The organism is Alcanivorax sp. NBRC 102024, assembly GCF_001602235.1.
Classification (GTDB): domain Bacteria; phylum Pseudomonadota; class Gammaproteobacteria; order Pseudomonadales; family Alcanivoracaceae; genus Alcanivorax.
The window spans coordinates 399,713-454,973 of record NZ_BDAS01000001.1; the positions used below are offsets into that span (position 1 = coordinate 399,713).

At 59.7% G+C, this 55,261-nt stretch carries 59 protein-coding genes (2 of these 59 cut by a window edge); 25 read left to right on the top strand and 34 right to left on the bottom strand.

Translation table 11 applies throughout. The features are described from left to right. From A0251_RS01845 to A0251_RS01860, 4 genes are all read right to left on the bottom strand, one after another. A protein-coding gene (locus A0251_RS01845) for a hypothetical protein (protein WP_062815121.1) crosses the window boundary here: on the bottom strand, positions 1 to 8 show its beginning. 187 nt of this gene lie to the left of the window's left edge; 8 of the gene's 195 nt are visible here — the first part of the coding sequence; its start codon is at positions 6 to 8; the stop codon falls past the left edge of the window. Between the two features lie 21 nt (positions 9 to 29). Next, complete coding sequence (gene ggt / locus A0251_RS01850; protein ID WP_062815122.1) at positions 30 to 1,703, bottom strand: gamma-glutamyltransferase; 1,674 nt, start codon at positions 1,701 to 1,703, stop codon at positions 30 to 32. A gap of 193 nt (positions 1,704 to 1,896) precedes the next feature. Further along, on the bottom strand, positions 1,897 to 2,391 hold the full coding sequence (coaD, locus tag A0251_RS01855; protein WP_062815123.1) for a pantetheine-phosphate adenylyltransferase: 495 nt from the start codon (positions 2,389 to 2,391) through the stop codon (positions 1,897 to 1,899). A 94-nt stretch (positions 2,392 to 2,485) separates the two neighbouring features. Then, positions 2,486 to 3,550, bottom strand: coding sequence for an SDR family oxidoreductase (locus A0251_RS01860; RefSeq protein ID WP_062815124.1), 1,065 nt, complete (start codon positions 3,548 to 3,550; stop codon positions 2,486 to 2,488). 81 nt (positions 3,551 to 3,631) lie between these two features. Here A0251_RS01860 and A0251_RS01865 point away from each other — a divergent pair, with 81 nt between their 5' ends. The 3 genes from A0251_RS01865 to A0251_RS01875 all read left to right on the top strand — a co-directional run bounded on the left by A0251_RS01865 (position 3,632) and on the right by A0251_RS01875 (position 5,402). After that, positions 3,632 to 4,015, top strand: coding sequence for a MerR family transcriptional regulator (locus tag A0251_RS01865; protein ID WP_062815125.1), 384 nt, complete (start codon positions 3,632 to 3,634; stop codon positions 4,013 to 4,015). Between the two features lie 230 nt (positions 4,016 to 4,245). Beyond that, positions 4,246 to 4,824 carry a DUF4334 domain-containing protein gene (locus A0251_RS01870; RefSeq protein ID WP_156478216.1) on the top strand — a complete coding sequence of 193 codons (579 nt, stop codon included), beginning with the start codon at positions 4,246 to 4,248 and terminating at the stop codon, positions 4,822 to 4,824. Positions 4,825 to 4,910: 86 nt separating this feature from the next. Continuing rightward, positions 4,911 to 5,402 (top strand): hypothetical protein, encoded by a 492-nt coding sequence (locus A0251_RS01875; RefSeq protein WP_062815126.1) that lies wholly within the window; start codon positions 4,911 to 4,913, stop codon positions 5,400 to 5,402. A gap of 181 nt (positions 5,403 to 5,583) precedes the next feature. On the opposite strand, the gene A0251_RS01880 is transcribed toward A0251_RS01875, so the two are convergent. From A0251_RS01880 to A0251_RS01895, 4 genes are all read right to left on the bottom strand, one after another. After that, positions 5,584 to 6,447: a PA4780 family RIO1-like protein kinase gene (locus A0251_RS01880; protein WP_062815127.1), complete on the bottom strand. Its 864-nt coding sequence runs from the start codon at positions 6,445 to 6,447 to the stop codon at positions 5,584 to 5,586. A 137-nt stretch (positions 6,448 to 6,584) separates the two neighbouring features. Further along, a complete protein-coding gene (locus tag A0251_RS01885; protein ID WP_062815128.1) occupies positions 6,585 to 8,201 on the bottom strand; it encodes a GMC family oxidoreductase in 1,617 nt (538 codons plus the stop codon). 47 nt (positions 8,202 to 8,248) lie between these two features. Beyond that, positions 8,249 to 8,782, bottom strand: a complete 534-nt coding sequence (locus tag A0251_RS01890) for a hypothetical protein (protein ID WP_062815129.1) — start codon at positions 8,780 to 8,782, stop codon at positions 8,249 to 8,251. A gap of 131 nt (positions 8,783 to 8,913) precedes the next feature. After that, entirely contained in the window at positions 8,914 to 10,356 is a 1,443-nt protein-coding gene (locus A0251_RS01895) for a coniferyl aldehyde dehydrogenase (protein WP_062815130.1), read from the bottom strand. Positions 10,357 to 10,505: 149 nt separating this feature from the next. Here A0251_RS01895 and A0251_RS01900 point away from each other — a divergent pair, with 149 nt between their 5' ends. From A0251_RS01900 to A0251_RS01920, 5 genes are all read left to right on the top strand, one after another. After that, a complete protein-coding gene (locus tag A0251_RS01900) occupies positions 10,506 to 11,207 on the top strand; it encodes a TetR/AcrR family transcriptional regulator (protein WP_062815131.1) in 702 nt (233 codons plus the stop codon). A gap of 565 nt (positions 11,208 to 11,772) precedes the next feature. Then, positions 11,773 to 12,180, top strand: coding sequence for a hypothetical protein (locus A0251_RS01905; protein ID WP_062815132.1), 408 nt, complete (start codon positions 11,773 to 11,775; stop codon positions 12,178 to 12,180). 129 nt (positions 12,181 to 12,309) lie between these two features. Beyond that, positions 12,310 to 12,918 (top strand): hypothetical protein, encoded by a 609-nt coding sequence (locus A0251_RS01910; RefSeq protein ID WP_062815133.1) that lies wholly within the window; start codon positions 12,310 to 12,312, stop codon positions 12,916 to 12,918. 90 nt (positions 12,919 to 13,008) lie between these two features. Continuing rightward, the gene (locus A0251_RS01915; protein WP_062815134.1) at positions 13,009 to 14,064 is read left to right on the top strand and encodes a hypothetical protein; all 1,056 of its coding nucleotides are present in this window, start codon (positions 13,009 to 13,011) and stop codon (positions 14,062 to 14,064) included. A gap of 84 nt (positions 14,065 to 14,148) precedes the next feature. Beyond that, positions 14,149 to 14,511 carry a hypothetical protein gene (locus A0251_RS01920; RefSeq protein ID WP_062815135.1) on the top strand — a complete coding sequence of 121 codons (363 nt, stop codon included), beginning with the start codon at positions 14,149 to 14,151 and terminating at the stop codon, positions 14,509 to 14,511. Between the two features lie 207 nt (positions 14,512 to 14,718). Here the strand turns inward: A0251_RS01920 and A0251_RS01925 are convergent, their stop codons facing one another. Beyond that, positions 14,719 to 15,705 (bottom strand): YheT family hydrolase, encoded by a 987-nt coding sequence (locus tag A0251_RS01925; RefSeq protein ID WP_062815136.1) that lies wholly within the window; start codon positions 15,703 to 15,705, stop codon positions 14,719 to 14,721. A gap of 89 nt (positions 15,706 to 15,794) precedes the next feature. Between A0251_RS01925 and A0251_RS01930 the strand changes: the two genes are divergently transcribed. Then, entirely contained in the window at positions 15,795 to 16,523 is a 729-nt protein-coding gene (locus tag A0251_RS01930; protein ID WP_062815137.1) for a 16S rRNA (uracil(1498)-N(3))-methyltransferase, read from the top strand. Positions 16,524 to 16,590: 67 nt separating this feature from the next. Here the strand turns inward: A0251_RS01930 and A0251_RS01935 are convergent, their stop codons facing one another. Next, a complete protein-coding gene (locus tag A0251_RS01935; protein WP_062815138.1) occupies positions 16,591 to 17,424 on the bottom strand; it encodes a DUF5995 family protein in 834 nt (277 codons plus the stop codon). 404 nt (positions 17,425 to 17,828) lie between these two features. Between A0251_RS01935 and A0251_RS01940 the strand changes: the two genes are divergently transcribed. The 5 genes from A0251_RS01940 (at position 17,829) to A0251_RS01960 (ending at position 20,210) form a co-directional block, all read left to right on the top strand. Next, entirely contained in the window at positions 17,829 to 18,491 is a 663-nt protein-coding gene (locus A0251_RS01940) for a DUF1294 domain-containing protein (RefSeq protein WP_062815139.1), read from the top strand. A 93-nt stretch (positions 18,492 to 18,584) separates the two neighbouring features. After that, entirely contained in the window at positions 18,585 to 18,824 is a 240-nt protein-coding gene (locus tag A0251_RS01945; RefSeq protein WP_062815140.1) for a hypothetical protein, read from the top strand. A 34-nt stretch (positions 18,825 to 18,858) separates the two neighbouring features. Next, complete coding sequence (locus tag A0251_RS01950; RefSeq protein WP_082810726.1) at positions 18,859 to 19,284, top strand: MAPEG family protein; 426 nt, start codon at positions 18,859 to 18,861, stop codon at positions 19,282 to 19,284. Then, positions 19,284 to 19,619 carry a TfoX/Sxy family protein gene (locus A0251_RS01955; protein ID WP_062815141.1) on the top strand — a complete coding sequence of 112 codons (336 nt, stop codon included), beginning with the start codon at positions 19,284 to 19,286 and terminating at the stop codon, positions 19,617 to 19,619. Before A0251_RS01950 ends, A0251_RS01955 begins: the two co-directional genes overlap by 1 nt. Before the next feature lie 15 nt (positions 19,620 to 19,634). Beyond that, entirely contained in the window at positions 19,635 to 20,210 is a 576-nt protein-coding gene (locus A0251_RS01960) for a DJ-1/PfpI family protein (protein WP_197461832.1), read from the top strand. A gap of 38 nt (positions 20,211 to 20,248) precedes the next feature. On the opposite strand, the gene A0251_RS01965 is transcribed toward A0251_RS01960, so the two are convergent. The 17 genes from A0251_RS01965 to pilG all read right to left on the bottom strand — a co-directional run bounded on the left by A0251_RS01965 (position 20,249) and on the right by pilG (position 40,536). Beyond that, complete coding sequence (locus A0251_RS01965) at positions 20,249 to 20,908, bottom strand: YoaK family protein (RefSeq protein WP_062815142.1); 660 nt, start codon at positions 20,906 to 20,908, stop codon at positions 20,249 to 20,251. Between the two features lie 164 nt (positions 20,909 to 21,072). Beyond that, positions 21,073 to 21,540, bottom strand: coding sequence for a helix-turn-helix domain-containing protein (locus tag A0251_RS01970; RefSeq protein WP_062815143.1), 468 nt, complete (start codon positions 21,538 to 21,540; stop codon positions 21,073 to 21,075). Between the two features lie 107 nt (positions 21,541 to 21,647). Continuing rightward, entirely contained in the window at positions 21,648 to 22,196 is a 549-nt protein-coding gene (gene gloA, locus A0251_RS01975; RefSeq protein WP_062815144.1) for a lactoylglutathione lyase, read from the bottom strand. Between the two features lie 300 nt (positions 22,197 to 22,496). After that, complete coding sequence (locus A0251_RS01980; RefSeq protein ID WP_062815145.1) at positions 22,497 to 23,456, bottom strand: SPFH domain-containing protein; 960 nt, start codon at positions 23,454 to 23,456, stop codon at positions 22,497 to 22,499. A gap of 58 nt (positions 23,457 to 23,514) precedes the next feature. Beyond that, the gene (locus tag A0251_RS01985; RefSeq protein WP_062815146.1) at positions 23,515 to 23,982 is read right to left on the bottom strand and encodes an NfeD family protein; all 468 of its coding nucleotides are present in this window, start codon (positions 23,980 to 23,982) and stop codon (positions 23,515 to 23,517) included. Between the two features lie 252 nt (positions 23,983 to 24,234). Then, on the bottom strand, positions 24,235 to 24,723 hold the full coding sequence (locus tag A0251_RS01990) for a peptidylprolyl isomerase (RefSeq protein ID WP_062815147.1): 489 nt from the start codon (positions 24,721 to 24,723) through the stop codon (positions 24,235 to 24,237). A gap of 72 nt (positions 24,724 to 24,795) precedes the next feature. After that, complete coding sequence (locus tag A0251_RS01995) at positions 24,796 to 25,344, bottom strand: cytochrome b (RefSeq protein WP_062815148.1); 549 nt, start codon at positions 25,342 to 25,344, stop codon at positions 24,796 to 24,798. 65 nt (positions 25,345 to 25,409) lie between these two features. Next, entirely contained in the window at positions 25,410 to 26,408 is a 999-nt protein-coding gene (locus tag A0251_RS02000; protein ID WP_062815149.1) for a lysophospholipid acyltransferase family protein, read from the bottom strand. Next, positions 26,405 to 27,400: an MBL fold metallo-hydrolase gene (locus tag A0251_RS02005; RefSeq protein ID WP_062815150.1), complete on the bottom strand. Its 996-nt coding sequence runs from the start codon at positions 27,398 to 27,400 to the stop codon at positions 26,405 to 26,407. The genes A0251_RS02000 and A0251_RS02005 overlap by 4 nt, the downstream gene beginning before the upstream one ends. Next, the gene (locus A0251_RS02010) at positions 27,397 to 27,852 is read right to left on the bottom strand and encodes a chemotaxis protein CheW (RefSeq protein ID WP_062815151.1); all 456 of its coding nucleotides are present in this window, start codon (positions 27,850 to 27,852) and stop codon (positions 27,397 to 27,399) included. Before A0251_RS02010 ends, A0251_RS02005 begins: the two co-directional genes overlap by 4 nt. Before the next feature lie 193 nt (positions 27,853 to 28,045). Next, positions 28,046 to 29,053 (bottom strand): chemotaxis protein CheB, encoded by a 1,008-nt coding sequence (locus tag A0251_RS02015; protein ID WP_062815152.1) that lies wholly within the window; start codon positions 29,051 to 29,053, stop codon positions 28,046 to 28,048. Continuing rightward, positions 29,050 to 36,132, bottom strand: coding sequence for an Hpt domain-containing protein (locus A0251_RS02020; RefSeq protein WP_062815153.1), 7,083 nt, complete (start codon positions 36,130 to 36,132; stop codon positions 29,050 to 29,052). Before A0251_RS02020 ends, A0251_RS02015 begins: the two co-directional genes overlap by 4 nt. Before the next feature lie 63 nt (positions 36,133 to 36,195). After that, positions 36,196 to 37,074, bottom strand: a complete 879-nt coding sequence (locus tag A0251_RS02025) for a protein-glutamate O-methyltransferase CheR (protein ID WP_062815154.1) — start codon at positions 37,072 to 37,074, stop codon at positions 36,196 to 36,198. Between the two features lie 31 nt (positions 37,075 to 37,105). Further along, positions 37,106 to 39,130, bottom strand: coding sequence for a methyl-accepting chemotaxis protein (locus tag A0251_RS02030; protein WP_062815155.1), 2,025 nt, complete (start codon positions 39,128 to 39,130; stop codon positions 37,106 to 37,108). Between the two features lie 59 nt (positions 39,131 to 39,189). Beyond that, on the bottom strand, positions 39,190 to 39,738 hold the full coding sequence (locus A0251_RS02035; RefSeq protein WP_062815156.1) for a chemotaxis protein CheW: 549 nt from the start codon (positions 39,736 to 39,738) through the stop codon (positions 39,190 to 39,192). 13 nt (positions 39,739 to 39,751) lie between these two features. Beyond that, positions 39,752 to 40,120, bottom strand: coding sequence for a twitching motility response regulator PilH (pilH, locus tag A0251_RS02040; protein ID WP_062815157.1), 369 nt, complete (start codon positions 40,118 to 40,120; stop codon positions 39,752 to 39,754). A 32-nt stretch (positions 40,121 to 40,152) separates the two neighbouring features. After that, on the bottom strand, positions 40,153 to 40,536 hold the full coding sequence (pilG, locus tag A0251_RS02045; RefSeq protein WP_007148837.1) for a twitching motility response regulator PilG: 384 nt from the start codon (positions 40,534 to 40,536) through the stop codon (positions 40,153 to 40,155). Between the two features lie 243 nt (positions 40,537 to 40,779). Between pilG and gshB the strand changes: the two genes are divergently transcribed. The 4 genes from gshB to ruvX all read left to right on the top strand — a co-directional run bounded on the left by gshB (position 40,780) and on the right by ruvX (position 43,949). Further along, the gene (gene gshB / locus A0251_RS02050) at positions 40,780 to 41,733 is read left to right on the top strand and encodes a glutathione synthase (RefSeq protein WP_062815158.1); all 954 of its coding nucleotides are present in this window, start codon (positions 40,780 to 40,782) and stop codon (positions 41,731 to 41,733) included. 64 nt (positions 41,734 to 41,797) lie between these two features. Further along, positions 41,798 to 42,673: an energy transducer TonB gene (locus tag A0251_RS02055; protein WP_062815159.1), complete on the top strand. Its 876-nt coding sequence runs from the start codon at positions 41,798 to 41,800 to the stop codon at positions 42,671 to 42,673. Between the two features lie 186 nt (positions 42,674 to 42,859). Further along, on the top strand, positions 42,860 to 43,420 hold the full coding sequence (locus tag A0251_RS02060) for a YqgE/AlgH family protein (protein ID WP_062815160.1): 561 nt from the start codon (positions 42,860 to 42,862) through the stop codon (positions 43,418 to 43,420). A 124-nt stretch (positions 43,421 to 43,544) separates the two neighbouring features. Then, on the top strand, positions 43,545 to 43,949 hold the full coding sequence (gene ruvX / locus A0251_RS02065) for a Holliday junction resolvase RuvX (RefSeq protein ID WP_062815161.1): 405 nt from the start codon (positions 43,545 to 43,547) through the stop codon (positions 43,947 to 43,949). Between the two features lie 42 nt (positions 43,950 to 43,991). Here the strand turns inward: ruvX and A0251_RS02070 are convergent, their stop codons facing one another. Together A0251_RS02070 and A0251_RS02075 are read right to left on the bottom strand one after the other, a co-directional pair. Continuing rightward, positions 43,992 to 44,582 carry a YceI family protein gene (locus A0251_RS02070; RefSeq protein WP_062815486.1) on the bottom strand — a complete coding sequence of 197 codons (591 nt, stop codon included), beginning with the start codon at positions 44,580 to 44,582 and terminating at the stop codon, positions 43,992 to 43,994. 21 nt (positions 44,583 to 44,603) lie between these two features. Beyond that, entirely contained in the window at positions 44,604 to 45,173 is a 570-nt protein-coding gene (locus A0251_RS02075) for a cytochrome b (RefSeq protein ID WP_062815162.1), read from the bottom strand. 315 nt (positions 45,174 to 45,488) lie between these two features. On the opposite strand from A0251_RS02075, the gene pyrR reads away from it, so the two are divergent. The 3 genes from pyrR to A0251_RS02090 are packed head-to-tail and all read left to right on the top strand — an operon-like array spanning position 45,489 to position 48,278. After that, the gene (gene pyrR, locus A0251_RS02080; protein WP_231874138.1) at positions 45,489 to 45,998 is read left to right on the top strand and encodes a bifunctional pyr operon transcriptional regulator/uracil phosphoribosyltransferase PyrR; all 510 of its coding nucleotides are present in this window, start codon (positions 45,489 to 45,491) and stop codon (positions 45,996 to 45,998) included. Beyond that, positions 45,995 to 47,002: an aspartate carbamoyltransferase catalytic subunit gene (locus A0251_RS02085; protein WP_062815164.1), complete on the top strand. Its 1,008-nt coding sequence runs from the start codon at positions 45,995 to 45,997 to the stop codon at positions 47,000 to 47,002. Before pyrR ends, A0251_RS02085 begins: the two co-directional genes overlap by 4 nt. After that, positions 46,992 to 48,278 (top strand): dihydroorotase, encoded by a 1,287-nt coding sequence (locus tag A0251_RS02090; protein WP_103917242.1) that lies wholly within the window; start codon positions 46,992 to 46,994, stop codon positions 48,276 to 48,278. The genes A0251_RS02085 and A0251_RS02090 overlap by 11 nt, the downstream gene beginning before the upstream one ends. Before the next feature lie 153 nt (positions 48,279 to 48,431). On the opposite strand, the gene dsbG is transcribed toward A0251_RS02090, so the two are convergent. The 5 genes from dsbG to A0251_RS02115 all read right to left on the bottom strand — a co-directional run bounded on the left by dsbG (position 48,432) and on the right by A0251_RS02115 (position 52,155). Then, positions 48,432 to 48,980, bottom strand: a complete 549-nt coding sequence (gene dsbG, locus A0251_RS02095; protein WP_062815165.1) for a thiol:disulfide interchange protein DsbG — start codon at positions 48,978 to 48,980, stop codon at positions 48,432 to 48,434. Continuing rightward, positions 48,977 to 49,786 carry a TlpA disulfide reductase family protein gene (locus A0251_RS02100; RefSeq protein WP_062815166.1) on the bottom strand — a complete coding sequence of 270 codons (810 nt, stop codon included), beginning with the start codon at positions 49,784 to 49,786 and terminating at the stop codon, positions 48,977 to 48,979. Before A0251_RS02100 ends, dsbG begins: the two co-directional genes overlap by 4 nt. A 33-nt stretch (positions 49,787 to 49,819) precedes the next feature. Further along, positions 49,820 to 50,332, bottom strand: a complete 513-nt coding sequence (locus A0251_RS02105; RefSeq protein WP_062815167.1) for a DUF4136 domain-containing protein — start codon at positions 50,330 to 50,332, stop codon at positions 49,820 to 49,822. 149 nt (positions 50,333 to 50,481) lie between these two features. Further along, complete coding sequence (locus A0251_RS02110; RefSeq protein WP_062815168.1) at positions 50,482 to 51,930, bottom strand: hypothetical protein; 1,449 nt, start codon at positions 51,928 to 51,930, stop codon at positions 50,482 to 50,484. Between the two features lie 21 nt (positions 51,931 to 51,951). Beyond that, positions 51,952 to 52,155, bottom strand: coding sequence for a hypothetical protein (locus tag A0251_RS02115; protein WP_062815169.1), 204 nt, complete (start codon positions 52,153 to 52,155; stop codon positions 51,952 to 51,954). A gap of 329 nt (positions 52,156 to 52,484) precedes the next feature. Between A0251_RS02115 and A0251_RS02120 the strand changes: the two genes are divergently transcribed. The 4 genes from A0251_RS02120 to A0251_RS02135 form a co-directional block, all read left to right on the top strand. Then, positions 52,485 to 53,141, top strand: a complete 657-nt coding sequence (locus A0251_RS02120) for an Abi-alpha family protein (protein ID WP_062815170.1) — start codon at positions 52,485 to 52,487, stop codon at positions 53,139 to 53,141. 68 nt (positions 53,142 to 53,209) lie between these two features. Continuing rightward, a complete protein-coding gene (locus A0251_RS02125) occupies positions 53,210 to 54,433 on the top strand; it encodes a DUF445 family protein (protein WP_062815171.1) in 1,224 nt (407 codons plus the stop codon). Positions 54,434 to 54,452: 19 nt separating this feature from the next. Further along, positions 54,453 to 54,659, top strand: a complete 207-nt coding sequence (locus tag A0251_RS02130) for a hypothetical protein (RefSeq protein ID WP_062815172.1) — start codon at positions 54,453 to 54,455, stop codon at positions 54,657 to 54,659. A gap of 3 nt (positions 54,660 to 54,662) precedes the next feature. Next, positions 54,663 to 55,261, top strand: the 5' portion of a protein-coding gene (locus A0251_RS02135; protein ID WP_062815173.1) for a hypothetical protein. The gene runs 163 nt beyond the window's last position; 599 of the gene's 762 nt are visible here — the first part of the coding sequence; it begins with the start codon at positions 54,663 to 54,665; the stop codon falls past the right edge of the window.

Consider the following 55,261-nt stretch of genomic DNA (forward strand, 5'->3'; position numbering starts at 1 on the left):
CCTTTCATGGTGTCAGGTTCCTTTGTGACTTATTCCGTGCCGGTTTTCTTCAGCGGTGCCTGCCCGCTGACGGCGGCGCTGCCTATGCCGCGGGGATCGCTGGCGGCGGTGACCTCATTGCTGCCCTTGCGCCACAGGATCGCCTGCATGTTGCCGTAATCGCGGCCGGTGGAGACCACATGGTGGCCGCGCAGCATCAGTTCCTTGGCGGCCTCGCTGCCGACAAACGCCGGCTCCGCCTGCACTTCATCGGGCAGGTACTGGTGATGGAAACGGACCCGGTTGACCCAGGCATCCACAGGCTGGTCGTTGGCCGCTTCCAGCACGCCCAGCATGACCATGGTGATGATACGGCTGCCACCGGGGGTGCCGAGGATGGCCACGCGGTCGTCGAATTCCACGAAGGTGGGGGTCATGGATGACAGGGGCCGTTTGCCGGGAGCGATGGCATTGGCCTCGCTACCCACCAGGCCATAGGCGTTGGGGCTGCCCGGCTTGGCGGAGAAGTCGTCCATTTCGTTGTTGAGCAGGACGCCGGTGCCCGGTGGCACGAAGCCGCTGCCAAAGGGCAGATTGATGCTCAGGGTGGCGGCGACCCGGTTGCCGGCCTTGTCCAGCACCGACAGGTGGGTGGTATGGAAGCCCTCCTCCACGGTCAGCGGCTCGCCCAGGGTATGGCTGGGGGTGGCTTCGTCCGGGTTGATGCTGCGGGCCCGTTGCCGGGCGTATTCGCTGCTCAACAGCTTATCCACAGGGATATCCACAAAGTCCGGGTCGCCCAGATAGCGGGCCCGATCCTGGTAGGCCCGGCGCATGGCTTCCACGATCAGGTGGGTGTCCGGTTCGCCCTCGAACTGGCTGAGAATATTGAGGGCCTGGCCCATCACGATGCCGCCGGCGGAGGGCGGCGGGGCAGAAACGATACGGGCATTTTTAAAGGTGCTCACGGTAGGTGAGCGCTCAATCACGTCGTAGTTGGCCAGGTCTTCCAGGGTCCAGATCCCCCCGGCCTGCTCCACCCCTTCCACCAGTTTGCGGGCGACCTCGCCCTGGTAGAAACCGGCCTTGCCCTTCTCGGCCAGCAGGGTCAGTACCCGGGCCAGATCCGGTTGTTTGATCACATGGCCAGCGGGGGGCACTTTGCCGTTGTGCAGGAAGAGGGCGGCGGCCTCGGGAAAGCGGTTGAGCACCTCTTCCCGGTAACCGGCCAGTTTGCGGTAGTGGTCTTCCACCTCGAAGCCCTCCCTGGCCAGCCGGATGGCCGGTGCCAGTGAGGTCTTCAGGGGCAGCTTGCCGTAGTTGTCCGCCAGATGCACAAAGGCGGCGGCCTGGCCGGGGATGCCGGCGGCGCTGGGGCCGTTCAGGGCCCAGTCACGGACCACCTTGCCGTCGCGATCCTGGTACATGGTGGGGATGGCCGCATCCGGGGCGGTTTCCCGGGCGTCCACGAAGGTCTGCAAGCCGTCACTCTCCCGGTGCAGCAGCCAGAAGCCGCCACCGCCCATGCCGGCCGAGTAGGGCTCCACCACCGCCAGGGCTGCCGCCACGGCGATGGCGGCATCGTAGGCATTGCCGCCTTTCGCGAGGATCTCCATGCCGGCGTCGGTGGCCAGTGGGTGAGCACTCGCTACCGCGTTCTTGCCCGGCCCGGCAGCCTGGGCGGTGACGGTGATCAGCAGCAGCAAGGGAAGCAGAATGCGCATGGTTCCTCCGTGGATGGGGGCTGTCTTCGCTGTAGGAGCGTCGCTGGCGGCGCGATAACCTCCGTATGGATATCGCGCCGCCAGCGACGCTCCTACAGAATGTTGCCGGCGGAATGGTTGCCGCGCCAAGGTGATCAAGGCTAGCGGTTATGTCAGGCCAGAACCCGCGACTGGTTCCGGTTCGAGGGTGCCGCTATCGTTTCTTCCTTTCCTGACGTTTCTGCTCCAGCGCTTTCGCCACCAGCGGCGGTACGAAATTGCTCACATCCCCGTCCAGCAGGGCGATTTCGCGGATCAGCGAGCTGGAGATAAAGGACAGGTGCTCCGCCGGGGTCAGAAACACGGTTTCCAGCTCCGGGGCCAGTTGCCGGTTCATGTTGGCCAGCTGGAATTCGTATTCGAAGTCACTGACCGCGCGCAGGCCGCGCAGCAGGATGTTGCCATCCTCTTCCTTGCAGAAGTGGGCCAGCAACTTGGAAAAACCGGTGACCCGGACATTGGGCAGATGGGCCAGTACCTGGGTGGTCAGCTCCACACGTTCTTCCAGGGTGAACAGGGGCCCTTTCTTTTCACTGGCGGCAATGCCGACGACCACTTCATCAAACATCTTGGCGGCCCGTTCGACCAGGTCCAGATGGCCGTTGGTGATCGGATCGAAGGTGCCTGGGTAGATTACGCGGTTGGTCATGCTTGGCTCGCTTTATCGCTGAATACCGTGCCCGGCCGTGCCGGGCACCCACAATGCCCGCAAGCATACCCCAAGCGCCCGCAAAGATGCAGGGTCAGGCCGGTGACGGATCCGCCTGATCATGCTGTTGTTGCTGGTACCAGCGGGCACTGCGGGCAATCACCGCCGCCATGGCGGGGCGCGTTAGCCCCTGCTGCGCCAGAAAGGCGTCGGTGGCGGTGGTGTCGAAACGGGTGGTCTGGATGAAGTGCAGGGCTTCCGGCCAGGTGTTCATCAGCTGTGGCATCCCCGGCAGGTGAAGCAGGGCCGCCAGAACCGGAATCGGCACATGCCGCTGCGGAGGGCGCCGCCCCAGGGTGTCGGCGGCGATGGCCAGCAGCCCCTGCAAGTTGGGGGTGGACGGGTCCAGGGCCAGTAGCCGTTGTGGCACGGTATGGGCCCGGGTCGCCTCCGCAATCAGCGCCGCCAGATGGTCCACCGCCACCAGTGGCAGCCAGTGATCCGGGCTGCCGGGGACCATGGCCATCCGCCCCCGCGCCAGGTTATCGATCAGCGAATACAGCGGCTGGGCACTATCCAGAGCGCCGGTATGGCTTTGACCGGCGACCGTCGCGGGCTGCACTTCCACCAGTTCCAGGTCACTGGTGGCCGCCAGGGCCCGCACCCGGATTGCCGCTTCCAGTTTGCTGGCTTCATAGCCGCCCGCCCGGCGATAGACCTGCTGCCAATCCACCAGGTCCGGGTCGTCGCCGGTGATACCCAGCCGCTGAAGATGCTCATGGTTTTCCAGCATGAAGCCACTGATAAACACCAGGCGGCTGCCATGGCGGCGGGCCAGCTCCGCCACCGCCAGGCTGCCGGCCACATTGGTGCGCTGGGCGGTCTCCCGATCCAGTTGCCAGGCAAAGCGGGCGCCCAGATGAATGATGGCCTGTGGGGCAGGCAGATCCTCCGGCAGGCCCAGGCCGGGCAAATCCAGATCCCCCTGCACCGCCTGCAGACGCTCGCTCTGCCCGCCCAGGGCATGGACTTGCTGGCGCAGGACGGGGAGCTGGCTGTCCGGCTGGCGCAATACCGCCAGGATGTCGTGATGATGGCTTAACTGAGCGCAGACATGGCGGCCGATAAAGCCGCTGGCGCCGGTGATGAGAATGGTCATGGCAGGTCTCCGTGATGAGGTATGCCACCACCCTAAAGGGTAGAGTATGCTCTAAGGTCAACAGCGGATTGCGAGGCCGCCATGCAGATTGCGGAACTGGAACAGCGCACCGGAGTGAACCGCCATACCCTGCGCTATTACGAAAAGGCCGGTTTGCTCCAGGAAGTGGAACGGCGTGGCAACAATTATCGGGATTACCCGGAAAAGGCGGTGGAACGGGTGGCCATGTTGCGCCAGCTCAAGGCGCTGGGTTTTTCCCTGCGTGAGATTCGTGAGGTGCTGGATGCCCTGCGCAGCGACAGCATCGATTGCGAACAGGGTGCTGTGCTGATGGCGGAAAAGAAGGCGGCGGTGGACGACAAGATTCGTGAGCTGAAACAGGTCAGCGCCCTGCTGGGCCGGGAGCAGCAACGGCTGGAAGCCAGCGCGGCGGCATTGCGCGAAGAAGGACGTTGCAAGGGATGATTTTTACCACAGAGGGCACAGAGTTCACTGAGTAAAACCAGGCTCTTCGGTATACAAATCCGGTTGATTTTTCTTGTTTGCGATCGGTTCTTTCTCAAAAGAATGTTTTGGTCAATGCATGGTGTTTTTGGTGAACACCCTTGCCTGACAATGGCGCACAAACACTGGTGATTTCAGCAGGCTATGCTTAGCGTATGGGTCCATTCTTCGTGCGGCTTCAGGAGTAGATCATGGGTGTGTCTCAGGCAGACAAGAAAAGCATGAAAGAAATAAGTTTTGCGCAAGCTCAGCAGGCCGGGCAGGTCTCCTGTGAGGATGCGCTGGCCATTTATGATGCGCTGGAGCCCATTGATACGGACTTCATGCTTGGCGCCTGGAAAGGCGAAGGCTTCGAAACCGGTCATCCGCTGGATGGGGTGCTGGAGCGTTGCCACTGGCATGGCAAGCGTTTTGACAGCGCCGAACACGTGTACCCGCTGGTGTTCCGCAAGGCATCCGGTAAATTGACCACGGTAAAGCCGATGCTGGTGATGCCCGGCCTGGGGTTGCTGGACCGGTTGCCGTTTTTGAAGTCAGAATCGGTGGGAAAACTGTTTCAGTTTACCCTGCCGCTGCTGTCCGGGCGCCGCTCTGCCGCCCGCCTGCGCATGATCCACTACCGGGGAAAAACCTCCGCCACCATGTCCTACGACAACCTGCCCATCAATGATGTGTTCCGCAAGGTGGACGACAACACCGTGCTCGGCATCATGGATCTGAAAGGCATGAAGCAGCCGTTTTTCTTTGTGCTGCGTCGCGACGACCGCTAAGTCTTTCTGCCAGAATATCCCCTGAATAATAAGGAACGCCTGTGCGAGACACCGCTCCCGCAGGGACGTCGATTCGGGGGAAGCTTATGGCCGATTGGGCACCGCAATACAGCAAGGCCGAGCGCCTCCGCCTGTTATTGTTTCATGCCGCCTGGGCTGGGCCCCTTTTCCTGCTGACCGAGTTTTTCTTTTTCCCCTGGTTCGAGCGCTATGTGGAAACGGCCCACTGTCACCACTATGGGTCTCTTAATGGCCTGGAGCTGGTGATCTACAGCCTCTTTATCGGTTTGCCGCTGGGGCTTGCATTGGTGGTGCTGGCCATTGAAGGGCGGCACAGTGTTCGTGTGTTGCGACTGGGCCAGTCGCCCTTGCCCGACGAAAAAGTGTTCCGCCCTGCCCGCTATGTGTACGGCCATCGGACGCGTATCAAGCCGCTGATCTTTTTCCTGTTGGTGCTGTTCTTGTGTGGGTTATCGGTGCAGGGGTTTTTCTGGGCGGACGCCATGATCGATACGCTGTCGCCGGACGTTAACCGGTGCCTGATCGTACCTGTCGCTCAGCGATACACTCTCCCGTAGGAGCGTCGCTGGCGGCGCGATAGCCAACGCATGAAATCGCGCCGCCAGCGACGCTCCTACGGATAGGTGGGGATACCGGCAATTCAGGTTTTCCGCAGGATGCAGTTCGCCTCAGGCTCAGTGCACCCTACCGTGTCTTCAATTTTAAAATGTGCCGAAAGTGGATTGTGGACAGGGCCGTTCAATAACCACTGTCTTCCGCGTCGCCGCGGAGTCGTTCCCGACGTTCCTGTTCTTCCTCGAAGGCCGCCTTGATTTCTGCCAGCACGTCGTCCACGTCGGCAATATGGTCGTCGTCCTCTACCTGGCCGGTGAGTTCGCTGTCCGGGGTCAGTTCGCCGCTTTCATACAACGCCCAGATTTCCTGGCCGTAACGACTGCCGCGTAGTGAGGGCGCGTACTGGCCGTAATAGCGGGTCATGTTGTCCACGTCCCGGTAGAGCATGGCTTCGGCGCTGTTATTGGCGGCGGCGTCCACGGCCTGGGGCAGGTCGATGATCACCGGGCCGTAGTCGTCCACCAGCACGTTGAACTCGGACAGGTCGCCGTGGATGATGCCGGCGCACAGCATGCGCACCACGTACTGCATCATCAGCGCATGATCCTCTTCTGCCTGTTCGGCGGACATCACCACTTCACTGAGGCGCGGGGCCACGTCACCGTCATCGTCGGTGACCAGCTCCATCAGCAGCACCCCTTCGAGCATGTCGTAGGGCTTGGGCACGCGCACGCCGGCCTCGGCCAGTCGGCGCAGGGCATCCACCTCGGCGCTCTGCCAGATTTTTTCCTGCTGTTCCCGGCCGAACTTGGAGCCTTTCTCCATGGCCCGGCTGCGGCGGCTGTTACGGACTTTGCGGCCTTCCCGGTACTGGGCCGCTTTCTTGAAGTTCCGTTTGGCGGCTTCCTTGTAGACCTTCGCGCAGCGTATCTCGTCGCCACAGCGGACCACGAAGATATCCGCCTCCTTGCCACTCATAAGACGGCTGATGACCTCGTCGATAAGGCCGTCATCCACCAGGGGTTGTAATCGTTGCGGGGTTTTCATGCCGCACTTATACCTTATTTGGCGTCCGGCTTCCCCTGCTACCTGAGGTTTCGGGGTGAAATCGGGAGCGGCTGGGAGGGCAAAGGGCACGACCTTGCCCCGTTGGGGGCTAACGGAGCAGGGTTGGTGCAGGCAGGTCAGGCTTTCAGTTTGTCTGCCAGGGCGGTGGCGTTGCGGGCGCTCATGCCATAGATGGTGAGCTGCGGATTGACGCCCAGACTGGTGGGGAACACGGACCCGTCGATAATGTAGAGGCCGTTCAGGTATTTGTAGCTGCCATCGCTGTTCACCACACACTGGGACTCATCCTGGCCCATGGCACAGCCGCCCATCACATGGGCGCTGCCCAGGCCGGTGATCACCGGATCATAGGCCAGCTTGTTGATGGCCTCTTTGGCCTCTTTCCAGCTTTTGTAATAGCCCGCATGGCTATGGCTGGGCCGGATCTCTTTGGCCCCTGCCGCGAAGTGCATTTCCGCCATGGTCAGGTGGGAGCGCTTGGCGCCTTCCAGCAGATAGGCGTCAACCGGATAGTCGATGACCGGCTCGCCATTGTCGCGCAGTTCCACATTGCCGCCCGGGTTGTCGGCGTGGAAACCGTCTCGCAACAGGGCGATGGAGGAGGCCAGGTTCGGCAGCCGCTCGATTTCGTTGCGGGCATCGCCACCGTAACCGCCCATCAGGGCACCGGTGAGGCCCGGGTGCATGGGCATCATTTCCAGCTTGTACCCCGCCGGGCCGTCCACCCCGTGCTTGAACACGAACTCGTCGGAATACAGGGATTGGGGTGCGCCGTAGTACGGTGCCACTTCCTCGTCATAAATGCCGAAGGTGAAGGTGGTCGGATGCAGGAAGGTGCGCTTGCCCACCCGGCCCTGGGGGTCCGGTGCGTCGGAACGCATCAGCAGGGCCGGGGTCTGGATACCGCCGCCGGACGCAATCACGGTTTTCGCCTTGACGGTAACGGTGGCGCCGGTGGGCACCTTGTCGTTGTTGAGCGGACGCACTTCCACCCCGGTGACGGTATCGCCATCGATAAGCAGGCGGTGGGCCTGGGCGCTGTGGATCAGGGTGGCGCCATTATTCATGGCGGCAGGCAGGGTGGTCACCAGCATGGATTGCTTGGCGTTGGTGGGACAGCCCATACCGCAATAGCCGATGTTCCAGCAGCCTTCCACATTGCGCGGGATCACCGCCCATTCCCAGCCCAACGCGTCGCAGCCTTTTTTCAGCACGTCGTTGTTGGCGTTGGGGGGCATGATCCACTGGCTGATCTTGAGCCGTTCCTCCATCTTCTGGAACCAGGGGTCCAGATCATTGCGCAGCAGGTCTTCCACTCCGAAGGTGTCCTGCCAGTACTGCAGGGTTTCGCTGGGGGTACGGAAGGAGCTGGTCCAGTTGACTACGGTGGTGCCGCCCACGGTGCGGCCCTGCAGAATGGTCATGCCGGCATCCTTGGTGGCGCGCATGGCGCCTTCCTGATACAGGTCCCGGTAGGCCTCGCCTTCGTTCAGGGTGAAGTCGTCAGAACTCATCAGTTTGCCGGCTTCGATGAGAATCACCTTGAGGCCGCGCTGGGTGAGAATTTCCGCGCTGACGCCGCCACCGGCACCGGTGCCGATGATTACCACATCCGCTTCCAGGGTGCGGTCAGCGGAAACGGTACGCCCGTCGATTACATCCCAGCCGTTCTTGATGCCGGTTTTCCACGGGTCGTTAATGCCCTTGATGGGCAGGGAAGACAGATCCTGCATGGCGTTATCCTTTTATTTTCGGGCTGGTGCAGAAAAAGCGTTGCTGTTCAGGCGACGATTTTTTGTGGGGGGCCCGGGTAGCCGGTGCTGCGCGCGGCCTCGGGTTTCACATACCAGGCCATGAACATGGGCTGGGTGAGGCCCTTGAAGGCCATGCGCGACAGGCCCCGATCACTGGAGGACCAGTGGGCCAGGGTCTGTTGCAGCTCGTCCTCGCTCTGCTCGGCAAAGCTGGCCCAGGTGCCGGTGATAAACCAGCGGGCGGCGCCCAGCTGCATCAGATCAAGAATCTGGAACAGGGTGGCCCGGGTGCCGGGCATGGCCCCGTCCAGCAGATCGTCGTAAGCCTTCATGCCGTCTTCGGCACTGGCGCCCACATCCGTGAGGGCCTTGCCCAGCACGGCGCCGACCAGCGGGGTGAGCAGGTCCACATCCTGTTGGCGAAAATAGCGATACCCTGCCGCCGGGCCGTCATTGCTGGAACAGCCGGTGAGCAAGGTGAGGCTGGAGCCGGCGGCCAGAAAGGCACTACCGGCGGCGCCCAGTTTGAGAAAACTGCGGCGGTCAATTCCCTGGTCCATAGCACACTCTTATTTTTTTGTTGGTGGTTATCTGTAGGAGCGTCGCTGGCGGCGCGATTCCACACGTCGGGTTATCGCGCCGCCAGTGACGCTCCTACAGCAAGGTAACGGTAACCCTGTAACCGTCGTTGTTATTTCAAAAAGTACTTGTCGATGATCTTGTGCATGCCACGGCCGTAAGGGGGCAGGATAAACTTGGTGGCGTTGAACTTGCCCTTCTTGTAGATGCCCTTGGCCTGGGAGAAGGTCAGGAAACCTTCCGGACCGTGGTAGGCGCCCATACCGGAATCGCCCACGCCGCCGAACGGAATATCGTCCACGCCCACATGGGAGATGGTGTCGTTCAGGCAGACACCGCCGGAGTGGGTGTTCTTCAGCACCCGGTCACAGTTGCCCTGATCCCAGTCGAAGTAATACAGGGCCAGCGGACGGGGACGCTCGTTCACGTAGTCGATGGCGTCATCCAGGTTCTTGTAGGGCACCACGATCATCAGCGGACCAAAGATCTCGTCCTGGGCGATCTGCATGTCGTCGGTCACGTTCAGCACCAGGGTATGGGGGATCTTCTGGCTGCCGGTGAAATCTTCATTGGCCGGGTTGATCTCGATCACATCCGCGCCCTTCTCGCGGGCATCCTTCAGGTAGCCCTGCAGACGGCCGTACTGGCGCGGGTTGACGATGGCGGTGAAGTCCGGATTGTTGAGCATGGTCGGGTAGGACTGGGCCACCTGGGCTTTCCAGGCGTCCACAAATTCCTGCACCCGGTTTTCCGGGCAGAGGATGTAATCCGGGGCCACACAGGTCTGGCCGGAGTTCAGGCACTTGCCGAAGGCGATACGCTCGGCAGCGTCCTTCATGGGGAAGTCCTGGCCGATAATGCAGGGGCTCTTGCCGCCCAGCTCCAGGGTCACCGGAGTCAGGTTGGCGGCGGCGGCGCGCATGATGTGGCGGCCCACGGCGGTGGAGCCGGTGAACAGCAGGTGGTCAAACGGCAGGCTGGAAAACGCCTGGGCCACATCCACTTCGCCATTGATCACGGCCACCTGTTCTTCCGGGAAGGTGTCGGCGATCAGTTTTTCCAGCAGCGCACCGGTGCGCGGCGTGGCTTCGCTCATCTTGATCATCACCCGGTTGCCGGCGGCCAGGGCAGTAATCAGCGGCACCACCGCCAGCTGGATCGGGTAGTTCCAGGGCACCATGATGCCCACCACGCCCAGCGGCTGGTATTCCACCCAGGTCTTGCCCGGCCAGCTCAGTGCGCTGACGCTACGCTTCTGCGGTTTCATCCACTTGCGCAGCTTCTTGGTGGTGTACTTGAGCCCTTCCAGGGTGATCAGCATTTCCGCCAGCTTGGTTTCGTCGGCGGCGCGGGTGGTGAAATCGTTGTTGAGGGCCTCGACCCAGGCATCCAGATTATCCAGCAGCAGCGGCTTGATGCGGCTGATCAGCTCGATGCGCTGCTCCGCGCTGGGGTAAGGGTGCTGGCGGTAGGCCGCTTTCTGGGCAGCAAAGATCTGCTGCATGCGTTCGACGTCAGCATTGTTGCTGTGGAGATCTTTCACTTCGGCGACCATGGTCACTTGCCTCCCGAGGCTTTTCATTATGTATGATGGCAAGACCGCCAGCCCTGGCTGGCGATCAAAAATTAACCTTGAGTCTGATTTTTAGAGTAATTACTCTAGGAGTCAACCGGCAGTAATAAAATCACTACATTTGGCCCACAATGACCAGCACCAAGGAACGGATCCTCAATACCAGCCTGGCTCTCTTCAATCGGGAAGGTGAGCGCAATGTGACCACCAATCACATCGCCGAGGCCCTGGGCATCAGCCCGGGGAATCTCTACTACCACTTCCGAAACAAGGGCACCATCGTGGCCGCCTTGTTCGAGCGCTACAGCCAGAACTTGCTGGCCCTGCTGGAAGCCCCCCAGGGGCCGCTGACCTGGACCATCAAGACCCATTATTTCGAAGGGCTGTTGGCCTCCATGTGGCAGTACCGGTTTTTCCACCGGGACCTGACCCACTTTCTGCATGCCGACCCGGCCCTGGCGGCGCGCTACCAGGCCTTTGTGGAAGTGGTGCTGGAACGGGGGTTGGTGATTTACGGGGAGCTGCGCAGCAGCGGCATCATCGCCGTGGACGATGAGCAGCTACAGGGACTAATGGTGAACACCTGGGTATTGATGTCCTCCTGGGCGGCACTGGTTCACGGCCTGCGCCCGGATGCGGCCGCCGATGAAGCCCTGGACGAATCCCTGATGCGCCACGGCATCTACCAGATCATCTGCCTGGAAGAACCCTTCCTGCGCGGCGAAGCCCGCGAACACCTGGAAGAAATGAAGGCCCGCTACCGGGCGGTGGATACCACCTCGGCGTTGCTGCTCGGCCATGTGCCCGGGCTGGACAGAACCGGCAGCGAATAGGGGCCCTTCCCTCCCGCTGCTTCTATAAAAACGGTTTACCACTGAGGACACAGAGAACACTGAGGAAAACCTTCTTTTCTCTCTGCACTCTTTGGTGAAGGCGCGAGACTTCACCCCGCTAATGACCAATCCCCCAATCCCTTTTCAGTGCAGGCGTTGATGACCGTTGAATGTCTGGTTGTCAGTTTGCCGATTTCCCTCCCCTTTCTTGCTCGCCATCCCGCCGTTTTTCACCCGCGCGCAAGTTGAATATGTAGGATATGGCTTACATATTTTTGTAAGTTGCTGAGATACAGTTAATTTTCTGATTTTGTGCTGCAAGAAAGGCGTTGTGCGTGCCTAGCATGGTTGCCAAGCATCAAAGTCCAACAATAATCACCATGGTCTAACATCCAGAACAGCGTGGGCTGAACCGAAAGCTATCCTGGGCGCGAGTGTGCTAAAGCTGATTAAGCTGACTTCATGGTGTATTGAAATCAGTGCAGCCCTTTAAGGTAGCAGTATCGATAGAGTGGCTTGTACGTCAAAAGAGTATCTGAGCCCGGTTTCAGAAGGAAAAGTATTTATGGATAACGAAAAAAATGTCTACGAAGTTTCTGAGGTGGTGGGGAACCAACAGCCCGATATTCCTGATGGTTGGGCCTATGACATCTATAAAGTTGAAGGATATGAATGGATAGTGGCCTATTCTTCGTCCTCTAAAAATAAGATTCTCTATGTTGATGGAGTCAGGGTGTCGGAGTCTATGGGGGATAAGTTTTCATTTGAAATTCATGGTGAATCTGTGGATGTTGTTCGAAGGCTGGGTTACGGATATTACGAGCTGGATATTGTTCGGGGAGGAGACTCGATTGCGTCAGTGAAACCAAAAAGAACAAAGGTAAAAGGTAAAAAAGCCAATATCATGATAGCGGTTTATATGTTATTTGCCCTTTGGGCCTGGTTCAACTTCAAGGACACTTTGATTGGTTGAAGCTGTTCCAGAAACAGTGGGGTAGATCCTCTTGAATGTTGTGCTTATGCACGATGCAAGATCTGACCCAAAATTTTCAAAACGCAAAATCTTCCCCTGCTTGGGGCGTTATGTTTCTAGGAGACTGTATTGGACCTTTGTATCTCCATAAGCGAAATAAACTGGCCGCTAACGAAAGATGTAGTCTCAATTATCGGTACGGTTGGCGCTCTTACTATTGGTGGGCTTGGGCTGTTTACTTGGAGGAGGCAGCTTCGGGGAACAAGCGAGTACCAGATTGCAAAGAAAGCCATACTAAAGACATACGAAGTCCAGCAAGCGATTCAGTCCGTGAGAAACCCAATGCTTTATCTTAGCAAGGAGGAAGTCGAAGCTGGTCGCCGACTTGAAGAAGAGCAGCGAATTTATAGCGAGCGAATGACTTACCTCAATGAGAAATGGGCAGAGCTACAAACGATTCGCCTTGAGGCGAAAGTTATTTGGGGTGCAGAGGCTCAGGATAGTTTTAATGAAGTTCAACAGCGAATCGGAGATGTCCGGGGAGCGATTTGGCTTCATTTTTGGATGAAAGGTGCCTATGCCGGGCCGGGGGCTACTGTAGATAATAGTCCAGAGCGAGTCAGAGAGAATGACAAGATTGTCTATTTTACGTCTGAAGAAGATGAGTTTAGCCAACAAATAGCTGACTCTACGGCAAACGTTGAAAAGTTCTTTGGGCCAAAGGTTAGAAATAAATAAACATAACAAGGCCAGTCACAGCGACGGCTTTTCCGTTCCGGCTTCGCCTTCACTACAAAGCCGCGCGTGCTGGCGGCGTTGGATGTCAGGATGGATATCGACAATAGGACAGTTTGGCAACAAGCCGCTGGCGATACTGATCGAGACTATGCGGATTTGTGCCTGCGATGGGGCGTAATCCTGAATGGGCCGGCTTATGCGGGACCGTGGCCGGAGTGCAGGCAAGCCTTGCTGGCGGATGGGTGGTCGTCGAGAAAGCTGACGGATCTCCGTAGATTTGCAGAAGACATGGCCGATGGAGATCTGGTCGTTCTTCGCCTCGGAACGTCTAGAGTGTTAGCGGTTGGCGAAGTAGTTGGAGACTATGAGTGGCGTCCCGAGTTTGGAGATATTGACGGCTGGGAGATTCAACATACCCGCAGAGTCCGTTGGTTATGGGCATCGAGAGAGCAGCCAGCTAGTTTTGAAACATATGCGCTGAAGCAAGGCGATACAACACAAAAGCTGAGCTCAGAAACGGTAGAAAAGTGGCTCGCGCAATTGGTGATTCCAGAAAGTGCCTATCAGAAGGATTTGCCATTACTTCCATCGCTGGATGACTCGGTCGAAATAGGTCTGTCCGATATCTCAGAGTTTCTATTCGATCATGGGGTAGCAAGTGATTCCATCGCAACACTCGTGGACGATATCGGTGAGTTGGTGAGAATTGCCAAGTGGTATCAGCGAACGAGCATGCCTTCAGAGCATGAAACCGTAGCTTATCTCGTAATTCCACTGCTTCGAGCTTTGGGGTGGACTCCTCAACGCATGGCTGTCGAATGGAGTCGAGTAGATATTGCATTGTTCAATAGGTTGCCCAGAGAGGACGGGAATCTGACCGTTGTTGTAGAAGCAAAGAAAATGAATGCGTCATGTCTATCAGCGATGTCCCAGGCTCAGTCTTACGCCCAAGGCAAGCCTGGCTGCAAACGTCTGATAGTTACCGATGGCCTCAGATACGGTGTTTATACAAGAAATGGTTCATATGACTTCGAGCTATCTGCATACATGAATCTAACTCGGCTGATGAGAAGCTATCCGATTTACCCTTGTGCAGGCGCACGAGAAGCCCTTCTCATTATGGCCCCAGAGTGGTCGGGGTTATGACATCCAACAAGAACGTTAACGTGGGCCGGATTTTCCGCGGGCGCTCCAAATCCGGCCAGTTACGCTAAACGTTGAAGGAGTGTTATGCAAAAGTACGTTGAACTTCCGAAAAACGACGTCGCCTCGGAGAAAGAGAGCGATTGGTTCAGGCATTGCGAATCGACTCAGGGTCCATTCATCACGGTAAAGCCACGATCAACTTATGCTGATGTCCACTGGGACTACATTACGTACTCAAAGAAGGTCGATGACATTCTGGAAAGTCTGGGCACTACCCTCCGTGATGATGCCATCGAAATTTTCACGAAATACGCAAATGCCAAATCTCGTTATACAGCTAGTGGACATCTCATCTGGTTCAAAAATCTTGAAATTGATAGCGCTCGCTCGGCTGCCTCAGAGCTCTACGACCTTATTGTTGATTCGGTCAGTCGAGAAAATGCTTAACAAATAGTTCCAGTTCGTTCCGGGCCGGTCGGCCCTCCACCTAAGACCCTGGGGTCAGACCTCACATTCCACGGACCTCCATGGCATTCCTGAGGTCGCCAGGGTCAAGCCTGGAATTTTGCATTCAATTGCCGGTTTCTTCGTTCGCCATGCAAGCATGGGCTCCAACAGCAGCAACTCTGGCTGTGAAGTGAGCCCACATCCCTCTCAGCGAAACCCGAACCCCTGCACAAACGCCATCAACCGCTGCTCCAGCCAGTAGCGCTGGGGTGCATGGTTGATAAAGCCCACGTGGCCACCGTACTCGCTCACCTCCAGGGTCACTGCCGGGCCCAGTTCTTCCTGGCGCGGTAGCGTCTCCGGGGTCATGAAGGGGTCGTCGCGGTTTTGCAGCATCAGTGTGGGGGTGCGGATCTGCAGCAGCTTGGGGCCGGCGGAGCATTGGGCGTAGTAGTGGTAGGCCCCGCGAAAGCCGTACAGGGGGGCGATGATCTGGTCGTCGTAGCGCCAGAAGGAGCGGATGCCGCTCATGTTTAGCCGGTGCAGGCGCTTGGCTTCCGGCGGGTTGACCTTGTCCAGGTGGCGTTTCTTGTCGCCGAGCTGGGTGAGCAGAGTTTTCAACAAATGCTGGCGGTACAGTTTCGACAGGCCCCGGTCCAGCCGGTTGGCGCACAGGTCCAGCCGCAGGGGCGCACACACGGATGCCACGGCCGTGAGCTTGCCGTTGTCCCGGTGCGCCAGCCAGTTCAGCAGTCGGCTGCCGCCCAGGGAGACGCCGATGGCGATGCGGTTGCCGGTGGGGTCCTGGTCAAAGACATGCTCGATCACCGCATCCACATCGTCGGTTTCCCCGGCGTGGTAGCACAGGGCGGTGTCGTTGGGCTGCTTGGCGCCGCGACTGTTGATGGCCACCGAACGGACCCCGGCATCCGCCAGGGCCTTCTGAATGCCCCGCATATAGTGGGAGTCACTGCACCCGGAGAGGCCGTGGAGCAGAATCACGGTCAACTGCCCGGGATGACGCTCGGGGCCCGCCCAGTCCAGCAGGAGCCGGTCGCCATCCGCCAGCGGCAGCCATTCGCTGTGCCGCTCCACCTCCGGCAAGGCCCGGCCCAAGGGCCCCCACAGGGTCTGCAGATGCGGGTTGCGCAGCCACAGGGGCGGCTGAAACGGGGAGGCTACGATTTTGCCCATGGAATCTCTCACTCAATAGCAGTCGCGTTGACCGGCGCTATGGTAGCCTTTTGCTTTTCCCACTGGCACCCATTGTTGATGGAGACCCCATGGCCCGCCGCTTTTACGACGATCAGGAATTCCAGTCCGGCCTTGCCACCGAGCTGGGCGCCAATGCCAGTCATCATATTGGCAAGGTACTTCGCATGGCGCCTGGCGATGAGGTGGTGGTGTTCAATGGGCATGGCGGTGAATGGTCGGCGCGCATCCTGGCGGTGGGCAAGAAGTCGGTGACCGTGGAGCCGCTGGCATTTGTGGATGAGGATCGCACCGCGCCGCTGGCGGTCACCGTGGCGCTGCCCATGATCAAGGGCGACCGTATGGACTATGCCATCCAGAAAGCCACGGAACTGGGGGCCGCCCGGATTGTGGTGCTGGACACGGAACGCTGCGAGGTGCGTCTCAAGGGCGAGCGGCAGGAAAAAAAGCTGGGCCAGTGGCAGCAAATCGCCATCAGCGCCTGTGAACAGTGCGGGCTCAATCGGCCACCCGTGATTGAAGGGGCCGTACCACTGTCGGCCTGGCTTGCTGGTGATCTGCCCGCGCTGCGCCTGATCGCCCACCCGGGAGAAAAACCATTCTCGCCGGCAGCCCTGGATGGTGGGGACGAGCTGGCTCTGCTCACCGGGCCGGAGGGCGGGTTCTCCGATGAGGAATTGCAGGCGGCAGCGGACAGGGGCTTTATCCCCTTCGCCCTGGGCAACCGGGTACTGCGCGCGGAAACCGCACCGGTGGCCCTGCTGGCCGCGTTATGGGCGTGGCTGGAAAACAGCCGGTGATCACCCCCGCAGCGATCTTCAGCCCCGTTGAACTGGTGAGCGGTTGATCGCTGCGGTGGGCAGTCGCTCAAAGTTTATTGAGCGACTCCAGGATATCCAGGTTATGTTCTTCGAATAACCAAAGGTTACGCATGGCTTGGCGCGTTTTCCCGTTATCAATCCACCGGGCCCGCAAGGACAACCCGTGGGACCAGGAGGTGATGCGAACACTCTGGAAAAGGATTTCGGAGCTCACGCCATCACCGTACTGTTGATCAATGGCTTCACCAAAAAAATACAGATTAAAGAAATCAGTCAAGTCAACGCCGTAGACATTTTCAATGTCATCGACCAGCGACAGGGTGACGTCGGTCAATAGTTGCCCGATGGCATAGAAATCATTGAAATGAAAAAAGTATGAGTTGGCGTCGTTGATGGCTTCCGGGAAATCCAGGGTGAGATGCGCGGTCAACGCCGCCGCTGCCGCCCGTCCGACAGACCGTGAACAATCGCCGCTAATAAGATAGAAATTATGCCAGGATTCGGTCACCGGCTGGCCCAGTAAATGGCGATGCAGGTTATCCATGTAGCGGAGCACAAACTGACGGCTTACCGCTTCGCTCCAGTCATTGAATTTGAAATTGCCCTGTTCGATCTCCGGGACCGCCGTTTCAAGAATGTTCCGGTAAAAAATGGCAAATACGCCGCGATGGTCGCCATAGCGAGTGAAAAGCTCTTCGATTTCACGGATATGGGGCAAGGCGTCAGAAAAGGTCTGGACGTTGTCAGGGTTGCTATGGAACAGCAGTGCCTGATACTCGTCAGCGCTAAAGGTGTGCCGGCAACTGTCTGCCTGTGACAGGGCCGGGGAGAGAAAGATGAAAAACAAAAGAGGTGCGAGGTAGCGGTAATGGCGTTTCATTGATTTTCCTTTTTATTGGTTATTTTTAGTGCCATGGTCCAAATATTCACCCTGGCATTGGGTGAGCGGAAAAAGGATAGGGAGAATGAAAACCGGCGCCTATCGGTCATGGGTTGGGGGGAGACAAAATGACATCAGAACAATGACTGATGGCACAGTTTTTCTCTCCGCAATAACCGTAAAAAAGGGTTGCCCCTGGATCAGCTCATACCGCGGATTTTTCAGGAAAAACCCTATTCCCGCGGTGCCAGAAAATACGCCTGCCAAGGCGCCGTAAAGCGCACCATGACAGGAAAATTTTTACATTTATTATTGTGTCACCGCGGTTGCGGGTTGTTCGGTGGCCAAGTTCAGATGACAAGGTCGGCCTGGCATGGCCATCACACTGTTAGCGTAGAACTATCATGAAGAAGCAAGAAGGGCTGCTGAAGCAGTGGGATGATGCACGCGGCTTCGGTTTTATTACCGATCGAAAAGGGCGAGACATTTTTGTTCATGTCAGTGCCTTTGAAGGGAGCCGCTCGCGCCCGAAAGCGGGAGAGAAAGTCCGGTTTCGTGTTGAGCCGGATGCGGCCAAAGGGGTGCGTGCCGTGGACGTGGAACGGTGCTGGCGTCCCGGTCATCTTTTGTTGCCGGAGTTTCTGTTTCCAGTGTTTGCGGTGGCAGCTTTCTATGGTGGCTTGTGGGGGCTCTTGTCGCAGTATGCGTTCCGGTTTTTCCTGATGAGTTACCTGCTGTTGATCGCCGCCGTGACGTTCCTGATATTCGCGCTGGACAAGCGGGCGGCGGTGCATGACCGCCAGCGAGTATCGGAAAATACCCTGCCCCTCCTGTCCCTTGCCGGTGGCTGGCCCGGCGCCATGCTGGCCCGCCCGCTATTTCGTCATAAAACCCGCAAGCAGCCATTTCGTACTGTTTTCTGGCTGGGTGTCGTGGTAAATCTTGTTGTGCTGGGTCTGTTCGCTTTCAGCCCGCAAATGGCGACCTTGCGTGACTGGCTGGATGTGCAAGCGCTGGGCGGGTTGATCACCCTCAAGGAATGGGGCTGGATCAGCGGCCAGCTTTGAAAAAGCAGGCTGCCGCTGAGGCTGCTATCAATGCGGCCTGCAGGGCAAGAGTTTTCTGGAAAGACTATCAATAATAACAAACAGGGAAGAACCATGAGACTGCCGGAAGATGTGGAAAGCGTATTGTTTGTCAGAGGGGAAAAGGCTGCCGTGGCACTGTTGTGTCGGCGGCATGCGATGAGTCGCGGTGCCGCGAAAGCCTGGGTTGCGTCCTGTTCCGTCTGGGGATTGCCTGAGCTAACGCCACCGGTTTCCAAAATAAAAATAGCCGCAGTGATGCTGTCCGCCTTTATGGCCGGCTTGCTGCTGGCGGCTCTGGAACAAGCGTTATGATGGTTTCAGGGCGCACTGAGCGCGAGGAATAACCATGCAAGTGACAAGTCCGATTCTGGCCCCGGTGGTGGTGTTGGTGGCCTGGTCCATGGTCATGTGGCTATGGATGTATGTCACCCGGTTGCCGGCCATGAAAGCCGCCAGTATGAAGCCGGATCCGCTGGCGCCGCGGGGCGAGCAGATGAGCACCCTGCCCGCCAGGGTTCGCTGGAAGGCGGATAACTATAATCATTTGATGGAGCAGCCGACGGTATTCTATGCGGTGGCCTTGTCACTGGCGCTGCTGGGCCAGGGGGATGGCATCAACCTGACACTGGCCTGGGCCTATGTGGGGATCCGCGTGGTGCATTCCCTGTTGCAGGCATTGATCAACAAGATCGAACTGCGTTTCGTGCTGTTTGCCCTGTCTTCTCTGGCGTTGATCGGGCTCACCGTCAACGCGCTGCGCGCCGTGTTCTGATGGCGTTTGATGCTGATCTGGCGCAGCGGGTCCGCGAAGGTCTGCTGGCCGTCAGTGGCGCCCTGCCCGATGAAAAGCGCATGTTCGGCGGCCTCTGTTTCATGATCGCCGGCAACATGTGCTGCGGCATTCTGGGTGACCGCCTGATGGCCCGGGTCGGGCCGCAGGCCCATGAAAGGTTGTCCGCTGAGCCTGGCGCCGGCGAGATGGATTTCACCGGCCGGCGCATGAAGGGCATGCTGATGATTGACGCGGAGACGGTAGCCGAGGACGCTGCGCTACAACGCTGGCTAACTCACTGTTTTGCCTTCGTGCGCACCCTGCCCCCCAAATAACTGCCTGGAATTGCCATGCTGCAAATCGGGATTGTGATCTACGATGACGCCGAGGTGCTGGATTTTGCCGGCCCCTACGAAGTGTTTGCCACCGCCGCCCGGCTCTGTGATGCCCCGCCCTGGCAGGTGTCGCTGATCAGCGAACGCCATCAGGTGATGGCCCGCGGCGGCTTTGCGGTGCAAAGTCACTTTACCCTCGCGGATCACCCGCCGCTGGACGTATTAGTGGTCAGCGGCGGGGTACATACCGCTGCCATGGAAAACCCCGTGTTGCTGGCAGCCTTGCGCGAGGCCGGCGACGGCGCCCGCTGGGTCACATCGGTCTGTACGGGGGCCTTTCTGCTGGCCCGGGCTGGCCTGCTCACCCACCATCGGGTAACCACCCACTGGGAAGATATCGCTGACCTGCGCCATCGTTTCCCGGCGCTGGATGTGCAGGAAAAAATCCGCTGGGTAGAGGATGGCAATCGTCTCACCTCGGCGGGTATTTCTGCCGGTATCGATATGAGCCTGCATCTGGTGGAAAGACTGCATGGCCGGGAGTTGGCGGACAAGACGGCCCGGCAGATGGATTATGCCTGGCAGCGGTGACGGCTTGGCTCGCCATCCGGGCAAACCGGTCAGGTGACTTAACGATACCGCCGGCTGTACGCCCAATACACGGCGGCCAGGGAGACGGCCAGGGTGGCCGGGGCCAACAGGGCGGTGAAATGCAGCAACCGGAACAGCCAGGTGCCGACCACGCCGCCACAGACGAAGCCGCCAATCAACAAGACGAACAGCAACAGCCGGCGGCCGTTGAGGGGAATGCCACGCAGCCGGTTGCCGAGCATGATGCCCAGGTCGGTGAAGATCCCGGACAGGTGCGTGGTACGGATAATGGAACCGCTGTAGGTGGTCACCATGGCGTTCTGCAGGCCGCAGGCCATGGACGCCAGATAGATGCCCAGATCACTGCCCTGTTGCAGAGACAACATGGCCATGACCAGCAGAGCCGCTTCGATCAGCAATGAGAACCCGTAATGGCGGCCCAGCTTCAGGGCAGTACTGGTGATCAGTACGCCGCTAAGGGCGGCGCCGGCGAGAAAGCTCAGCAGGGTGAACAGCAGGTGCAGGGCCACGGACAGATCAAGATCCGCCAATGCCAGGCTCAGCAGCGAGGAGGTGCCGGTAAGGTGTGATACGGATTGGTGGCTGAATCCCAGCAGGCCCACGGCATTGACGCTACCGGCCAGAAAAGCGAGCAGGAAAGCCCCGACTTCCACCCAGGGCGGTAAACGTGTCAGCAAGGCATCCCCCGATGTTGCCGGTGATCAAGCCCGCAGTGTAGCACGCGGCGCGGAGTCGGGGGCGTGGTGTCTCCGCTTTCGCAGTCACACTCGCTTACCCGGCAGTCAGCGACATTATGGCGTGGATGCCCGGGCTGCTGCCGCCCTTCGTGATGCCAGTCGCGTTACTTTTTCTTGCTCTTCTTTTTGCCTTTTTTGCTGTCGCCTTTCTTGTCTTTCTTCTTGGATTTCTTGTCGCCCTTGTCGGTTTTGGGCTTGATCGGTTTCAGCTTTTTGTCTTTCTTTTTCTCTTTTCCTTTCTTGTCATCCTTTTTGTTCTTGGACTTCTTGTTGTCTTTGGCGGGCTTGCTGGCAGTTGCGCCATCGGTGGCGGCGGTAACGGTTTTGGCAGCTGGCTTGTTTGCCGTTGGCGTGGCGGGGTCGAACAGGTCCAGGGCCACGGTGCGGAAGCGGCGGAGGCAGTAGCGTACCTGGCCCAGTGACAGCCCGGATGCTTCCGCCGCCTGTTGCTGGGTGTTCCCTTCATCCAGGGCCAGCAGGGCTTTGGCGCGGGGGCCGTTGGGTGCAGGCTGGTTGCTTTGGGTCTGGCAGAGCTTGCGCTGTTGCGCGGTCAGTAAGGAAGCGGTGGCCACGGATTGTCCCCTCAGTAAAGGTTGCGAGTAAAAGCCAAAAACCCACCTTAGGGACAAGCGTCCAATGTGGCAAAAAAACTTTTTGGCTGTCAAAAAAGTGAAACGATTCAGTCCCTTTTCTGCTGCCTTTCCATCATGTCGGCCTGCAGTATTTCAATCCAGTATCCGTCCGGATCCTTGATAAAGGCAAGGCCCTTCATTTTGCCGTCATCCGGTTTCTTGACGAAGGGGACGCCCAGGGTTTCGAAGCGCTCGGCGGCGGCATAAACATCGGGGACAGTGATACCGATATGGCCAAATCCCTGGGGCTGATCATTGCCATTGTGGTAGGAAAAATCCGTATCCTTTTCGGTACCCCAGTTATGGGTCAGCTCCAGCATGGCTTCACGGCCAAAGGTATAGGTAAGCCGTTTGGCATCGTCCTGCGGGACCTGACTGGCCTCTTCCTCATCCAGGTAGGCTAGGAAGTAGAGAGAGAATTGCATTGCCGGAAAGTCCAGCTTGCGCACCAGGCGCATCCCCAGCACACGGGTGTAGAAATCCAGGCTGACCTGGGGGTCCTTGATGCGCAGCATGGTCTGGTTGAAGAGGTAATCGCGGGTGGCGTCGTCCGGGGTGTCACAGAGGCCGTCGGCCTGTTCGAAATGACGGGACATGGGGGCTCCTAATTGGCGTGGGCACAGGTATTTAAAGAATGTCGGGATGGTAGGGAGGGAATGCAAGCCTTGACGGAAAGACGATATCTACAAAGCCGCTGTAGGAGCACCGCTTGAGGTGCGAACCGCGTGCCAACGCGGAATCGACGAAAGGCGATCAGGCGCTTCAGCGTTCGACAGAACCAGAAAGTTTCGATGGGCTTTCTGCGTTTGCCGACTCGCGACCGCTGTTATCGCACCTCAAGCGGTGCTCCTACAGAGAGGGCGGAGCTTGCCTGGGCAAGCTCCTTAAGGTGGGGATCAGGCCGGGGTTTTTTCCACGGTCTTGAGGACTTTCTGCAGGCCGGCCACGGCGCCACCGATATCGCTGAGGCCCTGGGGCAGCAGCAGGGTGGTGGATTCCTTGGCGACTTTTTCGAAGGCGGCGACATATTGCTCGGCGATGCGCAGGCTTACCGCCTCTTCGCCACCCTCTTCCTTCACTGCCCGGGCGACCATGTTCAGGCCTTTGGCCGTTGCCAGGGCGACCAGCTCGATCTGTTTGGCGCGACCTTCCGCCTCGTTGATCTGCTTCATCTTTTCCCCTTCGGAGATATTGATCATCTCCTGCTTCTCACCTTCGGAGCGGTTGATCGCGGCCTGGCGGTCCCCCTCGGAACGGTTAATGGCGGCCTGGCGCTCACCCTCGGACTCGGCAACCACCGCGCGACGTTCCCGCTCGGCGCGAACCTGTTTCTCCATGGCATCCTTGATGGACACGGGTAGGTTGATGTCGGCCACTTCGTAGCGCAGTACCTTCACGCCCCAGGGCTGGGCCGCTTCGTCCACGGCGCGCACGACTTCCATGTTGATCTCGCCCCGTTCCTCGAAAGTCTTGTCCAGGTCGATCTTGCCGATCACGGAACGCAGGGTGGTCTGGGCCAGTTGCTGGGCAGCCATGACATAGTCATCCACACCGTAGCTGGCGGCCTTGGGATCAATGACCTGCAGGTACATGACGCCGTCGATGGAGACTTCGATGTTGTCCTTGGTGATACAGCTCTGACGCGGCACGTCCCGGACGATTTCCTTCTGGGAATGCTTGTAGGCAACCCGGTCGATAAAGGGCATCAGAAAATGCAGGCCGGCCTCCAGGGAGGTCTGATACCTGCCCAGCCTCTCCACCACATACACCTGCCGCTGTGGCACGATGCGGATGACCATGAAGAGCAGAACGATAACGCCGAGGGCGATAAGAGCGGAAATGATTAAACCTGCCATGGAGAGAGTTCCTTGTTATTGGGAGCGAATGGAGAGGAATACGGGTTGGCCACAGGGCTTATTCAGCCGGCGTCTGTGGTCCAGGTGTCCAGGGCTCTACGGTGAGCCAGAGGCCGTCGTGCTGGGTGATGCGCACCATGTCGCCCGGATGCAGGGGGTGAGCGCACTGGGCCTGCCAGCGGGCGCCGCGATAGGACACGGTGCCCACGCCGTTGCTGAACGCCTCCGCGACGGTGGCCCGGGCACCGACCAGGCCGGCACTGTCTTCTTCGCCTTGCCGTTGCCGTTCGGTACCCATCAGTTTGTCGTTGATGACCCGACGCACGAAGACCAGCAGCAGCAGGCTGGTCATTGCGAAAAGGGTCAGTTCCCAGGCGGTATCATCCAGCAGGCCAAGAAACTTCAGGCAGCCCACCAGCAAGGCGGCGATACCAAAGAAAATCACCACCAGCCCGGAGACGGCAAATTCCGCAATGACCAGGGCCAGCCCGGCGATAATCCAGTAACTGTATTCCGGCAGATCCATTTCTGAGCCCCTGTCGCGTGTGCATTATTTTGATGAACTAAGATAGCACGGAAGCGCTCGGCTGTAGGAGCGTCGCTGGCGGCGCGATCACAAACCCTGGACACTCGCTCCGGCCATTACAGAAACCAGGTGGGAAAAGAGCGTCTCAGCCGGTGTTCTGTGCTTTGTATCGCGAGTGCAATCTTTACAGGTTCGGTTATCGCGCCGCCAGCGACGCTCCTACATAAAGTCAAAGATCAATGAAGGCAGAGTTCAGTGCTGATGCCCGCCCACGCCATGGGCATGCTTGTGGGCTTTTTCTTCGTCGCTGGCATCACGAATATCGGTGATTTGCACCACAAAACGCAGGGACTTGCCGGCCAGGGGGTGGTTGGCGTCCACGTCCACGGTTTTCAGGCCCACCTTGAGCACGGTGAGCATGCGCGGGCCCTCGTCGGTGGACACCGTGACCACCTTGCCGGGGGTGAGTTTGCCGGCGTGTTTCAGGTATTTGCGGGAAATACGCTGGAACAGGGTGTTGTCGTATTCCCCGTAGCCCTCTTCCGGGCTCAGAGTCACATCCACCTCATCGCCGACAGCCTTGCCAGTGAGGGCGTTTTCCAGCCCCTTGATGATGTTGTTATAGCCGTGCAGGTACGCCATGGGCTCGCCGGTTTCCCGGGAGTTTTCAATTTCGCTGCCGTCGTCGGCGTTGAACAGGCTGTAATGCAGGGTAACGACCTTGCCGTCTTCGATGGTCATGCATGCTCCGGTTGTCAGGCGATGGGAATGGGGGGGCAATTGTGGCGCCTTCCCCGCTGCCGGGCAATTATCTCAGTCGTTATGGTTGCCGGGGAGCATGCGTTTCAGGGTGGCGTCCCCGTCGATGAAGTGATGCCACAGGGCGCCAGCAACATGGAGGGCGATCAGGACCAGCAATACGGTCCACAGCACTTCCTTGTGGATGAAGGCAATCTGCTTGGCCAGGTCGGTATTGATCTCTGTCAGCTGGGGGACGCTGAACATGCCGAAGATTTCGATGGTCTTGCCGGCAAACTGGCGCATGGCAAAGCCGCCGAGCGGCATGGAAAGCAACACAAAATACAGCAGGACATGGACAAGACGGGATAGCTGGTGCTGCCAGGCGGCGCCCACAGGTGCCGGGCGTGGGTATAAGGTGCGGGCATACAGTCGAACCAGCACAACGACCAGGGTCGTCAATCCCAGGGAAAAGTGCAGCATCTTCCACCATTCCCGCATGGGGTCTCCCTTTGCGTAGAACTCGTGGAGTTCTACCGCTCCCCAGACCATCACCAGCAGCAAGACCACCAGCCAGTGGAGGCCTTTGTGCAATCCATGCCAGTTTGTCGGTGTTGTTTTCATGGTGTTCTCCCGTTTCCAGTAACCGCAGTATGGCGGGTAAAGATTAATCCTGGCTTAACGGGGATTCACTGATCCGGGTCAGTGTCCGGGTGCAGGCCCAGACTCTTGCGGTCCTCGCCTTGTGCGATGCGGCCCAGTATCTCCCGGGATTGCCGGTACCAGCGCCGTCGCCCATTGGGCCCCCATTTGAAGCGTTTGTAAGTCCACTGGTACTGGGCCAGGTTGCGATCAATGCAGCGCTGGAGACCGGCGTTCATGGCGGTGAGGATTTCCATGCAATCGCAGGCCTGTTCGATCTCCGGTGCCGCTTCGAAGTGCAGATGGATGTCTTTGACGCCGCCCTGACCGCGGATGCAGGACACGATGAACACGTGGGGCCGGTAGCGTTGCACCAGCTTGTCGATCAGTGCGGGTGTGGGCACCTCATAGCCAAAGAACGGCACGCAGGGATTACTGCGGTTGCCCGGGTTATGGTCGGAGAGAATCCCCAGGGTGCCGCCGGCTTTCATGGCCGCCAGGGCCTGTTTCACGCCCTGGCTGTTGGTGGGGATCAGTACCGAGCCGGTGCGTTCCCGGGCGGCCTTGACCATGGCGTCCATCAGGGTGGCGGGATGGGGCTGGTACATGATCAGGGTCCGGTCACGGTTGCCCTTGTCGCCCACATACAGATTGCTGATCTCCCAGCTGCCCTGGTGCAGGGACAACATGAGTACCGGCCGCTCACTGGCGCAGGCATCCAGAAAGGCCTGTTCGCCGTGGATATGGGTGATCCGGGACAGGGTTTCTTCTACCGGGCGGTGCCAGACATGGCTGAATTCGGTGAGCGTGCGGCCCAGTTCCGCCATGCTCTGGCGGCCAATGCGCTTGGCGTCGGCCAGGGTCATGTCCGGATGGGTGGCCAGCAGATTGATCAGAACGACCCGGTAGGCGCTGGCGTAACGCAGCGGCAACAGGGTGATCAGGGTGGCAATCGTGGCCCCGAAGGCGGTGACCAGTGGCAGCGGTAACCAGGCAAGCAGGCGGACCACCAGCCAAAGGCGGCGGCCCTGGTATTGTTTACTCATGACGGCAATTCAATTGTCAGGGTCTCGCCATGCTGCGGGACCCGAAATGTCTCGGTATCGATCTGTTGTTCTTCCAGCGCCCGGGCCAGGGCCCGGGGCGGCGCGTCCATGGGCTCGTCGGTGAGCACAAAGGTGCCCCAGTGCATGGCAACCGACTGGCGGGCGCGAATCTCCCGGTGAATTGTAACCGCTTCCGCCGGGTTTATGTGTACTGGCGACATAAACCAGCGGGGTTCATAGGCTCCAATGGGTAACAGGGCCAGGTCTACGGGGCCGAAAATGTCGCCAATTTCGCCGAATAACGGGGCATAGCCGGTATCGCCGGCGAAATAGAGGCTGAAATCCGGAAAATTCAGCCGCCAGCTGCACCACAGGGTCCGGTTGTGGTCGCCGGGTCCGCGGCCACTGAAGTGTTGGGCGGGCAAACAGAAGGCTTCCACCTGGCCATGGTATTCGCTTTGCCACCAGCCCAGTTCGATGATGCGTTCCACGCCCAGGTTGCGCAGCCAGGATGCGACGCCGGTGGGAACGAACCAGAGAATCTCCCGGCCAAAGCGGGCCTGCAGCTGTTTGACGGAAGCCCGGTCCAGGTGGTCGTAGTGGTTATGGGACACCAGCACCGCATTGATGGCTGGCAGCTCGTCGATGGTGATCGCCGGGGGGACTGCCCGTTTCGGCCCGGCAAAAGGCAGTGGCGAGCAGCGTTCAGAGAAAACCGGATCGGTGATCAGGTTCCAGCCCCGGTGCTGGAACAGGAAAGTGGAATGGCCAATCCAGGTGAGCTGGGGGTGAGGCCCCGGGTTGGCCAGTCGTCGGGCATCCGGTTGCTGGAGCGGGAAGGATTGGTGGCGGGGAAAACGGCCCCGGGTATCCCATTGCCAGCGCAGGAAGGCACCCAGGCCATGGCGGGGGGTGGCGAAACGATTGCGATACACCCCGGATCGGGAGGGTTCCTCTGCCGCCAGGGCTGCCAGCCGTTCCCGATCGATCATGCGCCGTCCCGCAGCCCTGCCACGGCGCCTTCGATGGCATCCAGATCGGGAATCACCGCCAGATCGCCGCCCACCTGAATATACATGGCCTCCGCAGGGCCGGTATCCACCGGCTCTTCCACCGGATCGTCCTTGGCCACTTTCAACATCCGCGGAATCCCCTGCACGATGACCGCGTAGAAGGTGCTTTTGCCGGCCACGGTGTTGAGGACGGCGATACGGGCATCCTGGCCGATGGTGATCTGCCCGGATTCGTTAAGCTTCTCGAAGGACAGCAGCGGTATGTTCTGGTCCCGCCAGCTCAGCCAGCCCAGCAGCCACTCAGGCCCATGGCCGGGCCGGTCCGGCTGGCGCAGGGGAATGATTTCAGCGACCACGATGTTGGGCACCAGCCAGGGGCGTCCCTGCATGGGGATCAGCAGGCTGGAAATATCGGATGGCAAGCTGCTCATGGTTGACCTCTGAGTGACGTTTCAAGTGGCAAGTTGCAAGTTTGCGGGTCCGCGAAAGGCTGACTGAAACCGGGCCGGCCCTGCCGGTAGCGGTGGGCAGGTGTCATGCCATGGCTGCGGCGGTGGTTGGGTAAACCCCGGGCCCCGCGTTGCCCTTTCCCGCGTGGCAATGTGAAACCGGCAACGTGTTCCTTCATGCAGACTTTAATTCTCTTCTTAACCGTTCCACCAGCTGCAGCGCAAGCTGCTCCGGTGATCCGCTGAAGCTGACACAGCCGGTCTCGCGGACGGAATCGGGCTGGCTGCTGACCGCACAGGTATCGGCGCTCTGTGCCCACACCGGGCAACCGCTGGCAGCCAGCCGCGGCGCGGCGATGGCGCCATCGTTCCCCATACCGGAAAACAGGATGGCGCCGCAGGCGTTGCCGAAGCCCTCGCTGACGTGCTGTATCACCTGATCGATGGAGGGCGCATAGGGGCCCTCCCAGGCCTGGCCCGTGGACTGGATGCGACCGTCATGGCGGAACTTGACCGCATAATCCACCGGGGCAATGGCCAGTTCCCCGTGACGCAGGGCACTGCCGTCCACGCCCACTTTGCAATCAATATTGTTGTCCCGGCCCAGGACTCCGCACAGGGTGTCCAGAAAGCTGCCATCAATATGCTGGGCCAGCACGAAGGCCACCGGCAGATTGGCCGGCAGGCAATCAAGAAACAGTTTTACCGCCGCCGGCCCGCCCAGGCTGGCTCCCAACACCCAGACCCGTCGGGGCCGGTCGCCCGGCCGAATGGTTTCAAATTCCCGGGGGGTGGGGATTTTTACGGTTGGCGGCCGTTGCGGGATCACGTCCAGACGTTCTTCCACCGCCGGTTTGCCGATGAAGTCCACCAGCTTGGTCACCAGTCGCCGTTCCCATTTCGGGTAGCGGGCATCGGTGCGGGCCGGTGCCTGACCATCGCAGAACAGAATCGGCGCGGCGGCCTCTTCCAGCAGATTATCCAGAAAGCTCTGCCAGCGATCTTCGCTGGACAGGTCCACGACCCACAGGTCCAGCGCGCCTTCCGCCAGCCAGCGTTGTTCCAGGGCTTCCGGGTCCGTGTTGACCACCACCTGATACCCCTGGGCCTTCACAGCGCTGGATAGCAGGTGGCCCTGCAATGTGCTGTCGGCAATCACGCCGACCCGGCCCGGGGCGGTCATTCGTCACCGGTTTCCTGCAATTCGCCCAGCAGTTCGCGAATGGTGGAGAGCAGTTCGTTCTCCTGGAACGGTTTGCCCATGTAGCAGTTCACGCCAATATCGAAGGCCCGCTCGCGGTGTTTTTCGCCGGTGCGCGAGGTGATCATGATGATCGGCACGTCCTTCAGGCGGCTGTCGTGGCGCACATGGGTGGCCACTTCAAAGCCGTCCATGCGTGGCATTTCGATATCCAGCAGCATCACATCCGGGCGGATGTCTTCCAGCTTGGCGATGGCATCCATGCCGTCCTTGGCGGTGACCACCTCGTAGCCGTTCCGCTCCAGCAGACGGGTGGTGACCTTGCGCACGGTGACCGAGTCATCGGTGACCATGACCAGCGGAGTATCGCGTCTGGTGTCGGTGTCCTGGTCGTTTTGCTCAACCGGTTCCTGAGGCAGTACCGGAATATCGGCGACACCCATTGCCGGCACCTGCACGTGGGCGGCACGGATCAGCGAGTGGATATCGAGAATGATTACCACGGAGCCATCACCGAGGATGGTGGCGCCGCTGATACCGGCCACCGAGGCCAGCTGCGGACCAACGGATTTCACGACCACTTCCCGGGAACCCACCAGGTTGTCCACCACGATGGCCACGGTGTGTTCGGTGCTGCGGATCAGCAGTACCGGCATGGGAGTGGTGTGATTATCCAGATGCGGGCTGCGGGTGCCATGGACGAAGTTGCCCAGGTATTGCAGCTCGTAGTCCTGGCCCACATAGGTGTAGACCGGGTTGTCTTCCTCGAAGTAATGCTGCAGTTCGAAGGGGCTGATGCGCACGATACCTTCGATCTGGTTCAACGGGATGGCGTAGGTATCTTCGGCGGCTTTCACCATCAGGGCCCGGTTCATGGCCAGGGTGAACGGCAGGCGGATGATAAAGCGGGTGCCCTGCCCCTTGTGGGAATCGATGGTCACCGAGCCGCCCATCTGTTTGATTTCGCTGGCCACCACGTCCATGCCCACGCCGCGGCCGGAAATCTGGGTGACGGCGGCGGCGGTGGAGAAACCAGCGTGGAAAATAAACTGCTGGATTTCCTGCTCGGAGAGCTGGGCATCCGGGGCGATCAGGCCACGCTCCACGGCTTTACGGCGCACCGCATCCGTGTCGATCCCCTTGCCGTCGTCGGACAGGGTGATCACCACCTCGCCGCCTTCCCGGCCCAGTTCCAGATTGATGCGGCCCGTGTCGGCCTTGCCGGCGCTCTGGCGGCCTTCCCGGGTTTCGATACCGTGGTCCACCGCGTTACGCAGCATGTGCTCCAGGGGCGCGACCACGCGCTCCATCAGGGAGCGGTCCAGTTCCCCTTCCGGGTTGAGCACATCGAAATCCACCCGCTTGCCCACTTCGCCGGAGATCTGCCGGACGATGCGACGCAGGCGGGGCACCAGGCGGCTGAAGGGCACCATGCGGGTGCGCATCAGTTTTTCCTGCAGCTCGGTGTTAATGCGGGACTGCTGCAGCAGCAGGGTTTCCGTGTCCTTGGTGCGGTCCAGCAGGGTGTTCTTCAGATCGAGCAAGTCCGAGGCGGATTCCGACAGCTGCTTGGTGATCTGGTGCAGCTCGGAGTACTGGTCCATTTCCAGGGGGTCGAAATCCTCGTCGATTTCGCCCCGGTCCACGCCCTTCTGGTAGTTGGACATGATCTGCGCTTCGGTTTCCGAATCCAGCCGTCGCAGCTGTTCATAAAGACGCTGAACCGTGTTGCCCATTTCCTCCACGTTGAAGGTGAACTCGGAAATCCCCTGTTCTACCCGACCGCGGTTAATGGAGGTTTCCCCGGCAAGGTTCACCAGGGCTTCCAGCACGTCGGCCCCCACCCGCACCATTTCCTGGGGCTGGGCCTGGTTCTGGCGCTGACGGCGATCATCCTGTTTGGGCTGCTGCGGTTGTGGCGCGCTGTCCGCCGCCGGTGCCAGTGTGGTGCCCGTCTCCTCAGCGGGAGAGGGGGAATGGCGCCGGGCACTGCGGGCCACGGATTCCATGCCGCGGACAATCTGATCATACCAGTTGACCATGGGCTGGAAGTCTTCCTGGGTGGGCGCTTCGCGGCGTTTTTCCAGTTCCAGCAGATAGGTTTCGAAATCGTGGCTGATGTCGCCCAAGGGTTTCAGGCCGGCCAGTCGGGCACCGCCCTTGAGGGTGTGCAGGGCGCGTTTGAGATCGTCGGTGAAATCCTGGCTCTCCGGATGGTCTTTCCAGGAGGTCAGGCATGCGTCAATGATCTCTGCCAGTTCATCGGATTCTTCCAGGAAGATTTCCAGGATTTCCGGGTCGCTGTCGGATTCCCAGTCGCTGTATTCATTGTCGTCGGGTTCACTGGCCGGGGCGGTCGTCTCCGTGGCTGCCGCGGGCGCAGGATCTGCCGGTGTGCTGGTGGCCAGGGTGGGCAGGCTGAAGCCGGCTGGGTCGGCCACGTAGTCGTGGATGGCCTGAATCAGCTGGTCGCCCTGGGGAAGCGGCTCGCCAGCCTTGAGCGCCTCGACCATTTCCGCGAGTTTGTCGTGACAGCGATGCAACAGATCCAGCAGGGTTGTTTCAACAGCCAGACGGCTCTGTGCCAGCCCTTCGTACAGGGTTTCCAGTTCATGGCCCAGATCGCCCAGCTCCCGGACTTCGGCCATGCGGGCACCGCCCTTGAGGGTGTGCAGGTCCCGTTGCAGTGACTGCAGTTCGATCAGGTTGTCCTGCTCGCTGATCCACTGTTCCAGGCTGCTGCCGGCGGACTCCAGAATTTCATCCGCTTCTTCCAGAAAGATTTCCACCAGCTCCGGGTCACGCTCCGGTTGAGGGGGCGCCGGCATGCTGGGCGCGTCCTCAAACGCAACGGGCGCGGGACCGGTGTCTGCAGCAAAATCGGAAGGCGTGTGGTCAGCAAGGTCGTCATTGTCCGGGGAGGTAACAACGGTGCCCGGGATCTCGGCAGCCGTCGTGTCGCCACGCAGGAAGGCCTGGATGGCACTGACCAGTTCCGGTGCGCTGTCGGGGGTGCGGCCGGCGCGCAGGCCGTCGATCATGTCGGCGAGCCGGTCATGGCAGCGATGCAGCAGGGCAAACAGGGCCGGATCCGCCTCTAGCTGGCCGGTATTGAAGGCTTCGTAAAGGTTTTCCAGTTCGTGGGCCAGGTCTCCCACCGGCGCCACGGCGGCCATGCGGGCGCCGCCCTTGAGCGTGTGCAGGTCCCGCTGCAGGCCATCCACATTGCTGGCATCGCCCTCTTCCCACTGATCCAGGGTGTGGCTGGCGGATTCCAGAATTTCTTCGGCCTCTTCCAGGAACAGGCTGACCAGCTCCGGATCCATATGGGCCTGATATTCATTACTGTCGGCCCAGCTCTGGGTATCCGCATCGCTGTCCGCTTCCGGGGTGTCGGCAGTGTGATCAGAGAAGGCGTCATCCCACTGCGGCGCACGAGTGCCGGAGCCGGGGCCATCGTCGTCCGGGCCACTGCTTTCTGCCAGTTCGTGCAGGGCATCCACCAGCCCCAGTTCCGGACGCACGGTCTGGCCGGCAGCCAGGCAGTCCATCATGTTGACCAGGGCATCCTGGCCTTCGCCGGCCAGAGACAACATCTGTTCGCTGTACGCCAGCCGGCCGGATTCCACGGCGCTGTAGCAGGCCGCCAGGCCCGCAGCCAGGGCATGAATTTCGCCAAGCCCGGCGGTGGTGGCGCTGTTGGAGAGCAGTTGCAGCTCGTCGCGCAGTTTCACCAGCTCTTCGGTCTGCTCCGGATTCCTGGACCACTGCTCAAGCAGTTGCTCCGCATCCACGATCAGGTCCATGCCTTCGGACAGGAAGACGGAAAGGATGTGCGGGTCCGGGCCGGAATCCCGTTGTTCGGCCAGTCCGTCCCGTTGTTGCTGCAGGGCGGTGATCAGGGCGTCAGCACCGGGCAGGTGGGCCTGGTCGAGTTGTTCCAGGTTGTCACGCACCAGTTGGTGGGCCTGGCGCAGCAGTTCGGCCTGCTGGCTGCTGGCCCGGCGGTTACTGCTGATCAGGTCGCGCACCAGTTTCTCGGCCGGCTCGGCCACTTCCGCCACCGCTTCGATTTCTGCCATGCGGGCACTGCCCTTGAGGGTGTGCAGGGCACGGTGAACGCTGTCGTCCAGGCTGTGCTCGGACAGGTCCGGGTCCACGGTCTGCAGCCACTCCTCAATCAATGCCAGATTGCGAAGGGCCTCGCTGGCAAAGATTTCCAGCAGTACCGGGTCCGTGCCTTCCTCGCTGGGGCTCTCTGCCGGAAGGTCATCGCCGTCACTCATGTCCGGGATGTCGGCCAGGCTGTCAATTTCGCTGTCGCTGCTGGCGTCCGTGTCGAGCGGCTGGGCGGGTGCGTCCGTTTGCGGGGCGTCGGCCTCGGGCAGGTTGAACTCGATGATGCCGTCCTCTGACGCATCGTCGCTTTCCCAATCAAGCGTCGTGTCATCGTCGCCGGCGTCGTTGAAGGCGGCCAGATCTTCCACGGACAGGCTGTCGCCGTGGTCATCGCTGCGGTCCGTGAACCCGTCACTGTCTGCGGGCAGGGTCAGTTCCAGGGTGTCGTCGGCCTGTGCGTCATCAGCGGAGGCATCGTCGTCCTGGTCGATGGTGTCAGCGCTGTCCGCAGGGAGGGTGTCGTTACCGGTCTGGCCCGTGATCGCCGGTACCTGATCGATCTGTCCACCGGCGGCCAGGGTATCGGCGGCGTCGGCCAGGGGCTGCACATCGAACGGATCCGGTTGTCGCTGGGTAAAGGCATCCACCAGGGCGGGTACCCGGTTGCGGACTTCCTGCACCAGATCAATGAGTACGGCGGTGGGCTCAATGGTGCGGTCAATCACCCGGTTGAGCATGTTTTCCACGGACCAGCCCAGCTCACCCACGGTACTGGCACCGACCATTCGGCCGGAGCCTTTCAGGGTATGGAAGGCGCGCCGGAATTCCACCAGGGACTCTTCATCGCTGGTGTTGGCGGCCCAGCGGGGGAAATACTGGTCCAGGGCTTCCAGCACTTCGCCCACTTCTTCCTGGAAAATCTCGATGATTTCATCATCGATCAGATTGTCATCGTCTTCATCCGCCAGGTTTTCGGTGGTCTCCGGTGCTTCTGGCTCCGCGCTGTCCGTGCCCTGGTCTGTGGGCGCCAGGCCGGTAATCTCGAGAGTCGGGTCGTCCTGGTCATCCGCGGTGTCCCAGGTCACTTCGGCGGGATCGTTGAAGGCCGGCTCCAGGGAAATGTCCGACTCCGGATAGTCCTCGGTGTGGTCGTCGCTGTCGCCGATCTGGCCAGTGGTATCGCTGTCGATCTGCACGTCGGCGTCCAGCTCGATGCGTTCCACTTCCACCGGGTCATCGCCGAAGCCGCTGCCCTGATCCAGGGGATAACCGAGCGCGTCCACACTGGCGCGGGCCAGCTGCAGGATATCGTCGGTGGTTTCCGGATCGTCGCTGAGACGTTCCAGGTAGTACTCCACCGAGGTGATGGCATCCGCCAGAGTGTCCATGCTGCGCCAGTCCGGCTTGGGCTGGTCCGCATCAAGCAGTTTTTCCTGAATGAACTGCACGCACTGGCGCAATATCAGCGCCGGCTTGTTGAGCTGGATGACTTCCAGGCCGCCGCGCACGGCGCTGAGTCGTTCCGGTACCGGGTGAAGATGTTCCGGGTTCCACTGGGACGCAATGAATTCGACGATACCGTCCTTGGCCTCTTCCAGGCCGGCTCGGCATTCGCGCAGTACCGCTTCCATGGCCTGGCCCACGTGGCCGGGCACGTCGTTCTGATCACCGTTATAGGATTTGCCGCGGCGGTCGCCGCCGCTGATACCGGCCAGTGTCGCTTCCACATAAAGCAGGGCGCCGGCGATATCCATCAGGGTTTCGCGTTCCGCAGGGCGTTTACCGGCAACAATGTCCTCTACCGCGTGGAGCTGTTCTTCCACCAGGGTGCGTGGCTGGCCCAGGCCCAGTACGGCCACGGTGTCGGCCACCTGTTTCAGGGTCACGGTCTGTGGATGCAGCTTGCTGGCATCGCTTTCGCCGTTATGGACGAAGGCTTCCAGGGCGTCCTTGACGGTGGTGATCTCTTCGGAAAGCGCCTTCACCACGGAATTCATGGCTTCGGCATCCGGGCCGGTCATGCGGGCCCGTTCCGCGTTGATCAGGTCATCGGAGGGCAAGGCATCGTCAAGACGGAAACGGGCTTTCACGTCTCGGATTCGCGGGCTGTCCGCGTCCGCCTTGGCCACGTAGTACAGCAGGTTCTTGAGCAGTTCCGTGGGCGCCGGACGATTCAGGCTGGCCGCGCCTTCGCTGACCAGTTCACGCAGGTTGCGGTCCACGTGGCCCAGCATCAGTTTTACCGAGGTGCCCAGGACAATGGCGTCTTCGGAGAGCCCTTCCACCAGGGCATTGCTGATGCTCCACAGGGGAGCGCGAGGGGCATCGCCGGTGATCTGTTCCAGCTTGGTGAAGACCTTGGCCATGTAGCCCAGGTTCTCGCCCATGTTGTCGTTGCGCAGCACACCGAGCAGGGCGATCTGGAACATCTGGCGGATTTTCTTGGCCAGCTGGATAAAGCGCGGGTCGTTGAGCAGGTCTTCGGGGATCTGGCCGCGGCCGGTGGCATCGGTGAGATCCGGTTTGAACAGGGCGGTTTCCGACAGCAGCGGTTCGCCACGGGCGGCTCGCAGATCATTGAGCAGGGGCAGGAGTACCACCGGCAGGTCGCGCCGGTTGCTGGCTACTCTGTCGAGATAAGGCGGCAGCTGCAGGATGGCCCGCATCAGGGTTTCCTGGCCATCTCCCACGTTGCCGACCCGGCCTTCCAGCAGCGCCTGAGCCAGCTTTTCCATTTCTTCGGCGAGCAGAGCAGCACCGTAGAACTCCACCATTTGCAGGGTGCCGTACACCTGGTGCAGATGGGCCTGGCAAAAACGCATGCGGGTGGCGTCGTCCGGGGTATCCACGAACGCTTCCAGTGCCTGCTGCGCCTGGTTCAGGGTTTCCTGGATCTCCCCGCGAACCCAGTCCAGAGCCAGATAGTCGTGACGGTCACTCATGACGTCTCCTGTCATACTCAAACCTGCCGTCACTGCGGGCAGGTTTTTTATTATCTACAGCGCTTATCGACAGCGCCGAAAAGCCAGCGTATCGGCGAAATGTATGCGTTCCAGATCCGGATGCTGCCAGTCGGTCACTTCCCCGGGACCGAGTACCAGAATGCCACCGGGGGCCAGCCGTTCCGCCAGTCGGTTGACGATCTGACGTTTCCGCCAGCGGCGGAAGTAAATCAGCATGTTCTGACAGAAAATCAGATCCATGTCGTTCATTGGCGCAGTGCTCAGATCCAGCACGTTGAGCCGCGCAAAACAGATGCGTTCGCGCAGCACGGGCGCCACGGCCAGGGTCTGTTCGTTGCCGCTGGGCTGGAAATATTTCTCCCGCAATTGCGGGTCCACCTGCAGTACCCGGCGCGCGGGATATTCCCCTTTGCGGGCCTTGGCCAGGGTGGGCAGGCTGATATCGGTGGCGGTGATGCCGTAGAACAGTTTGCGATCCGTGTCGTTCAGCTGCTCATTGATCATCATGGCGAGGGAGTAGGCTTCCTCGCCGGTGGAGCACCCCACGCTCCACACATCCAGGCTGGCGCCGTCCGGCTGTTCTGCCTTGAAGCGCTGCACGAATTCTTCCACCAGAGCGTAGGAGCTCGGGTGGCGAAAAAAACTGGTTTCCTGAACCGTGAGCCGGTCCACCAGTACCGACCATTCCATGGCCCGGGATTCGGTGGAGCCCACCATCAGGTGTTCGTAATAGGTGTTGTAGTCCTCGATGCCCAGCTCGCGCATGCGAATGCTCAAGCTGGTTTCGAGAAAGGTCTTGCGCTCGTTGGACAGGGTCATGCCGGTGCGCTCTTCGAGCAGCGCCTGCCATAGCTGGAACTGCTCCGCATCCATGGCGGGCGTGCTTTTGATCGACCAACGGTCTGTCACGGCAGCACCCATAGCATCACCCCGCTAACCGGCGCGAGCCGGATCAGGAGTGCTCCGGCAGGCGGAAGCCGGCAACGGAATTACGCATCTCCTGCGCCATCTCGGCCAGGTTACCAATGGACCGCGCAGTGGCGGTGGTACCGGCGGAGGTCTGCGAGGTAATTTCCTGGATCACGTTCATGGTGTTGGAAATGTGACCCGCGGAGGCGGCCTGCTGGCGCGCCGCGTTGGAAATGTTCTGGATCAGGTCCGCCAGGGTTTTCGATACGTTCTCAATTTCTTCCAGTGCCACACCAGCGTCCTGCGCCAGGCGGGCCCCTTTTACCACCTCGGCGGTGGTGGCTTCCATGGAGATTACCGCTTCGTTGGTATCGGTCTGAATGGTTTTTACCAGGGTTTCAATCTGCTTGGTCGCAGCAGCGGAACGTTCCGCCAGTCGCTGTACCTCATCCGCTACCACCGCGAAGCCCCGGCCGGCTTCACCGGCCATGGATGCCTGAATGGCAGCGTTCAATGCGAGGATGTTGGTCTGGTCGGCGATGTCGTTAATCAGGGATACGATGTCACCAATCTCCTGGGAGGACTCACCCAGACGCTTGATCCGTTTGGAGGTTTCCTGAATCTGTTCGCGGATGGTGTCCATGCCGTGGATGGTCGCCTGTACCACTTCGGCGCCCTTGTTGGCGATGGCTACCGCCCGTTCCGCTACCGCGGCGGATTCGGCGGCGTTGGCGGATACCTGGTCAATGGAGACCGCCATTTCGTTCACCGCGGCAGAGGCCCCGGCAATTTCCTGGGCCTGGTGCTCGGAGGCCTCGGCCAGATGCATAGCCGTGGACTGGGTTTCCTGGGCCGCAGAGGCCACCTGTACCGCCGAGTTGTTGATCGTTTGTACCAGGCTGCGCAGCTGGTCAATGGAGTAGTTGATGGAGTCAGCGATGGCCCCGGTGAAGTCCTCGGTTACCGTGGCCTGTACGGTCAGGTCGCCATCCGCCAGGTCGCCCAGTTCGTCGAGCAGACGCAGAATCGCCGCCTGGTTACGCTGGTTTTCGCTTTCCAGTTCGTCCTTCAGTGCGGCCGCCTGACGGTTCCGTTGCGCCATGATCAGGAAGAACAGCAGCACCGCGATGGCGGCAGAAAGGCCACCGAGTGTCACGGACGGGAAGAAGGTGTTGGTGGAGCCTTCGAATTGGGTGTTCAGGTTGCTGGATTCCTGCAGCAGATCCTGGGAACGGCGGAAAATGGTGTCGGCCGCGTTACGTACCTGGAACAGTTCGGGAGCAGTTTCCAGAATTTCGTCCACGGACTGGTTAACGAATTCGTCGAACAGGTCAGCAATTTCAGCCAGGTAATCCAGGGCATCCGGGTCGTTCACCTGGTCAATGCCCATGGCGTCGTCGCCTTCGATCATGCCATTCATGACCCGGCCGAACAGGCTGGCGTCACGACCGAAAGCATCCGCTGCGATCACCGCGCCATCGCCCCCTTCCAGTACCTTGGAGATGGAGCTGAGAATCCGTTCTGCCAGCAGAGACTGACGTTGGGCAAAAGCGATCTGATCCGGCTCGGCACCGGTGGCAACCAGGATCTCTACCACGCCTTCGTATTCCGCTTGCAGGGAAGGAATGGTCTGGGCCAGGGTATCTGCCACTTCGTGCAGATCCAGAACCGTATCTTCCCCGCGCAGGATGGTGCCGGCGTTGCTGTTCACTTCGGACCACAGGCTACTCAGACGTTCTTTCACCTCCGGGTTCTCGACCGGTTCGTCTTTCACATCATCCCAGGCAGACTGGAAGCTCTGTTGGGATTTGGCCAGCAGCTCGAAAGCGTCCGCGTTACCGGCAGCCGCTTCCAGGGCGTTCTTGGCGATCTGCTGGGAAATAACGCGCATTTCCGAGGCCAGGGTAATGTTTTCCTGGGCCTGGTTCGCCGTGGTGGCGGACAGCAGAAAGTTCACCACCGCCAGGACGATAAAGACGGCAAGCCCGATATACAGCGCGATATTCAGCGTGCTGCCTTCCGCGCCCCCCCGCAATTTGTCAAAGATTGCTCCCGAATTGAACTTCATAGTCTGGCTCCTGGCCTGGCGTTCGCTCTTCTTATGTACCCCAAATGCTTGTCTGCGGATCAGCCGGTGCGGGCGACCTGCATAAAGCGTGGATCCTCTGCCAGCCGAGTCAGGCTGAACACGGACCAGTACTCCCCGTCCCGCCGGTAGGCGCCGCGCACAAATGGCGTCACGCTGCTGTCGCTGACCGGCAGTGATTCCACAAATTCATCAATGGGAAAATGTTGCATCCCCAGTACTTCATCCACCGTCATGCCGGTGTACAAGTCGTCCTGGTCCAGCACCAGCAGTCGCCGACGTTTTTCCTGGACCGGTGAACTCTTTTCCAGAAAGCCGCTGAGATCCATCACGGTCATCAGTCGGCCCCGGACATTGGCCACGCCCTTCATCCAGCTGCGTGCGCCGGGAATGCGGGTGTAGGCCGGCACCGAGAGGATTTCGGAAACCTCATCCAGCGGTGCCACATATTTCTTGCCATCCATCACAAAGCCCACACCGCTCCAGTAGCTCACCGCATCCTGCTGCATGGGCAGGTCTTTGGCCTGCTCACGGCAGCGACGGTTGTAGTCGGCCAGTTGGATATAGGCGGCGGAAGCAGTTGCGCTCATCGTGGGCTCCGGATTAGCCGTCGGCCAGCATGCGGTCGACGGTTTGCAGGAGCACATCCTCGTCCACCGGCTTGGTCAGATAGTCCTTGGCGCCCTGGCGTTTGCCCCAGACACGGTCGGTTTCCTGATCCTTGGTGGTAACGATAACGATGGGAATGTGCGCGGTATCGGCGCCTTTGGTGAGCTGGCGGGTCGCCTGGAAGCCGTTCAGGCCAGGCATCACCACATCCATCAACACCAGTTCGGGCAGCTCGGAGCGGGCCATGGCCACGCCATCAGCCCCGTTGGCGGCCTCGAGTACTTCGTGGCCGTGCTTTTCCAGAATCTCCCGCAACTTGTAGGTTTCGGTGGGAGAGTCATCCACTATCAGAATACGTGCCATCTTATCCTCTTCAGGCTCAGCGACGCTGTCGCTTAACCGTTGATATGCTGTCGAATCGCGCCGAGAAGCTCGTCCTTGGAAAACGGCTTGGTCAGATACTCGTCGGACCCCACTATTCGCCCCTTGGCCTTGTCGAAAAGGCCGTCCTTGGACGACAGCATGATCACCGGGGTGGCCTTGAAGGCACTGTTGTTCTTGATCAGGGCGCAGGTCTGATACCCGTCAAGACGCGGCATCATAATGTCGACGAAGATGATATTGGGTTTGCTGTCGGCGATTTTGGCCAAGGCATCGAAGCCATCGGTGGCGGTGATCACTTCACAACCTGCTTTCTTCAACAAGGTTTCCGCGGTGCGACGGATGGTTTTGGAATCGTCGATCACCATTACCTTGAGGTCTTGGAAATTGTCAGTCATGGAAACTGCCTTTAACCGTGAACCGTTTTTGGCCGCAACTTATTGTAATTTTTGGCCTTTCTAGTAATTCGATGGGCGGGGTGTGTAGCGATACAAGCCCAAGCGAAGTTTTTAACACAGATTCTACAATCAATCTATAAGACCCTATGAAACTTGAGAAAATGCCCCGCGCATCCCTGCATAGCGATAGGCGGCCTGCACTGCTAAGATTCCCCGGCCCGCTTTATTGTCTGTGGAGACCCCATGAGCTTGCGTATTGGTGTGGTGATGGACCCCATCGCCAAAATCAAACCCTGGAAAGACAGCACCTTCGCCATGCTGCTGGAAGCGCAACGACGTGGCTGGTCATTGCTCTACATGGAGCCGGCGGATCTGTATGTGCGCGATGGTCGCACCTTTGCGGCCACTCGGGCACTGTCCGTCACCGACAATAACGACGATTGGTACCGTCTGGCCGATGCCGTGAATCACGATCTGGCCGATCTGGATATTATCCTGATGCGCCAGGACCCGCCGTTCAACGCAGAATACATCTATGCCACCTACCTGCTGGAAAAGGTGGAACGGGAAGGCGTACTGGTGGTGAACCGGCCCGGCAGTGTTCGCGACAGCAATGAAAAGCTGTTTGCCACCGACTTCCCCCAGTGCTGTGCCCCTACGCTGGTGTCCAGCCAGTCCGGACTGCTGCGCGATTTTGTACAGGAGTTCGGTGACACTGTGATGAAGCCGCTGGACGGCATGGGCGGCAGCAATATCTTCCGGGTGCGCAAGGACAGCCCCAATATCTCGGTGGTGATCGAGGTGCTGACCCAGCATGGCAAGACGCCGATCATGGCCCAGCGCTTCGTGCCGGAGATCACCGAGGGTGACAAGCGCATTCTGATGATCAATGGCGAGCCGGTGCCCTATGCGCTGGCGCGGATCCCCAAGGAAGGCGAGTTGCGCGGCAACCTGGCGGCCGGCGGCACCGGCCAGGGGCGGGAGTTGAGCGACCGGGACCGCTGGATCTGTGAGCAGGTGGGGCCTACCCTCAAGCGCAAGGGTCTGTATTTTGTGGGTCTGGACGTGATCGGTGATTATCTCACCGAGATCAACGTGACCAGTCCCACCTGTATCCGCGAGCTGGACGCGATCTTCAATATCAACATTGCCGGCCAGCTGTTCGACATGTTGCTGGAGTTGCGGCAGCCGTCATAGACGATGAGTGCGGGCCGGGGCACACTCTCCGGCCGATCAAAGGCAGTAACAAAAAGAAGAAACCATGGCAGCCAATTCCACCGTCAGCGCATCAGATCGTCTCACCTTTACGGTGTTTCTGGCGCTGGCCTTCCACGGCATACTCATCTTCGGGGTCAGCTTTGCCCCGGAGAAACAGCGCGCCGCCCCCCATACCCTGGAAGTGACCCTGTCCCAGCATCGCAGCGATGACGCGCCGGACGAGGCGGACTTTATTGCCCAGAGCAACCAGCTGGGCTCCGGTGATTTGGCGGAAAAACAGGAACTGACCACCACCGAGCATGTGGACTTCGCCGACAACAAACTCGACAACGTGCAGCTCAAGGAAAAGACCACCCGGGAGCGCCGCGATCGCCAGTCCCAGTTGCTGGTCATTACCACCGCCCGCGCCAGCGACCGGAAGGTCAACGCGGACCAGCAGGAAAAAACCGATCCGAAACCGCTCAAGGTGGCCAAACAGGAAAACCTGCAGGACCTGAGCCGGGAAATCGCCAGCCTGCAGGCCCGCCTGGATGCCCAGAAACAGGCCTACGCCAAGCGCCCACGGATTCGTCGCCTTACCTCGGTATCCGCCAAGGCCCACTACGAAGCCCAGTACATCGACAGCTTCCGCCGTGAAGTGGAAGCCATGGGCACCCGCAATTTCCCGTCCCGGGCCCTGAACAGCAATACCTTTGGCGCCGTACGGCTGATGGTGGCGATCCAGAAAGATGGCAAACTGAAGGAGGTGCGTCTGCTGAAATCCTCCGGCCACACCTTCCTGGATCAGGCGGCCATCCAGAGCGTGCGACTGGCCGCCCCCTTCGATCCCTTCACGGCGGAGATGCGCAAGAACATGGACGTGCTGGAAATCATCCGCACCTGGAAGTTCGACAAGAACCAGCGGGTGTCTTCGAAGTAATAGCTGCAAGCCTCAAGCTACAAGCGGCAAGGCGCGGATTGGGGTGTTGCCAGCTTTAAGATCAGTGCCCGCGCACCATTCGTGGTGAATGCGGGCACGGCATCAACGGTAACTATCGGCATGTCCCGCGTTGCAGCTTGTAGCTTGAAGCTTGCAGCTCTCCCACCCACCCCGGATACTGTCCCCATGGACAACACGACCCTCAAACACCAGTTGCTGGTGGCCATGCCGCAGATGGCCGACCCCAACTTCGAACATTCCGTCACCTATCTCGTCGAGTACGGTAGCGAGGGCGCCATGGGGCTGACCCTCAACCGCCCCGTGCAGATCAGCCTGGGCGATATCCTCAGCGACATGGACATCGACATCGAAGTGCCGCCCTCGGAGCGGCACCGGGTGGTTGCTGGCGGTCCGGTACAGCAGGAGGCCGGTTTCGTGTTGCACGCTGCCTCCACCCACTGGCAGTCCAGCGTGCCGCTCAGCGACGGCCTGATGCTCACTACCAGCCGCGATATTCTGGAAGCCATCGCCATCGGCGAAGGACCGGAGCAATCGTTGATCTGCCTGGGCTACGCCGGCTGGGAACCCGGCCAGCTGGAACAGGAACTGGTGGAAAATGCCTGGCTCAGCACCCCGGCCAGCCGTGAACTGGTGCTCGACACCCCCTTCGAACAAACCTGGCAAGCCGCCGCAGCGCGTATTGGTGTGGACATGAGTCTGATCACTACCCAGGCGGGACACAGCTGACATGTCCTTTCGCACCGTAGGAGCTATGCTTGCATGGCGAAAGGTTTTGATCTGGAGCGGTGCCTCCTGAAAGTCCTTCGCCATGCAAGCATAGCTCCTACGGCCTCAATAACCGACTCGTCATATGATTCTCGCGTTTGACTACGGCACACACAAAATCGGCGTGGCCAGCGGCAACAGCCTGCTGGGTACAGCCACGCCGTTAAAAGCCCTGCCCTGCAAGAACACTCAACCCAACTGGGACGACATTGCTGCCTTGTTGAAAGAGTGGGAGCCGGAAGGGCTGGTGGTGGGGCTGCCGTTGAACATGGATGGCAGTGAAAGCGAATCCACGGCACGGGCAAAGAAATTTGCCAATCGTCTGAAAGGCCGTTTTGGCATGAAAGTCTGGTTGGTGGATGAACGCTTGAGTACCCGCGAAGCGCGGGAGCGAACCGGAATTCGTCAGGCGGATAGCCGGGTGGATTCCATGGCGGCGGTGATCATTGCCGAAGGGTTTTTGAGTGAGGGTGGCGAAGCGTTGCGATAAAAAAACGCCAGCGCGAAGCTGGCGTTTTTCGTTATCACTGCATTACTGTCTGATCCCTTCCACCGAGATAATGATGTCCACGGTTTCCGATGCCGGACCCAGGTCGTAGGTGATGCCGAAGTCCGCCAGTTTCAGGGTGGTGGAGGCTTCCAGGCCCATGCGGTAGCCGCCCCAGGGATCATCGCCGTAGCCCAGCAGTTTGGCGTCCAGGGTGACCGGTTTGGTGACGCCGTGAAGGGTGAAGTCGCCGGTAATCTTGGCGGTTTTTTCACCGGTTTTTTCAATCTTGGTGCTCTTGAAGGTGGCGATGGGGTATTCGTCCACGTCCAGGAAGTCGTCACCGCGCAGGTGCTTGTCGCGCTCGGCGTGGTTGCTGTCCAGGCTGGCGACCTGAATGGTGGCTTGCACGCTGCTGTTTTCCGGGTTGTCGGCGTCTACGGTGAAGCTGCCGTCGAAATCGTTAAAGCGGCCGTACAGCCAGCTGTAGCCCAGGTGGGAGATCTTGAACATGACGAACTGGTGGGCGCCTTTTTTATCGAAGGCATAGGTGCCACCGGGTTTATCGGCAAACGCCATGCTGCTGAGCAGCAGTGCCAGGGCGGGAATGGTGATCTTCTTTGCTAGCGTCAACATAAGCATCGAACTCCGTTTGGGTTAATGGTTGTCAGGGTTTCGGGATGCCATGCCCAGCATGCGGCGCAGGGTATCGTCCCGATCAAGCAGGTGGTGTTTGAGTGCGGCCAGGGCATGCACGCTGGCCAGTATGATGATTGCCCAGGTGGCGATTTCGTGAATGTCGCCGGCGGTGTCTTCCAGGCCTTTCTGGTCACCGGTGATGGAGGGCACCGCAAACCAGTCAAACACATCAATAGCCGAGCCGTCGGCGCTGGTGATCAGATAGCCGCTGATCATGGCGGTGAAAAGCAGCAGGTAAAGGGCCCAGTGAGTCAGGTGCGCGCTGATGCGTTCCCAGGGTTGATGGCTGGCAAGGGCTTTCGGGGGCGGAGATACCAGCCGCCACAGCAACCGGAAAGACATGACCAGAAACAGCAGGATGCCCACGCTGCGATGCATATGCGGGGCGCTACGGTACCAGTCGTCGTAGTAAGTGAGATCGACCATGTACAGGCCCAGGGCAAACAGGCTCACCACCGTAATGGCCACCAGCCAGTGCAGCATGATGGTGATGAGGCCGAACCGTTGTGAGTCGTTGCGTAGATGCATCCCTGTACCCTACCCGTTCTTCCTGATGGTTGGAGTGTTGCCCGCCAGACGGGTTCCGCTCTTTACAAAACTTACCGTCACCTTGCAGCGTATTGCCATCTTGCGGCGCACTGGCGGTGACTGCCATCCCAAAAAACTGAACGGTTTGATCGGATCATTGGTGCCGCCCTGGCCGGGCTGTGCGGGCCGCTTTAGGAAAGAGTATGGGGCCCATACGGGGCTTGAGGCTTTATTCTTGAGCAAACAGGCGCCATGCTTGGTCATTCGCCATGCGAACATGGCGCCTACAGTAAAGATAATCTTCTGGAGAGCCCCTTGAGCTGGGACGAACAACAACTGCAGACACATCTGGGTGCCATGGCCCGGGCCATCACCGAGCAATACGGTGAGCGCGCCCCGCTGCTGGTGGGGATCGAGTCCGGTGGGGCCTGGGTGGCCCGGGCACTGAACGCGATGTTGGCCAAGCCGCTACCGTTGGGGACCCTGAATCCGGCTTTCTACCGGGATGACTTTGATACCCGTGGGCTCAAGCGCACGGTCTCGCCGTCGAAGCTGCCTTTCGAGGTGGACGGGCAGCATATTCTGCTGGTGGACGACGTGCTCATGACCGGCCGCACCATTCGTGCCGCCATGAACGAATTGTTCGATTTCGGGCGTCCGGCCTCCATCGGCCTGGTGGTGCTGTTCGATATCGGTCACCGGGAATTGCCAATTCGTGCCGATATCTGTGGTGAAACTTTGGCATTGCCCCCCCATCAGCGGGTAGAATTACGCGGGCCCGCCCCCCTTGTGGCGGAGATACGAGAGACAAGGCCTGAAGAATGACGCTTGCGCCATCCTCCCGCGTACAACTCACCGACGACGGTAAGTTACGCCATTTCCTGACCACCGAGCACCTGCCCCGCTCTTTACTGGAAGATATTCTCGATACCGCCGCCAGCTTTGTGGATGTGGGTGGCCGGTCCATCAAGAAGGTGCCGCTGCTGCGCGGCAAGACAGTGGTCAATCTGTTCTTCGAATCCAGCACCCGTACCCGCAGTACCTTCGAGCTGGCGGCCCAGCGCCTCAGTGCCGACGTGCTCAACCTGGACATTGCCAAATCCGCCACCAGCAAGGGCGAAACCCTGCTCGATACCCTGCGCAACCTGGAAGCCATGGCCGCGGACATGTTCGTGGTGCGCCACCAGGATTCCGGCGCGCCCTTCTTCATCGCCAACGAAGTGACCCCGGATGTGGCGGTGATCAATGCCGGTGACGGGCGCCATGCCCACCCCACCCAGGCCATGCTCGACATGTACACCATCCGCCACTACAAGGGCGGTTTCGAGGGGCTCAAGGTCGCCATCGTCGGCGATATTCTCCACTCTCGGGTGGCCCGCTCACAGGTACACGCCCTGAACATCCTGGGTGCCGAGGAAGTGCGGCTCATTGGCCCGAAAACGCTGTTGCCGGTGGATGCCCAGGGGCTGGGGGCCACCGTGTTCACGGATATGGGCCAGGGCCTGAAGGATGTGGATGTGGTGATCATGCTGCGCCTGCAGAAGGAGCGCATGGATTCCGCCCTGTTGCCCAGCGAGAGTGAATTCTTCCGCCTTTACGGCCTCAACAACGAAAAACTGCAGCTGGCCAAACCGGATGCCATCGTCATGCATCCCGGGCCCATCAACCGGGGCGTGGAAATTGCCTCGGAAGTGGCAGACGGCCCGCGCTCGGTGATCCTCAACCAGGTGACCTTCGGTATCGCGGTGCGCATGGCGGTCATGTCCATGGCCATCAGCGGCCAGGAAAGCAGTGCCCAGGGCCGCACGGGAGGTGAGCGTGGCCAGTAGCAAGAAAGCCAATATCCTGATTCGCAAGGGCCGGGTGATCGATCCGGCCAATGGTCGCGACGAAGTTGCCGACCTGCTGATTGAAAATGGCCGTCTGGTGCGCATCGGTGCCAGCCTGGATGCCCCCGGCGCCGATATCGTGGACGCGGAAGGCCACTGGGTGTTGCCCGGGCTGGTAGACGCCTGTGTGCACCTGTCCCTGCCGGGCAGCGGTCGCAGTGGCGACATTGCCAGCGAAACCCGCGCCGCCGCCGCGGGTGGTATTACTCACCTGGTGGCCCAGCCGGACTGCGGACCGGTGGATTCCACCGCCGTGGTGAGGCTGATCCGCGAGCAGGCCGGCCAAGCCGGATTCGCGCGCATCATGCCCATTGCCGCCATGACCCAGGGTCTGGCCGGCGACCAGCTGGCGGAAATGGCCACCCTGGCCAAGGCAGGGTGTATTGCCGTGGGCAATGCGGGCCGCAAGGTCGCCAGCGCCCTGGTGCTGAAGCGTTCCCTGGAATATGCCTCCACCTTCGATTTGCCGGTGATGTTCCGGCCCCAGGATTCGGCGCTGAGCGCTGGCGGCTGTGCCCACGAAGGGGCCGTGGCCACCCGTCTGGGGTTGCCGGGGATTCCGGCGGTGGCGGAGAGCGTGGACCTGTCCCGGGACCTGCTGCTGGTGGAAGCCACCGGTGTGCGTGCCCATTTCCAGCAGATATCCAGTGCTGACTCCCTGCGTTTACTGCGCGCCGCCAAGCGTCGCGGCCTGCCGGTGACGGCGGACGTGAGCATTCAGCACCTGCTGCTGGATGAATCGGCCCTGGAAGGGTTCAACAGCCACTGCCACGTGATCCCGCCCCTGCGCAGTGCGGCGGATCGCGAGGCCCTGCTGGAGGCGGTGGCCGACGGTACCATTGATGCCATCTGCTCCCAGCACACCCCCATTGGTTCTTCCAGCAAGGCGGCCCCTTTCCCGGCCACCAAGCCGGGCATGGCCGGGCTGGATACCCTGCTTGGACTGGTGCTGCAACTGGTGGACGACGGCAAGCTGGCACTGCCCCGGGCCCTGGATGCGGTGACGGCCGCCCCCGCCCGTTGCCTGGGCATCCTGGCCGGCCAATTGGAAACCGGCCGCCCGGCCAGCCTGTGCGTGCTGGATGCCAGCGCCGAAAAGGATTACGCCGAACACTGGCTGTCCGCCGGCAACAACTCTCCCTGGCGCCGCGCTGTGCTCAAGGGCAACGTGAAGCTGACGGTGTGTCAGGGCAAGGTGAGTTGGCTGACGGACTAAGCAATGAATAGTTAATAATGAATAATTAATAGCGACGCGATATCGCGTTATTTGTCTCCAGACGCAAGAGGCCGCGCCAATACTTTGGGCGCGGCCTCTGACGTTTGGAAACCCGCAAAACCAGATCGCGAGTTATTCATTATTAACTATTAATTATTCATTGATCTGGAACACCTCCGCCCGCAACGCCTCCTCCCCAATCACGCCGGGAGCCAGGCGCCAGCGTCCCTGGCTATCTTCGAAGACCAAGGCGGGGGTGCCCTGCAGGCCCAAACCGATCATCAATGCCGTGTTGTTGTGGATCTGGCTGCGGATGGCGTCGGGGACCCGTTCCAGCGGGCGGATGCCGCCGTCGTCATAGTGCCCTTCGTGTTCAGCCAGTGCCGCCGCCGGATCCGGGGCGGCGAGGATGGCGCCTCCCTGGGTAAAGCTGCGCTTCGGGTGGATCAGGCCGACGATGATATGGCGTACCTGAAGGGAGTTGTCCGGATGCTGGATCAGTGGCTGCATGTTTTCCCAAAGCTCGGCGCAATAGGGGCAGGCCATGTCGGTGAACACATACGCCACCCGCTGGGGAGGGTCGGCACCCTCCGCCACCCAGCTGCTGCTTTCCAGTCGTGCCAGCAGGCTGTCCATGTCTGCCTGCGCGCCCACGGCGGAGAGGGGAAGCAGCAAGGACAGTAGCAGGGTGAGCAATTTCATGGGTGGGGACCATCCAGATGGTGGGTAAGAAAGTGATGCAGACTGGCCCGGGACAGCGGGCCAAAGTGGCGGGCCAGTTCGTTGCCGTCCTCATCAAAGAGTAGTGTCAGCGGCAAACCGCCGTTACCGGCATGGTGACCCAGCGCCATCTGCGGGTCCAGCAGGGGCAGGTCGAAATGGAGTTCGGCCCGGATCAGGTAATCCCGCACTGCCTGGGCGGTTTCCCCCTGATTGGCGAGGACAAAACGGACGTGGGGGTAGCGCGTTTGCGCCTCGGCCAGTATCGGCATTTCTCGCCGGCAGGGGGGACACCAGGTGGCCCAGAGGTTGATCAGGGTCGGCCCCTGGGTCAGCGGCTTGAGAGGAACCGGAGTGCCCTGCAGGTTCTCCAGGGTGATTTCCGGCAGTGGCGCTGCGTCAGGGGTCATGCTGTGAAGTGCGGTGAGAGAGAGCCCCATGGCGACCATTGCCGCGGCGGTGCTGGAGAGTAACGCCAGCCGCAGTGCCGGACGTCGCCACAGACACAGGCCGAAAACGGGCAGGGCTGCCAGGGCCCCAGGCCACCACCAGCCGCCATCACGGATATCTGCCATGGCCATCAGGCCGGCGTACTGATCGGGGTAACGCAACACGAATGCCAGACGAGCCCCAGCCAGGGCAGCCAGGGTAATCAGCCATAGCCATTTTTCCACTGGCTTGCCACGCCATTGCCACCAGATGCTGGCCAGCACGGCGGCGGAGAAAGTGATCAAAGCCACAACCGTGCCCGCCGGCAATGCCAGCGGGCCGATCAGGATAGCATCCAATGCAGGGCCTCTTTGCCTGTGTGGGACTCCCTGTCAGCCAGGGTAACGTTGAAACATTTCAGCAACGGCCTTGCGGATCCGGTCGCTGCGACGCTCACTGCTCATTTCGTCATAGAGGCGGTCACGGCTGGTTGCCTGCCAGACCACGTTGTTGGTGGCGGGCTCAATCATTTGTACCACCAACTTGTATTCCTCAGTGATGTCGCCTTCCACCGGGGTGGTGGTGCCCACCCCCACATTATTGCGGCTGAAGCCGAAACCAAACTGCAGCACCGAGCCGTCATACCGCTGTTCACGTTTGAAGTAGTGTTTCACGTGCACATCGGCCTGTTCGGAGGCGGCGGGCGTCAGGCCCTGTTCAGCCAGGGCACTTTTCAGGGCGTTACGAGCCCGTTGGTCGTCCAGTTCCCGGGGCTGATCCTCGTTCTGTTCCACAAAGGCGTAGCTACGGTACTGGTTCAGGCTCGCGCCTTCCTGGCTATCGATAACCACCGGGCTGACGCAGGCGCCAAGGACCAGACAGAGTGATAGGAAAAACCAGCGCATGATGCTTCTCCCGGTTGGAATGAATGCCTCCCATTATCACAGGGGAGCGGCAGGATACCGTGAAATAGCCGCCCCGGCAGACAGGCTCCGGGGCGTAGCTGCCTTCAGCTTGATAAGTATGACCGTTCTGTGGGCGAAGGGTTCAGCGGTCAGGCCGGCAATGCCTGTTCCAGCCGTGGCCACAGGCCGGTTTCGTTGGCGGCTTCACGGAAAGCCTGCTGGTCCTGCGGGGGCTGGCGCTGATAGACACGGCCGATATCGCGGAGCATGTCCGGGGCGTCCACCACGCTGACGGCGGTGGCGATGGCCTGCCAGCCGTTGCGGGTATCGCGGGCAGCGTCCAGGAATGCCTGCAGCAGGTCACCGCCGTCGCGCAGGCTGATTTCCACCACGGTCTGCAGGCCTTCGCGGTGAAAGCGGCGGGCAAAATCCAGCAGCAAGTCTGTCTTGCCGGATTTGGCCGCGTTACGCATCAACGCCTCAATCACCGAGGGGTTATGACTGCTGGGCAGTTTTGCCATCATGTTGCGTTCGTCGTCGCCGAGGAACTGTGCCAGGTCCAGAATCAGATCCCACTGTCCGCTCTGGTGGGCCGCCTGCACCACGGCTTCCGCCACCTCTTCGCCCTGGCGCAGGGCGGTGTGGGCGACCACTTCCTGATAGTCCCGTTGCATGGCTTTTACCAGAGGCAGGGTTTCTTCCAGCAGGTTCTTGCTGACGGCCGCATTCACCAGATCGGTAATCACGCTGTTATTGCGAAGAGCGGGCAGGTTGACGATCTTGCGATGGTAGCGGGGGTTGATGACGGACAAGGCGCGCAGCACCGGCCCCCACAATTGTTGGCGGTGGGCCACACCCACCAGGGAATCCAGGGTGCGTTCATCTTGCTCGGCCATGATGTTGCCGAGCCGGCTTTTCAGTTCTCCCTCCACATGGTCGATTACCCAGATGGCCTTGGGCCAAAGATCGATATTCTCGGTGCCGGAACGCACGATACTGGCCAGTCGGCTGTTATCAATCATGCGGATCACGTTACTGAGCTGGGTGGTGTTTTCCATGTAGAAGGCAATGTTCAACAATGCACCATCGTCCTTCACTGCATTCACCACTTCACGGATAGAGGGCGCAGACAGTGCGTCGGCGAAGCGGCCCAACAGCAGGAACTGTTTTTCCTGAATTTGTTTCAGTGCCACCTCGCGGATGGTCTCGGCCGGCAGGCGTCGAATAATTTCACGAATCTTGCGCGGGTCTGCCTGTGCGGCAATCTCGCCGAGGAAATCCGGGGTCAGCCGCCGGGCAACCTTTACGGCGAAGTAAGGATCCATTTCCCCGACCAGGCGAGCGGCCATTTTGGCGCCCACGGCATAAGCCAGCTTCGCCAGTTGCTTGATGGAAAGCCAGCGGGTCCAGCTTGCCAGGTGCTGAAAGCCATTGCGGTGCTGGTCATACATTTCCTGTTCAATATGTTCACGCAGGGCACGCAGGTTGTTGGTGCCGGCGTCTGCAAGCGCCTGCCAGGTGGCGTCGTTGAGGGTCAGATACTGTTCAAGCTTTTCCAGCTCAATCTGGATTTCCAGGTTCGTGGTCAGGTCGTTCATGTAGGCATCCTTGGTGCGGAACTAGCGAAGGGCGCTGCGGGCAATACTACGCAGCCAGAGTGGCAAGGCCTGAACGCCGGTATCAATGGCTTTGTTCAGGCGACTCTTTTCGCTTTCCAGGTAATCATCCACCGCCCGGTCAAGATCCTGGGTTACCGGCTCAGGCAAATAGGAAAGAAATCCCACCCGCTGATGCATACGTTCGATGGCATCCTTGTTATTCATGATCGATCCTGTTTTTTGTTTGCCGATTCAGGGTGTGCCGTCATCGTAAAATCCCTGTGGAGAACCGATTCGGGAAAACACCGTCATTGCACTGTATCAAACGAGAGCAAACAGAAAGTACACATAACATTAAGCAACTGTGGCATTTTTGTATCGACATTCTTGCCAACATTGTTGACCCCCCGAAACAGTGATACTTAATGACGTTATCACTGAAGGAATCGATAGCGGTTGGGAACGGGCCTGCCATGGAGGCGATGTTGGCTGGAGAAAACAGGAAGAAAAATACGTCGGCCAGAACCCCCTGGGCCGGGCGACTCGTTCGGCAAATGCGACAGGCTGTGGCGCGGGCGCCGGGCGGGCACTATGTGCTGGATCAGGCACGTGCTGTCGAGGATGTGTTGTTCGAAGATTTACAGTTGCGACTGGGTGGCATGGATAGCCGTTATTATCTGCCCGGCCCGGCCGGGACCTCATCCGCTGAGGGAGACGGCCCGGACAGATCCCTGCAGTCGCGCTTTGCCGCCCTGGCAGATCAGTCCCTGGAACAGACCCCGGATAGCGCCATGAACCGGGTTTATGGCCGTATCGTTAACCAGCTTCTCCCCGACGAAGTCCGCATCCTGACGGCCATGTCGGATGGCTCGGATATTGCCATCAGTCATTTGCTGGCTCGGGGAGGTCGTTTCAAAAGCAGCGAGCACCGGGTGATGGCATTTCTCAGTCGCGTGGGAAACGAAAGTGGTGTGATGCTGGCGGAAGCGGTGCCCCATTACCTTGCCCATCTGTTTTCCCTGGGGCTGCTCGATGGTGGCCCGGAAGACACGACCCAGACCGCAAAATATGAGGCCATAGAGAATGGTTCGGAGGTGCGTGCCGCCTGCGAAATGATGCGTAAGGAATCACGGCTTCGACCCGTCTTTATTCGCGAAACCGCACACCTTTCCGCTTTCGGCAAGGCATTCTGGACGGCCTGCTCCGGATAACAACCCGTATCTGAAAGCGTATGGAGTTGTTCAGAAACTCCTAAAAGAAGAACGAAAAGCGAGGAATAATGGAAGCGTATATTAACGAGTTTACCGACAATATCTGGTTGTACTTGTCCATGCCATTGATCAGCGCTTTGGTGGGTTATGCAACCAATGTCATTGCCATCAAGATGATGTTTTATCCGGTGGAATTTTTTGGCAAGCCTCCTCTTCTGGGCTGGCAGGGCATTATTCCTCGCCGGGCTGCCAAGATGGCGGCGATCTCTGTAGACACTATCACCACGCACCTGATTACCCAGGAAGAGATTTTTGACCGTCTCGATCCGGATAGGGTGGCCGGTGAGCTGGAGCCGGTGCTCAACAATATGATCGAAGACGTGGTGGATTCCATCATGGGTCAGCACGAGCCAGGCCTGTGGGAATCGCTGCCGGAGATGGTGAAGAAACAGATCTACAAAAGAGTAAAGAAAGAAGCGCCTGGCCTGATTTCCGACATCATGAAACAGATCAAGATCAACATCGCACAGATGTATGATCTTGAGGACATGGTGATCACCAATCTGACCAAGGACAAGTCACTACTGAACCGTATTTTCCAGGAAGTGGGCGCGGCGGAGTTCAAGTTTATCGGGCGTTCCGGGCTCTACTTTGGCGGCATTTTCGGTACCTTCCAGATGATTGCCTGGATTTTCTACAAGGGTTCCTGGTTGCTGCCGGTTTTCGGTCTGGCGGTGGGCTATGCCACCAACTGGATTGCCCTGCAGATGATTTTCAATCCCAAGGAGTTGATGCGTTTTGGCCCGTTCAATGTGCAGGGCCTGTTTATGAAGCGTCAGGATGAGGTGGCGCGGGATTATGGTCGTCTGGTTTCCTCCTATGTGCTGACGCCGGCCAATATTATTGAAGGGATTCTCAAGGGGCCGTATTCGGACAAGGTGTTTGCCATGATCGGCAAACACGTACAAAAAGCGGTGGATGAGCAAACCAGTTTTGCCAAGCCGTTTGTTACCTTTGCCGTGGGTACCCAGAACTATCGGGACATGAAGGAATGTGCCGTGTCGGAGTTGGTAAGCCGGTTACCGGAAACGCTCAAGCATATTGAAAACTATGCCAACGATGCGCTGGATCTGGAAAACACGCTCTCTACCCGTTTGCAGAGTCTCAAACCGCAAGAGTTTGAAAGCATGTTGCGCCCGGCATTTGAACAGGACGAATGGATTCTGATTGCGGTGGGTGCGTTCCTTGGCTTCCTGGTCGGTGTCTTCCAGTTGCTGGTAATGTTTTCCTGAGACTGTCCTGGAGTCGGCAATGTCCTTGTTAATGATTGTCTGGATCCTGTTGTGTGTGCTGTGCTTCGCCGCTGGGCTGGTGTGGTCATGGCGACGGGCCCGTCGCCGTATGCGTGCCCGCGTGGAGCAGGTGGTGGATGAGGAAGTTCGCCAGCAGGTCGCCCGGGAAGTATTGCGTCATTTGCAGGATGGCCCCGCGCACAGTAATGGCAAGGGGGAGCCCTGATTCATGCAGGTTACCATTCGAAAGTCGTTTGTTATTGGTGCGGGAGTTCTGTTGATCATCGCGCTGGCCATAGGTGCCTACCTGGCTTGGTGGGTGTGGAAAAATCTGGGTGCAGAATTATTGTTACGTGATCAACAGGCCAGTGTGGTGGTGCCTGAGCCCATGTCAGTGGGCATCGATATTCTCGATGATCTGGATATCGTCATTGATACGGTGATCGATACCACGGTGCCCATCGATCAGACCCTGACTCTGCCGGTCAAGGAAACCCTGGATGTGCAGGTGGGCTTCGATAATGCGGTGCCCATCAAGATGAATGTCCCGCTGAAAGATACCATCAAGCTGGATCAGATTATTCCGGTGGACGGCGAGGTGCGTGCCCGGGTGTTGGGCAAGTGGATCACCGTGCCGATCAAGGGCGAGCTACCGGTGAAAGCGGATGTGCCCATTGATGTGAACGTGCCGGTGGATCAGCTGGTCAAATTGCAATTCAACGCCCCCGCCAAGGTGGATATTCTCGAAGACCTTTCCGTACCACTGAAGGCAGATATCAAAACATCCATTCCCCTGAAAAGTGCCATGCAGGTGCCGGTGCGTTCCCG

Bases quoted from the DNA above. Each gene is read 5' to 3' on its own strand.
- ruvX (WP_062815161.1), top strand. From the start codon at position 43,545: ATGATTCTCGCGTTTGACTACGGCACACACAAAATCGGCGTGGCCAGC.
- A0251_RS01985 (WP_062815146.1), bottom strand. From the start codon at position 23,982: ATGGATCTGCCGGAATACAGTTACTGGATTATCGCCGGGCTGGCCCTG.
- A0251_RS01950 (WP_082810726.1), top strand. From the start codon at position 18,859: ATGCAAGTGACAAGTCCGATTCTGGCCCCGGTGGTGGTGTTGGTGGCC.
- A0251_RS02115 (WP_062815169.1), bottom strand. From the start codon at position 52,155: ATGAATAACAAGGATGCCATCGAACGTATGCATCAGCGGGTGGGATTT.
- A0251_RS02025 (WP_062815154.1), bottom strand. From the start codon at position 37,074: ATGGGTGCTGCCGTGACAGACCGTTGGTCGATCAAAAGCACGCCCGCC.
- A0251_RS01915 (WP_062815134.1), top strand. From the start codon at position 13,009: ATGGATATCGACAATAGGACAGTTTGGCAACAAGCCGCTGGCGATACT.
- A0251_RS01875 (WP_062815126.1), top strand. From the start codon at position 4,911: ATGGCCGATTGGGCACCGCAATACAGCAAGGCCGAGCGCCTCCGCCTG.
- A0251_RS01870 (WP_156478216.1), top strand. From the start codon at position 4,246: ATGGGTGTGTCTCAGGCAGACAAGAAAAGCATGAAAGAAATAAGTTTT.
- A0251_RS02030 (WP_062815155.1), bottom strand. From the start codon at position 39,130: ATGAAGTTCAATTCGGGAGCAATCTTTGACAAATTGCGGGGGGGCGCG.
- A0251_RS01990 (WP_062815147.1), bottom strand. From the start codon at position 24,723: ATGACCATCGAAGACGGCAAGGTCGTTACCCTGCATTACAGCCTGTTC.
- A0251_RS01955 (WP_062815141.1), top strand. From the start codon at position 19,284: ATGGCGTTTGATGCTGATCTGGCGCAGCGGGTCCGCGAAGGTCTGCTG.
- dsbG (WP_062815165.1), bottom strand. From the start codon at position 48,980: ATGAAATTGCTCACCCTGCTACTGTCCTTGCTGCTTCCCCTCTCCGCC.
- A0251_RS02085 (WP_062815164.1), top strand. From the start codon at position 45,995: ATGACGCTTGCGCCATCCTCCCGCGTACAACTCACCGACGACGGTAAG.
- A0251_RS02125 (WP_062815171.1), top strand. From the start codon at position 53,210: ATGGAAGCGTATATTAACGAGTTTACCGACAATATCTGGTTGTACTTG.
- A0251_RS02110 (WP_062815168.1), bottom strand. From the start codon at position 51,930: ATGAACGACCTGACCACGAACCTGGAAATCCAGATTGAGCTGGAAAAG.
- A0251_RS02015 (WP_062815152.1), bottom strand. From the start codon at position 29,053: ATGACCGCCCCGGGCCGGGTCGGCGTGATTGCCGACAGCACATTGCAG.
- A0251_RS02005 (WP_062815150.1), bottom strand. From the start codon at position 27,400: ATGATCGATCGGGAACGGCTGGCAGCCCTGGCGGCAGAGGAACCCTCC.
- A0251_RS01995 (WP_062815148.1), bottom strand. From the start codon at position 25,344: ATGAAAACAACACCGACAAACTGGCATGGATTGCACAAAGGCCTCCAC.
- A0251_RS02075 (WP_062815162.1), bottom strand. From the start codon at position 45,173: ATGCATCTACGCAACGACTCACAACGGTTCGGCCTCATCACCATCATG.
- gshB (WP_062815158.1), top strand. From the start codon at position 40,780: ATGAGCTTGCGTATTGGTGTGGTGATGGACCCCATCGCCAAAATCAAA.
- A0251_RS02060 (WP_062815160.1), top strand. From the start codon at position 42,860: ATGGACAACACGACCCTCAAACACCAGTTGCTGGTGGCCATGCCGCAG.
- A0251_RS02105 (WP_062815167.1), bottom strand. From the start codon at position 50,332: ATGCGCTGGTTTTTCCTATCACTCTGTCTGGTCCTTGGCGCCTGCGTC.
- A0251_RS01865 (WP_062815125.1), top strand. From the start codon at position 3,632: ATGCAGATTGCGGAACTGGAACAGCGCACCGGAGTGAACCGCCATACC.
- pilG (WP_007148837.1), bottom strand. From the start codon at position 40,536: ATGACTGACAATTTCCAAGACCTCAAGGTAATGGTGATCGACGATTCC.
- A0251_RS01880 (WP_062815127.1), bottom strand. From the start codon at position 6,447: ATGAAAACCCCGCAACGATTACAACCCCTGGTGGATGACGGCCTTATC.
- A0251_RS02120 (WP_062815170.1), top strand. From the start codon at position 52,485: ATGCGACAGGCTGTGGCGCGGGCGCCGGGCGGGCACTATGTGCTGGAT.
- A0251_RS01885 (WP_062815128.1), bottom strand. From the start codon at position 8,201: ATGCAGGATCTGTCTTCCCTGCCCATCAAGGGCATTAACGACCCGTGG.
- A0251_RS02070 (WP_062815486.1), bottom strand. From the start codon at position 44,582: ATGTTGACGCTAGCAAAGAAGATCACCATTCCCGCCCTGGCACTGCTG.
- A0251_RS02035 (WP_062815156.1), bottom strand. From the start codon at position 39,738: ATGAGCGCAACTGCTTCCGCCGCCTATATCCAACTGGCCGACTACAAC.
- A0251_RS01980 (WP_062815145.1), bottom strand. From the start codon at position 23,456: ATGGCAGGTTTAATCATTTCCGCTCTTATCGCCCTCGGCGTTATCGTT.
- A0251_RS01930 (WP_062815137.1), top strand. From the start codon at position 15,795: ATGGCCCGCCGCTTTTACGACGATCAGGAATTCCAGTCCGGCCTTGCC.
- A0251_RS02130 (WP_062815172.1), top strand. From the start codon at position 54,453: ATGTCCTTGTTAATGATTGTCTGGATCCTGTTGTGTGTGCTGTGCTTC.
- A0251_RS02010 (WP_062815151.1), bottom strand. From the start codon at position 27,852: ATGAGCAGCTTGCCATCCGATATTTCCAGCCTGCTGATCCCCATGCAG.
- A0251_RS02000 (WP_062815149.1), bottom strand. From the start codon at position 26,408: ATGAGTAAACAATACCAGGGCCGCCGCCTTTGGCTGGTGGTCCGCCTG.
- A0251_RS01905 (WP_062815132.1), top strand. From the start codon at position 11,773: ATGGATAACGAAAAAAATGTCTACGAAGTTTCTGAGGTGGTGGGGAAC.
- coaD (WP_062815123.1), bottom strand. From the start codon at position 2,391: ATGACCAACCGCGTAATCTACCCAGGCACCTTCGATCCGATCACCAAC.
- ggt (WP_062815122.1), bottom strand. From the start codon at position 1,703: ATGCGCATTCTGCTTCCCTTGCTGCTGCTGATCACCGTCACCGCCCAG.
- A0251_RS01895 (WP_062815130.1), bottom strand. From the start codon at position 10,356: ATGGTCGCCGAAGTGAAAGATCTCCACAGCAACAATGCTGACGTCGAA.
- A0251_RS01940 (WP_062815139.1), top strand. From the start codon at position 17,829: ATGAAGAAGCAAGAAGGGCTGCTGAAGCAGTGGGATGATGCACGCGGC.
- A0251_RS01860 (WP_062815124.1), bottom strand. From the start codon at position 3,550: ATGACCATTCTCATCACCGGCGCCAGCGGCTTTATCGGCCGCCATGTC.
- A0251_RS01920 (WP_062815135.1), top strand. From the start codon at position 14,149: ATGCAAAAGTACGTTGAACTTCCGAAAAACGACGTCGCCTCGGAGAAA.
- A0251_RS01945 (WP_062815140.1), top strand. From the start codon at position 18,585: ATGAGACTGCCGGAAGATGTGGAAAGCGTATTGTTTGTCAGAGGGGAA.
- A0251_RS01960 (WP_197461832.1), top strand. From the start codon at position 19,635: ATGCTGCAAATCGGGATTGTGATCTACGATGACGCCGAGGTGCTGGAT.
- A0251_RS01900 (WP_062815131.1), top strand. From the start codon at position 10,506: ATGACCAGCACCAAGGAACGGATCCTCAATACCAGCCTGGCTCTCTTC.
- A0251_RS01890 (WP_062815129.1), bottom strand. From the start codon at position 8,782: ATGGACCAGGGAATTGACCGCCGCAGTTTTCTCAAACTGGGCGCCGCC.
- pilH (WP_062815157.1), bottom strand. From the start codon at position 40,120: ATGGCACGTATTCTGATAGTGGATGACTCTCCCACCGAAACCTACAAG.
- A0251_RS01925 (WP_062815136.1), bottom strand. From the start codon at position 15,705: ATGGGCAAAATCGTAGCCTCCCCGTTTCAGCCGCCCCTGTGGCTGCGC.
- A0251_RS02055 (WP_062815159.1), top strand. From the start codon at position 41,798: ATGGCAGCCAATTCCACCGTCAGCGCATCAGATCGTCTCACCTTTACG.
- A0251_RS01935 (WP_062815138.1), bottom strand. From the start codon at position 17,424: ATGAAACGCCATTACCGCTACCTCGCACCTCTTTTGTTTTTCATCTTT.
- A0251_RS02020 (WP_062815153.1), bottom strand. From the start codon at position 36,132: ATGAGTGACCGTCACGACTATCTGGCTCTGGACTGGGTTCGCGGGGAG.
- gloA (WP_062815144.1), bottom strand. From the start codon at position 22,196: ATGTCCCGTCATTTCGAACAGGCCGACGGCCTCTGTGACACCCCGGAC.